We start from the raw sequence: 57671 nt of genomic DNA, 5'->3' as shown, positions 1-57671 counted from the left end.
ATTATGGCATTTTCTAAGTTATCTACAATTTTTATAGAGTACTTTTGTGCTTTTATACTCATATCTTCACTTATTTCCTCTACAAGTTTATGGATATTAACATCCTTAAATTCTTCTCTGGTATAAGATAATCCTTTAGACACTTCTATTAGGTCTATAATTAATCCATGTAGTCTTTGACTTTCTAAATATATTCTTTCTATAGCTCTTTTTCTAAACTCCTCATCAGTTGCCATTCCATCTTTTATCATTTCTGCATATCCTGAAATAGCAGTTAATGGTGTTTTCATTTCATGAGTTACATTATCAAAAAAATCTTTTCTACTTTTTTCTAATATCTCTACTTTTCGTTTTTCCTCTTCTATTGTTTTTATTTGTTCTTTTATTTGTTCTTTCATATTGTTAAATTCTTTGGATAGTACAGATATTTCATCATTTCCATGAGCATTTATATGGAAATTATAATCACCTTGTCCAACTTTCTTTACACCTTCTGTTAAGGTTATTATAGGCTTAGTAACTTTAGTTATTATAAAAAAGCATAAAATAAATATAAAAAATAGTATTATAACTTCTACGCCTGCTATAAATAAAAGCATTCTGTTATTTTCACCATAAACCTCACTATAGTCTTTAACTATACTCAGTATTCCTAAATTATCTTCGTTTATAAAAATAGGATAGGATAAAACTCCATATAGCTTTTTATCTTCATATTTAAGATTGACAACAGCAGCTCCTGCTTGGGCATTTTTATTGCCACTATCTAATGTGCTTCTAAAAGATTCATCTACATTCCCACTTAATATTTTTCCTTCTGTATCACATATTTCTACAGTACATTGAAAATTAGATGATATATATCTATTCAAGTAATTACTTTCTTTAACTAAACTATCTTCTTCGTATTCTAAATCTGTTGCTAGTAATCTGTATTTTATTGCTTCTCTAGTACTATACATAGTTTCATTTAGTGATCTACCTATAGATGTCTCCATTCTAATAATTAATATATGTTTTATAGATAAATTTAATATTATTCCAAAAGCTATGATTATTAATAATATGGAAATTATAAATTTTCCTCTTAGTTTCATATTGCTACCTCATTACATATCCTATACCAAATACTGTATCAATAAGTGATCTTTCATTTTCATTATCTAACTTGCTTCTTATTCTTCTTACATGAACATCTACAGTTCTTATATCTCCGTCATAATCAAAACCCCATACTTTATTTAAAAGTTCTTCCCTTGAAAAAACTCTACTTCTATTTTTAATTAGAAATTCTAATAAATCATATTCCTGTGGTTTTAATTTAACTTCTTCCTCATCCTTTAATACTATTCTGCTATCCATATTTATTTTTATATGATTTGAAATCACTAAAAACTCAGTTTCGCTTTTATTTCTATACTTTTCTACGCACCTTAAGGCAGTTTTAACTCTAGCAAGGACTTCTTTTATATGAAAAGGCTTAGTTATATAGTCATCAGCTCCTAATTCTAAGCCTAAAATTTTATCTACTATATCATTTCTTGCTGTCAAAATTATAATAGGAATTAAATACTTGTAATTAATTTCTTTACATAACTCAAATCCACTTTCATCTGGTAAATTTAAATCTAATAATGCTAGATCTGGCTTAAACTTTTGTACTAACTCCCTGCCCTCTTTAGCAGTAAATCCACATCTTACATTATATCCTTCATTTTTTAGAGCAGTATATAAAATATCACTTATAGATACCTCATCTTCTACTATTAAAATCTTTATATCCATAATCTTCTCCTAACTCAGTAATTACACAATAATTATAATATACAACTTAATGTAATGTATTACAATTATATGAAAACAAAATTGATGAATATTTGCTTTCAAATACTATAATGTTATAAAAATATATTAAAACAAAAGCTATGTGAAGCTTTCTATTACTTCATATAGCTTTAAAATTCAATCTATTACCAAATATGCTTTTTCTATTAAAATTAAGCTAATTCAAGGCCTATTTCCATCATCTTCGTAAAAGACTCTTGTCTTTCTTCTGCAGAACAAGATTCTCCTGTAACAGGACAATCTGATATAGTTAAAATAGCTAAGGCATTTACACCTGCTCTCGCTGCATTCATATATAACCCTGCTGCCTCCATTTCACAAGCAACAACGCCCATGTTCTTCCACCTATTTTCCATTACATCTTCTCCATCACCATAGAAAGTATCTGTAGATAACACGTTTCCTACTGTAAAAGATATCTTCTTCTCTCTTGCAACATTAACAGCCTTCTCTAGAAGCTCAAAGCTACATATTGGAGCAAATGTTCCAGGTAAATTAAATTGATGAGCATAATTAGAATTAGTACTAGTTCCCATGGCAAAAACTATATCACGGACTTTAAGATTTCCCCATCCACCTGCTGAACCAATTCTAATTAAATTTTTGCATCCATAAAAATGAATTAGCTCATAAGAGTAAATGCCTATTGATGGAATCCCCATTCCTGTACCTTGCACTGAAATTCTTTTTCCCTTATAAATACCTGTATATCCATACATACCTCGTACAGTATTATATTGAACTACATCCTCTAAATAAGTTTCAGCTATAAATTTTGCTCTCAAAGGATCTCCTGGTAAAAGAACTGTTTCTGCTATATCCCCTACCTTAGCTGCATTATGTGGTGTTGGTACTAAACTACTCATTATAAAACCTCCAAATTATATATTTAATTTTTCTTTTTTATTTTCTCGTAATTCTATATACAAATTATAGCATATTAACATTATTTTACCATTGGACTTTATTATGAATATAAAAATCTCCATCTAGCCTAGATGGAGATAAAAATCTTTTTCTAAATATAAAATTGTATTAACGTTAATAGTATAATTTTAATAACATAACTAAACTGTACATTTCATATTTCTATCACTATATTCCTTGTACACTTTCTCTTACAACTAATTCAGCTGTATATGTATATTCAGACTGTTCCCTAGGTTCTCTTGAAATTATAGATATTAACTCTTCGGTAGCCTTATTAGCCATTTCTTTTAATGGATGTTTAAAACTTGTAAGAGACGGTGTTATAATTTCAGAAAACATCAAATCAGTAAGGCCTATTACTGATAAATCATCTGGTATGGATATCTTAAGCTTACTAGCAGCTTTATAAATCCCATAAGCAATCATATCAGAACATGCTACAATAGCTGTAACCTTATTACTACAACTTAAAATTTTCTCTGCTCCCTTAAAACCTGTTTCTGCATCATATGCCAATGAGTATATCCACTGTTCATCTACTTCTAGACAATAATCCTTCATAGCTTGTCTATATCCTTCAACTCCATCCTTTAAATTAATTGACCATGGTGTTCCATTAATGTATCCTATACTCCTATGTCCTAATTTAATAAGATACTCAGTTCCTTTATAAGCACTATTATAGTTATCTAAGTATATACTGCAAACGTCTTCAGACTTATCAATTTTTCTATCAATGGTTACTATCGGATATTTCATTCTTAATATATCCGCAAATTGCCAAGTCTCCTTTATTGAACTTGCTGCAATTATCATCCCATCTACACAATGCTCTCTCATTAGATTAATATACTTTTCCTCATTTTTTACATTATTGTATGTACTACAAACTAATATACTATATCCATACTCTTCAGCCGTCTCCTCAATTCTTCGGATTAACTGTGAAAAGTAAACGCTAGAAATATCAGGTAGAATTACTCCAATGAGCTTTGTTTTACCATTGACTAAGCTCCTAGCCATTGCATTAGGTTTATAATCAAGTTCTTTAATTAAATTTAATATTTTTTGCTTAGTCTCCTCTGTAGTTTTCGATGTCTTTCCATTAATAACATTGGAAACCGTAGTTGCCGATACTTGGGCAATCTTCGCAATGTCCTTTATTGTAACCCCCATACAGATTCCTCCTGTTTTATGTCATATATAAAGCTATAAATATATTATATATGATACTATATTAAACCACAATAGACCATATGATCCAAAACCTTCATAAGTTTCTACATATAGTCTTTTATGTTTAATTTGTATATAATTATCTTTTATATTCAACGTGTTTAACTTTAAAATGACAGGAACAAGATTTGTTTATTGTAGTGTTTGCCATATTTTCTTTTACTTTTAAATAGAAAAATAATGTTGAGCAAGTAAGCATTATACATCCATACAGATAATTATATCTATAGCCAAAATTATTTAAAATAGTTCCACCAATGAAATTTCCCATAGCTACAGAAAATCCATTAACTAGCATTTTTACAGCAGCAAAGGTATCTCGATTCTCTATATCTATGTTGCTCATCATTAAACTATCTAAAGAAGAAACTATAATACCAACAAATATACCTCTTACTATTAAGAAAAATATAAATAGCTGACTATTTGAAACTATTGATAGTATAAGGCAACTAACAATAGCAATTGTAAATATAGTTATATTAAATTTTCCCACTCCAAATTTTTCTATTATTCTAGGCATTAAAATAAGTCCTACCATACCTAAAATAGTTAATGAAAAAGTTATATATGATATTATATTATTACTTAGATTAAATGACTCTTTTAATATTAAATTATTATAAGGGCCTACACCACTGAATCCTATAGTATTAATAAATAAAAGTATGGCAAAAATCCTAATATACTTATCTGACTTTAAACATTTAATTGATTTTCTCATGTTCTGCTTTACTTCCTCGTTCTCAATTTCATTAGTTATATCCTTTGGTAGTAAAAGGAATCTAATAGCGGAAGTGGCAATAAGAATTATAGCTGACAATAAGAATAACTTTTTATAACCTACTTTAGCAAAGTATGTTATTCCAGTTATATTCCCACCTATTAATGCTCCCAATGCTCCAGCTATTAAATTTACAGAATACTTATAGCTATAAGCACAACACTCCTTTTGTCCTGTAGTATAGGAATATAATAATTGTAATTCAGTAACCTGTACAAGACATGATCCCATATTTATAAGAATTTGACCTAATATAAGAACTGCCATAGTTTCAAATCCCATATGAAGTCCAATCCCCATAGCAGAAATTAATGACCCTATACATAAAATCTTCTTACGACCAACTATCTTAATAAAAGGTCCCATAAAAAAACCTACCAAGTTGAATAAGGATCCTATAGAAAATATTATTCCTATAGATTCAGCTGATAAGCCTATAAAATCATAATATAGAATTTGTAAGAAAAAAAACATTCCCATGGCAAGAGCACATAGAGCTTCACTAGCCACCAATATATGTATGTTTCTTGGAAATGTCTTTATTGTTTGTAAAGTCTTTGATCTACTCATATTATGTCCACCTTAAATAATCATTGTCTATTTAGGTTAAACAAAATTTCAATAGTTATACAAAAATAATGGACTTTCGCAAAATATATTACNNCTTATATAAAATATTGAAGATGCACTTTAATATTATTGCTAAATAATATAAGTGCTTATTCAATATTTATTTAGATTAGCTTATTTTGCGAAAGTCCCTTAAAACTTATTTATTCATATTCAACTTCCTTTAAACATAAACCTTTAGCCTGAGCCATTGGTCCAGCTTGAGCTCTCTCTTTCGCCTCTAATATCTTAGCTATATCACTTGGCTTTAGTCCGCCTTTTCCAACTTCTAAGAGAGTTCCTACTATTATTCTAACCATATTTAAAAGAAATCCATCTCCATTAACTTCTATTTCTATAATGTCATCATTTTTTGTTATATCAATATAATTTATTGTTCTAACAGTAGACTTATTATCTGATTTTAAGCTTGTAAAACTTTTAAAGTCATGAGTTCCAACTAAAATATCTGCTGCTGCTATCATCGCATTTAAATTAATTTTTTCATATGTGTGGTATGTAAATTTTCTATTAAATACATTTCTATATTTTCCATTGTTTATAGTATAAACATAGGTTTTTGCCTTAGCATTATATCTGGCATGAAATCTCTCATTAACGTCTGTTACTGACTTAACCACTATATCTTCTGGTAAAAATTCATAGAGATAATTTAAAATATCTTCATTAGTAAATTTAGAATTAGTACGAAAATTAGCTATATAATTTTTAGCATGTACTCCCGTATCTGTTCTACCACAGCCTATAACCTGGATCTCTTCATTGGCCATCTTACTTAATACATTTTCAATCTTATCTTGTATGGTAGCAACATTATCCTTTTGTTTTTGCCATCCTTTATATCTAGTTCCATCATATTCTATTACCATTCTTAAGTTTCTCATAAAATCTCCTTTATTATCTATCCTATGTAAATTACATAAAGAGCCCTTACTTTTTTTAATTCTTAAATCATTATAGTTAAGTATATACCCTTTAGTAAAATAAATCTATAAAATCATATAGTTATATTACTTAGTATTCTTACAATTCTTGCTTATGCCTTCATAGAGGTATTCTAAATACTCTATATCCACATTTTCGGTTTTTAAACTATCAATTCTTTCTCTAGCCTTTTCTAAGGCCTCTTTTGCTTCTATATAATCTCTTTGCTTTATAGCACTACTTGTATATTCAAGTAAATAGTCCACCTTTAATACGCTCTTTGCTAAATCTTCTCTATCCTCATTTATTAGATTTAATAAAAGTGAATATATCTTAGGAGAAGAGTTATTCCTATGAGTATTTAAGAAGTCATTATTTTTACTATTTTTTTTTGCCATAATTTGTTTCTCCATTCTAAATCATTAATATTTATCTAGTGTTAAATATAACTTTTCCTTTGCATATAGTTTTTATAATATTATAATCTCTATCTAATATTACTAGATCGCAATCTTTGCCTATATCTAAACTCCCCTTTCTATGAAGTATATTTAAATTTCTAGCTGGATTTGTACTTGCCATAGTAACAGCGTCCTCCAATGTACAGCCAGTAAATCTTATTACATTCTTTACAGCTTCTATCATAGTTAAACAACTACCTGCTAAAGTTTTATCTTCTAATCTAGCTTCATTTCCCCTCTTAAAAACCTTCTGTCCACCAAGCTCATACTCTCCATCCTCTAATCCTTTAGCTTCCATAGAATCTGTTATTAGTACCATTTTGTCCCTTCCTTTTATTTTATAAATAGCTTTCACAGTATCTTCATGAAGATGTATACCATCGCATATTAGCTCTACACTTAACTCATCAAAAGTAAAACCAGCAGTTACTACTCCGGGAATTCTATGATTATGTGGACTTTGTCTGTTATGAAAATGTGTAACACTAGAGAGACCCTTCTCTATAGCTGCTTCTATATGAGAAAAGGTTCCATCACTATGCCCTACTGATGGAATAATGTCATTTTTAGTCAAACATTTTATAAATTCAAAGTTACTATCTAGTTCAGGTGCGTAAGTAACCTTTCTAACATTATTGTGAGAAATTTCTATAAAGTTATTCATTATCTCAACATTAGGAGCTAAAATATAATTTTCAGGTTGAGCTCCCTTATATTTCTCATTTATAAAAGGTCCTTCTAAATGGAGTCCTATTATTTCCGCTCCATATACGCCATTATTCTCATTATAATTTTTAACTTTTATAGTATTATCAATGGCTGCTTTTGTCTCATATAAATTTGCAGTCATAGTAGTTGGCAGAAAAGCTGTAACTCCTTCCCTTGCTAACTTAATGGTCAAGCTACTTAAACCTTCATTAGTAGCATTCATAACATCAAATCCATAACCACCATGAGTATGCTCATCTATGAAGCCAGGTACTGCATAATATCCTTTTTCTATAACTAAAGGCTCCCCATCAACTGCAATCTTTCCATCCTTAATATATATAGTTGTATCTGTTAATACCTTTATCATAACCTTTCTCTCCCTTAAAGCTTTAATCTTTTACTGAAGTTAGTATACAGCTTTATAATTTTTATTTATACTCCACATTTCATTATAAGATAATTTTGCCAAAGGTTAAATATATTTCTATTCGTATATTATAAAAATTTTTTTGTATTTTTTATTGATTATAGACACATGCTATTCGTATATTAAGTACTAAAGTTATTAATAACATTTTTAAAAGGAGGATTAAAATGAGTAAAAGATTTATACGTGATTTGAGTTTAGTTCTTGTAATTATAATATCTTTTATGTTTACTGGATGTACTTATAACACGGGGTCTACATCAAACTCAAATACTGACAAGGATGAAAATAAAAGCATATTTAACACTGTAAAAGAAATTGATGAAGATATAATTAAAGATTCTTCATCACCTTCTAAAGATAGTAAAGTAGTTAAGTCATCTAATGAAGATGAAAATAGATCAGATGGTAATTCTACTAGTCCATCTACCGAAAGCACTACTCCATCTACTTCAAAAATAGCTGCTAATAGTCTTAGTAATGAAAAAATTGCTTGGTGGTTTAAACCAAATAAAGAGCACGTAACTCCTGAAATAAATCTAAAGATAAATTTTGACTTAAGTAAGTATGATGCTCATTATGTAGGAGATACTAGTAAAAAAGTACTTTATTTAACCTTTGATGAAGGTTATGAGAATGGATATACTCCTAAAATTTTGGATATCTTAAAAGCAAATGATGTTAAAGCTATTTTCTTTGTAACTTCACCTTATGTAAAAGATAATCCAGATATTATAAAGAGAATGGTAGAGGAAGGTCATATTGTTGGTAATCACACAAATCACCATCCTTCTATGCCTGATGTTACTAACTCAGAAGAAAAGTTTAACAATGAGTTTTCAGATGTAGAAGCAAAATATAAAGAAATTACTGGTGAAGATATGCCACTTTACTTCAGACCACCAATGGGTGAGTATTCTGAAAAGTCTCTTGCTATGACAAAAAATCTTGGTTATAAGACATTGTTTTGGAGTTTTGCATATCATGATTGGGACAGAAATAAACAACCTGATCCAGTTAAAGCAAAGGATACTATAATGAATGGCTTGCACAATGGTGCAATTCTTCTTATTCATGCAGTTTCTAAAACTAATACAGAAATTCTTGATTCAGTATTAAAAGAATCTAAAGCACAAGGATATGAATTTCAACTATTTCCATAAATTATAGAATACTATCTTTAATATATATTGTAGAAATGATGCTTTATTTAAATGCATTCCTACCTAAAATTTAATATATATAAAAAAGAGCATTGATACTAAAATTTGTATTGATGCTCTTTTCTTAACTAAGGCATCTTCAAAAAATAAATAAGTCAGAATGCTCTTCTATTTTGTGTTATACTGCGTCAACAGAACNNGAACCTGTTTCCTTGTCTAACTCAAAATATACTTCTCATCTTTGACTTATTATTTATTTTCAGATGCCTTATATCAATACCCCATGTTTTATTGATAATTTAAAGAGAAAATCAATGAAAATCAATTCTTATAAAGGAAGCATTTTAAAAAGTTAAATATTTAAATAGTTTCATTTATAACTTTTTAAAATGTTAAAATGCTCCATATGTATAATTAAATATATATTTACTTAGTAGGCTTTAGATATCTATATTGATTTAATGAATACTTTCCATTGAAGGCTATATATTCAACTTCAATAATAAGTTACTTTAATAATTATATTTTAAAGTTATCTCTAATCTCTTCTTTACAACCTTACCTCTTAAATATATAATTATTGTAACGATACAATAATTATATATTTAAAATAATGAAAGGAGTCTTAATAATGAACTCTATTTCAATAGAATTAGACAAATCTTCAACCATACCTATGTACATTCAAGTAGCTAATAAAATTGAAGCTTTAATAAAATCTAATACTTTAAATGTTGGTGATAAGCTTCCACCTATTCGTAAATTAGCTAATGAATTAGAAGTTAATAATGTTACTATTGTTAATGCCTACAAACAGCTAGAGATAAATGGGTATGTTAATGCTATAAAGGGAAGCGGCTATTATGTAGCAGAACAAGATAACGCCTATATAAATTATAGGATATCAACCTCAGATACCAATAATGAAATCTTAAATTCAGAAAACATGGATTCATATAATCCCTACATGACTTCTCCTAACTACCAGGAAGATTTTAAGCTTATGTCTAATGGCCAAATTACCATGTCTTCATCTACTATTAACTTTGCCAGTGCTACTCCTGATCCAGGTATATTTCCTTTTGAAGCCTTTAAATATGCTTTAAATGAAGTACTCGATAGAGATAAGGGCTATGCCTTTGGATATCAAGAAAGTAATGGATATGAACCTCTTAGAGCATCTCTATGTGATTATTTTCTCCATGAATACGAAATAAATGCTACACCAGATAGCATTCAAATAGTATCTGGTGCTCAGCAAGGTATTGATGTAATCGGTAAAGCCCTGCTTCGTCCTGGAGACTATGTTATTACAGAAAACCCCACCTATACAGGTGCCGTTGCTGTATTTAAATCTAGGGGTGCTAATATCATTGGTGTTCCAATGGAAGCTGACGGTATAAATATAAAGTTACTAGAAACCAATATTAAAATATATAAGCCTAAATTAATATATGTAATGACTCAATTTCAGAATCCAACTACCGCTTCTTACTCAGAAGAAAAGCTTAATCAATTACTAGCTTTAGCTGACAAATATGACTTGTATTTGGTAGAGGATGATTCTTTATCAGGTCTTTCCTATGACAATTCTTTTAAGACTAAAACTCTTAAATCTATGGATAATACAAATAGGGTTATTTATATTAAAAGCTTCTCAAAGCTTTTAATGCCTGGACTTAGAATAGGCTTTATAATTGCTCCCAAAGCTATTAAGGATGAGCTTTTAGCAGCAAAGCATACCACTGATATTTCTTCCTCTGGATTAATTCAAAGAGCACTTCAACTTTATTTTAAAAATGGTTACTGGGAAAAACATCTAAAATATATGATAGAGATGTATAAAATAAAATATGAAGCTATGAAGGCTGAGTTAAATAAACTTAAAATATATGGCATAGATTTCTTAGATCCTAAAGGTGGTCTTAACTTTTGGATCACTCTTCCTAAGGGCGTCTCTGCTAGTGAATTATATGTTCAGTGTTCAAAAAAAGATGTATTAATAGTACCTTGTAACGTGTTCTATGTAAATAAAGATAAGAATATCGATAACACTTTAAGAATTAGTTATGCTGCCACTAATTTAGAAGAAATTCAAATTGGTATGAGTGTAATCAGTGACTGCTTAGCAATGCTTATAAATAAAGGTAAAAGAACCTCCTATATAAGTCCTCTTATATAGGCACATTATTATATAAACTCTAATATAAACTAAAGATATTAACTAAAATAAACTCATTCCCAATTTAAAGTTATATAAATAAAGGATAAAGATTACTATTTTTAAAATATAAATAGTAGTCTTTATCCTTTACTGTTTATACTGTTAAATCTGTATTATGTTATTAAAATTACTACTACTGATAAATAGATAGAGTTCTATCTAAAATTCCTGTTAAGTATGCAAGTATAACTCCATAGTTGGTTATAGCTACGCCCTTACTTCTACACTGATTTATTCTATTTATAACAGTTTTTCTATTTATCATACAGGCTCCACAATGAATTATTAAATCATACTTTTCTATATCCTCTGGAAAATCATGTCCAACTCTATATTCATATGTGAGTTCATATCCTAAATGTTTATTTAAAAGTTTTGGAATCTTAGCTCTTCCTATATCTTCATGAGAAACATTATGAGAACAACTTTCTGATATAAGTATTCTTGAATTTTTGTTAAGCTCTTTTATTTTATGGACCCCTTCTACAAAGGCAGATAAATCTCCCTTATGTCTTGCTAAAAGTATAGAAAAGCTGGTTAGCTTTATATGTGATGGAACTATTTTATCTACCTTTTTAAAAGCTTGAGAATCTGTTATTACTAAGTCTACATCTTTAATATCTTCTAGGGCAGATTCCAATTCCGTATCTCTTACAACATAACTTTTTATTCCGTGATCTAGACAATCCCTTATACATTGTACCTGTGGTAATATTATTCTTCCTTTAGGTGCTTCTGAATCTATAGGTACAACAAGAATAACCTTACTATTATAAGGTAATAAATCTCCTATTATAGGAAGCTCCTCTTGATTTTCTTGTACAATATTTATAATTTTTTCCTTTAAAGTTTCAATTCCTTCACCCTTTATAGCAGATATAAATATTCCATCTAAAAATTTATTTTTTAACTCTTCTATTTCATACTCATTCAAGGTATCTACTTTGCTCATTACAAGAATATGCGGTACATTATACTTTTTAAAAGCTAGCTTAATTTCTTCATAAGCTTTAATATCTATATCATCTGAATCCATAACATATAGAGCTAAATCTGTCCTTTTCATTATTTCAAGAGTTCTCTCACCTCTTAAAGCTCCAAGTTCAGTATCGTCCCAAAGCCCTGCCGTATCAATAAACAAAACCGGTCCTATAGGAATTAATTCCATTGCCTTTGATACTGGGTCCGTGGTAGTTCCCCTTACCTCTGAGACTATAGATACTTCTTGACCGAGAATTTTATTTAATAAGGATGATTTCCCCACATTAGTCTTACCATAAATGGCTATATGAGTTCTATTAGAGTTAGGTGTAGTATTCATTCTATCTCTCCTTCTAACCTATTACTTACGTGTCCAATCTATATTATCTCCTCTAGTAATATCTAGCTGGAATCCTGCATTTCTTATTCTATTCTCTATGCAATGTCTACATTCTGCAGCCTCGTCTCCAGTACATATCTTTCCATCATAAAGAGAATATTTTTCTCTTACGCGTCTTGGTGAAAGATTAGGCATCACAACATTTGCTCCTGCTTTAATTCCAAGCTCTCTTCCTAAAGGATTAATACTCCCTAAAGCTGTTGTAGCTGGTAATAAAATATTAGGTACTAAAAGTCTAACTAAAGCTAACATAGTTATAGTTTTTTCTAGTGTACCTGCTTTATAATCCTTTAAAACTGTGTCCTTATGAGGTATAAATGGCCCTAGCCCACACATATGAGGATTTAACTCTTTTATAAATCTTAAATCATTAACTAAATCCTTATGCTCCTGTCCAGGTAATCCTACCATAAATCCTGCCCCTATTTGATATCCTATTTCCCTTAGATTATATAGGCACTGTCTTCTATTTTCAAAGCTAGTCTTTGGATGAAATCTATCATAGAGCTCCTTTGTTGCAGTTTCGTGCCTTAATAAATATCTATCTGCACCTGCATCATAGAGCTTTTTATAGGATTCATAACTTCTCTCTCCTAGAGAAATTGTTATAGCACTTTTAGGATGTCTCTCTTTTATAGCTTTAATTATTTCTACTAATCTTTCATCTGTATAATATGGATCTTCTCCCCCCTGTAATACAAAGGTTTTATATCCAAGTTGATCACCTAGGTCTGCACATTCTAATATATCTTCTAGAGTAAGTCTATATCTATCAGCATTTTTATTTTCTGCTCTTATTCCACAATAGATACAATTTCTACTACAGTAATTAGTGAATTCAATAAGTCCTCTTATATAAACCTTATCTCCATATACCTTCATCCTAGTTTCATGAGCTTTTTCTATTAGATATTTTTTGCTTTCCTCATCTAAATTATCTAATATATATAATAATTCCTCTGAAGATAAATCATTGGTTAAAGCTAGCTTGTCTATTAAATTCCTTATCATAATTTTCCCCTTTACAATATACTTTTAGGTAATTTTCTTTTCATTATTTTTAGATATAGAATTATATCTTGTTTTTTCAAATATGATATAATTCTATAATAATCATAAATTAAATAAAGGTCTAGCTATCTCTATCTTAAAAGAAAGCTAGACCCATAATATAACAATACTTATGGGTCCATGTTTATAGTTTCTTTCAGATTAGACTATATCTTTTCTGTTAGATCTTTTTAAAACATTTACATACACATTAAATTGTTAAAACATATTCCTTAAAAATTCAAATTTACGTTCCATCTTTAGAATAATACTTTACCATAATAAATTCAAGTAACTTATTTGTATTACAGCAATTTAAATTAAATATTTACGGATTACTATCCCCATATATTCTATTAAAATGAGATTCGTCTATAGAAGGATTCTTTATAATAATTACTCCTTGAAAATAATCAGTAGTTACTCCTGGTTTTTTTCCTATAATTCCTCCGATTTCTTCTCCATTTACATTTTCCTGTGGATATAGGACATCATCTGGAAAAGGAAAGTATATCGGAGTAAACTTTCTTCTATATGGGCTTCGTGAATTATCTAAATTTATTACGATATCCTCTTTATCTAACTCAGCCTCCTGAATAAGAGTATTGAAATCTTCTCTTGCTGCATTTATTTGTATTTGTGTATTATTAAAATCAAATTTACCTTTTTGGTATAATACATTGATTCCTAAAACCTTATCCTTAAATTTCTTATCCTTTGCAATTTTTGCCCCTAAAAAATCTACATCTAAAATTTCATGCTGATAGCTATATATCTGGTATACATGTATATAGCATCTTTTCATATTCATACTTTTATAGAAACTATTTAAATTATCATATAAATATTGAGAATATTTTTGATTTCCATTTTTCATATTTGAATCATCTTGATAATATGTTTTCATAATTTCTTGCCTATTTTTTATATTATTTATAACAATTTTTATATTATTAAAGTCCTCACCCAATGCTTCTTTATATGCATCTTCATTGGTATTAATTTCACTATAGAAGTTTTCTACATATCCTATAATTATTTTATTTCTCTCATCTAGTTCCTTCTCATTGCTTATATTGGTTAGAATCTCTTTACTTTTTAAGTTTTCCAAAAACTTATTTATATTTTCTATTTGTTTATCTGTTAAATCTGAATTTCTACTAATTATCCTTTTAAAATATAAGTCAATAGATTGAAATGACTCATTTATTCCTATTCCCATAATATTTAACTTTTTATTATCAGGAAGCTGACTATTTTTTAAATATAATCTTTTAAGCATGTCCACCGTTGAATCTCCAATAAAAGCATATCCCATAGAACTATTATTATAGGATTCTAATAAATTTTCATCTCCGGTCTGCAAATATTCATTTATAATGGCAGCTTCTGAATATCCTACATCAATTAAAAAATATTTTAGCTTCCATTCATCCATTAAATAAGTTATAAACTTATATTGAATTTGTGCATTTTCCTTTATACCGTTTTCTTGATTAGTCATAATTATCTTTTTATCTTTTATACTATCATTAAAGATTTCTAATGCTGAATAATCCTCATAATTAGTGAAGTCTATAGTCGCAGAATTTTTTCTTATATAGCTTTTCTCATTAGCTGGCAGTGATATATACATTCCACCTATTAAAAATACAAACACCACCATAAATATAAGTACATTTACAGTATCTTTTTTCATTTTAAAATTCAATGGATATCCCTCTCTTCACTATGAAATTTATATCTAGTTCATATCTAAATTATACGTAATGTAGAATTATTTGTAAATAAAATTACTATTTCTTCTATACTGTTACAAATTTTTTATTAACTTTATTCATGGTGAAAGTTTCTTCTAAAAATAAGACTCAATTTATCCGTTTACTGATAAATTGAGTCTCTATAACTATCTTGTTAAGTATGCATATAATAGTTTTATTGTTCCTTCTAAAGCTGTGTAGTGAGTTCTTTCCATTCCGTGAGAGGCATGAACTCCAGGTCCTATAAGAGCACCTTTAATATTATTTCCTCCACTAAGTGCTGCTCCTACATCTGAACCATACATTGGATAAATGTCTACAGCATATTTAATTTCATTGCTCTTAGCAAGGTTTATTAAATCTGTAGTCATATTAAAGTCATATGGTCCATTAGAATCCTTCGCACAGATAGAAACATCATATTCTGTACAAGATAAGTCTTCTCCGATACATCCCATATCTACAGCTATCATTTCTGTTATATCTGATGGTATATAAGCTGAGCCATGTCCAACTTCTTCATAAACAGATATAAATACTTTAGTAGTATAAGTAGGAACTATTTTTTCACTGCTCAATATGTGAAGAAGATTCACTAAGCATGCAACACTGCCTTTGTCATCTATAAATCTAGATTTTAAGAAACCACTTTCAGTTATAGTAGTCTTAGGATCTATAAATATAAAATCACCAGGACATATACCTAATTTTTCTACATCTTCTTTAGATTTTACTACTTCATCAAGTCTTACTTCCATATTCTTTGGATCACGTGGTTTAGATTTAGCATCTTCAAATACGTGAGCTGCTGGACTCGTACTCAAGAATGTTCCACTATATATTTTTCCGTCTCTAGTTCTGACCTTACAATATTCAGAATCTAAAGTAGGAACTATTGGTCCTCCAATTAAAGTGAACTTTAAAGCACCTTCACTAGAAATAGATCTTACCATAGCACCTAAGGTATCTACGTGGGCAGATAAACCTATCACTTTATCATTGCTTTTCCCTGGAACAGTTATAATTCCACAACCTTTAACAGTCTTTTCAAAAACATAGCCTAATTTTTCTGCCCATGATTCAATCTTATCCATAACGTCATAGCAAAATCCACTAGGACTATCTGTAAGTAATAGCTCTTTTGCTGTATTTAAAACATCTTCTTTGTTTACTATTATCATTTTTCACCCTCCTGATAGTATAAATTTTATATTTCCATTATTACTTAAACTTTAGATATAAAATATTTATGAGTTTCCAAAATATCTAAATAGTTATAATAGTCATATAATTTAGCTTCTCTAAATATTATAATATTCAACTTGAAATTATTAAAGTGTTTATAATAATATTTTTAGTTATTTATCATGCTTTAGTATGCCTAAAATATATTTATGGTTTTTGAACCCTTATTCAGTAAATCCATTTTCTTTCATCTTTTCAGCATTATTAAATAGAGCCATACCAGTTTTCATCTTTCTAAAATTAAGGCTGCTATAGAATCCTTCTTTGCCCTTTGCAGCATATAATATCACATTACATCCTGGCATTGATTCTAGTATAGTATTTACAATTAACTTCCCTATACCTTTGCCTTGATACTGTGGCAATATGGCTACATCATAAATTGCTCCTTGATAAACCCCATCTGATAAGGCCCTTCCGAAACCAATAAGCTTATCATTATCATATACGAATACAGTAGTATAACTGTTCTCAAAGGCCTTTCTATGGGTTTCTTCATCAAAATATCCCATACCTCCTAGCTTTAATATCTCTGGTATTAATCTCCAATCTACATTAGCACAGTTCTTCTCTATTTTTATATTCATAATGTTACTCCTAATCTCATATAATTTTATGGTGATTATTCTCTTCTTATGTTTACGGCTCTTTAAGGTTTTATATAAGCATAGCCTTTTTCTTGTTTCTTTACAATTTCAACTACTCCAGCAGGTACTACTTCTATAAAATCAAATATTTCATCCTTTAACATATATAACTTAGATAGAGCATTATTACAAGCTACAATTTTTACCCCCTCTTTAACTAGCTCTTCAAATTCCATAGAATACTTAGAATTAGCCTCATCATTTCCTTTAAATCTAAATACTGCTTCTCCGTTAGCCACTACTTCAATTTCAACTTCTTCTTCATTTTTTCTGCTAAAGTTAATCATATTTTTTACATTTGCCACAGTCATATCCCATTTATTTAATTCATCGATATGAAATAATACTTTCATTGTATCACCCTCCTTAGCTAATACTTTTTAACCATAGCTATAAACTCTTTCTCTTCTCCATTCACATTCCAAATAAACTCTTCTGTCTTTTTAAATCCTAGTTTTTCATAAATTTTTATGGCTCTTTCATTAAATTTAGCAACGAAAAGTTGTATCTCATTAAATTTATAAGTATTCCTGCCAAAATCTAATATAGCTTTAACAAACTGAGTTCCTGTTCCTTTCCCTGTCAAATTTGGTCTCATCTGTACCCCTAAGATAAATTCATCATCCTCAGCATCAAAGCTACAGTTACCTACTAATTCATCCTTCTCATTATGGATGACAAAGGCACTATCCTCCTTATGAATGTTTAGTGACCACTCTTGCTTAGCCTCAGTTTTATCATTATCATAAAAAGAATATTCTCCTTCGTATTTCCATGTTGCTATATCCTTTGCATCTATTTCTGTTGGTTTTTTAAATTTAAACTCCATAATAGTTTATTCCTCCCCTATTAAATCATATTTCAATTGCATCAAACATTCTCCACTATAAAGTTAAGAATACTTTTAAAGAAGGATATTTCATCAAAACCACCTCTATCATAATAAAAGTATTAGCTTAAAATTATATCCAAATTCCAAAATTTAGATATAATTTTAAGCTAATAATACCATTCTCGGAATAAAATGTCTATCCTTACATTTACTTTTTTTGTATTAACATGTATATGTAATAATTATAAAATAAAAAACACTAATCTATGTAAGATTAATGCTTTCTCTAAAATCATATATTAATTATCTCTTAATCTCTTTATTATTATAAGGCACTATAGCTACACTATTTACTGCAATACTCTGCTAATATTGATTGTACTTCATAAATATTACAACTGCTACTAAAGGTCTTTTCTATTGGCATACTCATTCCTGAAACATATATTTTAAGTTCTGCATCTAAATCAAAATGTCCTGATGTTTCCACTTTGAAATTAGTAATTGCTCTATATGGTATTGAATGATACTCTATTTTTTTGCCAGTCATCCCTTGCTTATCTATAATAATTAATCTTTTGTTAGTGAATATAATCATATCTCTTATTAATTTATATGCTTTCTCTATTTGTTCATTAGAACCTAATAACTTCATATATTCTTCTCTAATTTTGTTAATATCTACTTCTGAGGCATTTCCTATTATTCCACTAAATAAACCCACATCCATCACTCCCATTATAAATTTAGTTTAATTATATCTTATTTCCATATAAATACAAAGGTATTATTCAATAAACATGTAAATACGGAAATCATTATTGGATATATTCTCTCTTAAGAATTGACATTATTATACCATCCTCTAATTTATCCTTTATTAAATCTCTTTCTCTTACTATTCCTTCTGTAATAAATTCCAACTTCTCTAAAACTCTAATAGATGCATAATTACCTGGTGTTATTGTAGCTTCTATTCTATTTAAATTCATATGATTAAATCCAAAGCTAATAACTGCCTTTACCGCTTCTGTTGCATATCCCTTCCCCCACTCTTTCTGGGTAATATCATATCCTATCTCTGCTCTTCTAGCTCCATCATCAAAGTCACCTAGACAACATACTCCTATCAATTTATTAGTTTCTTTTAATGAAATCCCCCATGTAATTTCCTCATTTTCAGCTAACTCATCATTATATCTTTCTATAAACTTTCTTGCTTCTACACTTGACTTTATTGGATAAAAGTAATCAAACTTTGCTACTTCTGGATTACTTAGTAACTCAAATAACTGCTCCTCATCTTTAAAATCAACTTGCCGAAGAATTAATCTATTTGTTTCTAGTATAGGAAATGGATTAAAACATTTGTTTATCATTAAACTCACCTTCTTACTTATTAAATTCTAGCTCAAACTATCTTAATTCTATTGATTCTAAATTAACATATATGTTAATTTGTTACAACGTATTTGTGTCATAAAATTTTATATAAATTAGCTCTTTTAAGCTTAATAAAAACTAAGAAACTCTAAACAAGCTCCTTAGTTTTATATCTTTTACATTATCCTATAATTACAAGGATTTTATATATACATTTTTAGCTAATTCTCTAATACTATCTTCATCTAATATATGTACTGTTTTATTATCACATTTTATAATCGATTTTTCTTCAAGTTCGTTAAAAGTTCTAGATAAGTGCCTATAAGTTGTTCCCAAAAATTCAGCAATTTCTTTAAATGATGAATTTAAAGTTACATAGTTTTTATTCTCCTCTAGATGTTCAGCTAAATAACTAGCTAACCTATTAATAAGAGGATATACAAAATTATATGAACTATTGTTAATGGTGGCATCAAGTTTTTCACTTAAAGACTCTATTAAATGATGTAAAAAATTTAAATTATTTATATAATATTTTCTAAGAATATTTGTAGGTATAGCAATCAAATAAGTATCTTCTATCGCTTCAACATTGCATAGTATAGGTTTATTCTTTAAGAATTCTAAATCTCCTATGGTATTAAAGTCCTTATAAAACTTTAGCAGCATAGACTTTCCATTTTCAAATAGATAAGATATTTTAATTTTCCCATCTACAAGTAAATAGTAGTATTCAAGTTGCTCCCCTACTTCTAATATAACTTCATCTTTTTCATAAAAATGAAGTTGCGCATAGTTTACTATATCTTTATCAAATAGGTTTTCTATATTGTATTTAACTAAATAGCTATTTAAGAGTTGTTTGTTTAATATTTTTTTCATAAATTCTCCTTTATAGGACCTATGTCCTATAGAAATATTTATCACTATGGTAACTTATGAATTAAGGAATGTAAAGTATAGAAGGAGTATATATGTATAAAAACTTAGCTCTTTTAAATGGAGTTATACTTGCCATAATGATATTTTTTAATGGAATGTTATCAAGTATAACTGGTCCTTATATGAGTACTCTAATATTTCATGTACTAGGATTTATATTGATTTTGGCGATATCCATGGTAAAGAAAAATAATATTGTGAATTTCAAAAAAGTACCACTTATGTTTTTTCTACCTGGTATTCTAAGTGTTATAACTATACTTTTAAACAATATCTGTATACCTCAAATCGGAATAACACTTACTATAGGAATAAGTCTATATGGACAACTTATTATGTCTATCTTCGTAGAACATTTTGGATTGTTCGGAATGCCTGTTAATAAATTTAGAAAAGAAAAAATACTAGGATTTTCAATAATTACACTTGGAACAGTGGTTATGATTGTTATGTAAGGAGGATTAAATTTATGTATATTATCTTAGCTTTTCTAATTGGAATAACAATAGTTATTAACATGATGTTAAATGGAAAACTTTCTCAAAAGGAAGGTATGATAAATGGAGTTATTATCAACTATTTCATGGCTACTGTATCTTCTATTATACTGTGCGCTATTATGCTAAACTCTATACCATCTTATTCATCTATAATATCCATTCCACTTCCCTATTTTATAGGTGGTCTTATAGGTGTTTTAACCACCTATTTATTTAACCTGATTGTCCCTAAAGTACCAGCTGTATATGTTGTTATTCTTCGCTTTATTGGTCAAATGATGGCAAGTGCTGTTATAGATTATATATACCTAGATATTTTTTCTGAAGGCAAAGTAATCGGCGGATTACTATTTCTTACAGGACTTATAATTATTGCAAAAGTTGATGCTAGGCATAAAGAAGAAAATATTAAATTAAGTGAAGATGTTAAAACATGTTGAATTATTCACTCCCTACTAACTTTGTTTCTAGGTTATAATTATAGAAATTAGCTTTATACAAGGAGGTTTATTATGAAGTACGAAGTTATAATATTTGATGCAGATGAAACCCTATTTGATTTTAGAAAATCTGAGAGAGAAGCTCTTAAAAATACTATGATTGAGTTTAAAATAGATTATGATGAAAATTATCATTTAAAAGTGTACAAGGATATAAATACAGCTATCTGGAAAGAGTTTGAGGATGGAATTCTTCTTCAGAAGAATTTAAATGTTGAACGATTTAAAAGATTATTAAGCAAGTTAAATTTAAATTTTGATGAAATAGAATTTTCTAAATCATATGTAAAGCACTTATCCTATGCCTCATTTTTATATAATGATAGTTTACCTCTTATAGAAAGCCTTTATAAAGAGTTCAAACTTATTATAATAACTAATGGTCTTAAAGATGTTCAAGATAATAGAATAAGAAAATCTATTATAGGAAAATGCTTTGAAGATGTAGTAGTTTCTGAAGAGGTCGAAGTATCTAAGCCAGATCCTAAAATATTTGAACATGCTTTAAACAATATAAAGCATACTGATAAAAGTAAGGTATTAATGGTAGGGGATAGCTTAACCTCTGATATACAAGGTGGAATAAATTTTGGTATAGACACCTGTTGGTTTAATCCCAATAACATTATAAAAAAAACTGCAATAGAACCTACCTATGAAATTTCTAATCTTATGGATCTTAAAAATATACTTGAGAAATAAATAAAAACCCTTACCTGTATTTTAACGGTAAGGGTTTTACTATGATATATCTTATTTCTTTATTCTAACAGTATATGAAAAAAGTGGATTCTTGTTGAATCCATTTTTCCTATACACAGACTATTGTATCTTTCAATAGCTCCTGTTATCTAAAATTAAATATAAGTCACCAAATAATATAAAAGATATTAGGCACGTGAAAATAAATAATAGACCAAAGATTCGAAGTATATTTGTCACGAGACAAGGAGTTAAAATACTGCCATAGTGGCGCTATAACAGGATTTTAACAACGCAGTATTCGTGGCAAATAGGCAAGAATACTGATCTATTATTTATTTGATAGTGCCTTATGCCATAGATATGGAGGATTATTTATGGAGAAGGCTAAACTTGTAGATACATTACGAGATAAAACTAATATAAGTTATGAAGAAGCTAAGAGTGCTTTAGAAAATAATAATTGGGATATACTAGATGCCATGGTGTATTTAGAAGAGCATGGAAGATTGAAAAAGCCTTCTGTTAGCATATTTTATACCAATGAATATAAAGAAAGTTACACTAATCAGAAAGAAGTAGTTAATATTAAAGAAGATAGAGATAATAACAATTCTAAAAGTAGAAATAATTTTGATGGAATTTTTGAAACTATATGTAAAGCTATAGATACCTGCAATAATATCTTCGTTGAAATAAGAAGAAGAGGTAGAGTACTTTTAAAGCTTCCACTTACCGTATTAATACTACTTTTATTCTTTGCCTTCTGGATAATCATACCTCTAATGACTGTTGGACTATTCTTTGACATAGAATTTTTAGTATTCGCTAAAAGTGTTAATACGGATAAGGTAAATAAGGTATTTAGTGAAATATCAAAGAATGTCCAGAATATAAAAGAAAAATTTAAAAAGGGGTTTAATTAATGATTAAGATTTTAATTGTTGAAGATGAAGAAAAAATAGCAAGATTTATAGAGCTAGAGTTAATGCATGAGGGGTATAAAGTAATAAAAGCAAATAACGGTAGGACAGGTCTTGAAATTGCAGAGAGGGGAGAGGCTGATTTGGTTATTCTTGATGTTATGCTTCCTGAAATTAATGGGCTTGAAGTATTAAGAAGACTAAGGAAAAGTTCTGATGTGCCTGTTATAATGCTTACTGCAAGAGATGCTGTTATGGATAAGGTATCAGGGCTTGATGCAGGAGCAGATGATTATATAACAAAGCCATTTGCAATAGAAGAATTACTTGCAAGAATAAGAACAGCTCTTAAAAAGAGAGTAGCTACAGTAAAAAAAGATGAAGATGTAATAAGCTGCGGTTTATTAACTTTAGATAAAATAAGATATAAAGTAATGTATGATGGCACAGAAATTGAATTAACTAATAGAGAGTTTACTTTGCTACAAGTATTAATGGAAAATAAAAATATAGTACTAACTAGAGATGTACTTATAGAAAAAGTATGTGGCTATGATTATTTTGGAGAAACAAATGTAATAGATGTTTATGTAAGATACTTAAGAACAAAAATTGATGATACCTTTAAGGTTAAAATAATAACCACAGTACGTGGTGTAGGATACGTCATAAAAGATGAGTAAAAATAATAAATCTAAAAATGTTACGTCTATTGCAATAAAGATTAATTCTATTTCTGTAAGAAATTTATTTTTTAGATTTCTTGTAATTGATATATGTTTGATACTTATCTTAGTTGGTCTTTGGTGTATTGAATCTGAAAAGAACTTCTATGGAGAATTAGTACAAAATGCACAAAGGTCATTTAATTTTTATCCTATAGAAACATCAAGCTATACAGTTGTTTGGAATAATGGAAAGACTATGGTTAAGGAAGCTAGTACTTTTTTATATAATCTTAGAAAAATAATTATAGTTTTAGGAATAGTAGAAGGAATATTTTTATTACAAGAAATAATATTTGGTACAACAAAAATTAGAATGGTTTTAAAACCACTTAATGAAATAGCAGAAACAGCAAGTAGACTTAGTAATATGTATTTTGATGAGGAAAAATTTCAGAGCCTTGAGGATGCTATATCTAAAATCAGCCCCGTAACATCTGATGAAAGAATACACATCGGTGATAGTGAGCTTCAAGGGTTAGAGGATGCAATAAATAAACTTTTAGATAGAATGAGAGATTCTTATAGGCAGCAAGCAAGATTTGTTTCAGATGCATCACATGAACTTAGAACTCCTATTTCTGTAATTCAAGGCTATGCAAATATGCTAGATCGTTGGGGGAAAAATGATGAGAGCGTATTAGAAGAATCTATTATAGCAATAAAAGCTGAATCTGAAAATATGAAAAATCTAGTTGAGCAGTTATTATTCTTGGCTAGAGGTATTAATGGAAAAACTCAGCTTACTATGACGGAATTTTTACTTAATGATATGATGAATGAAGTTTTAGAAGAATCTAAGATGATAGATAAAAATCATATATATAGCTATATTAATTCAGAAAGTATAAGTGCTTATGGTGATATAGGTCTACTCAAGCAGACAGCTAGAATACTAATTGAAAATGCAGCTAAATACACAGGTAAAGGAGAAGTTATAATACTTAAAGTAGGGAGAAATGATAACGGAGAAGCTTATTTTGCTATTCAGGATAATGGAATAGGGATCAATGAAAGAGATGTACCTCATATATTTGAACGTTTCTTTAGAGCTGATACAGCAAGAGTTAGAAAAGATGGTGGAACAGGTCTTGGACTATCTATAGCAAAATGGATTATTGATAACCATAAAGGATATTTTAGTGTTTTAAGTAGAGAGGAAATAGGTACAAGGATAACGGTGTTTTTACCACAAAAGAATAAATAGAAAAAATAATCAAAATAAAAAATTATCCCTATTGTAAAATAATTTATCTAATTTACAATAAGGGATAACTTTTAAATCTATGTATGACAAAAGATGTGGAATACCTCAATAATAACATCATATTTATGATACGAATATCTATATCTTAATATATTTTCATTAAAAAACTTAAATAAAAGGTACACATAATTTACAGTTATCTATAGGAGAATTAATAAGATTACATTCAACATCAAAGACATCCTTTATAAGTTTTTCATTTATAATCTCATCTTTAGGACCTTGAGCTAATATGTTTCCATTCTTTATAGCAACTATATTATCAGCATATTTTAATGCATGATTTATATCATGAATAACCATTACTATGGTTCTATTTTCTTTTTCATTTAAATCTCTTAGAATATTTAAAATTTCTAACTGATACTTTATATCTAGATGATTTGTAGGCTCATCTAAAAGGATGATATCTGTATCTTGTGCCAAAGATAATGCAATCCAAGCCCTTTGTCTTTGACCACCAGATAGGTTATTTAAAGTTATATCCTTATCGTTTATAAGTCCTACTTTTTTTATGGCTTCTAAAACTAGATTTTCATCCTTTTTACTCCAAAATGATAATAGATTATGATAAGGGTATCTTCCTTGTTTAACTAAATCATAAACAGTTAAATCTTCTGGAGCATTACTACTTTGAGGAAGCATAGACATAAGCTTGGCAACTTCCTTTGAAGACATTTTAAGAATATCTCTATCCTCCATGAGTATATCTCCATTTCTAGGTTTAAGTATTCTTGCTATGGCCTTTATTAATGTAGATTTTCCACATCCATTAGAGCCAATTAAGGCTGTAATTTTTCCTTTTTCTATATTTAAATTAATATTATCTAATATAATTTTTTCATCATAACATAACTCTAAATTTTTTGCTTTTATCATTTCTATCATCCCCTTTTGTAGCTTCTTTTTTTAACTAAAAGGTATATAAAGTAAGGTGCTCCTATAAAAGCTGTAAATATACCTATAGGTAAATCTTGTGGATAAAATATCCACTTAGATACAAAATCAGCTAATAATGTTATTATTCCACCTATAAATATTGAAAGTGGGATTATATTTTCAAATTTTGAATCTACCAGTTTTCTTGCAATGTGAGGAGCTATTAAGCCTACAAAAGATATACCTCCTCCAATAGTTACAGCACCCGCTGCTAATGCAGCAGAAATGCTTAAGAGTATAATCCTGCTTTTATGTAGCTTATTACCAAGAACTATTACAACCTCATCTTCAAGCTGATGAAGATTTAAATCTTTAATAAATATTAATGTTAATGTAGTAAAAATACTGAATATCACTATAATCAGTATGGCATGTGTCCAGTTAGCACCATATATACTTCCTGTTATCCAAGTTGTGGCTTCTTTTATAAAAATTACTGGTCCATTTATTATAAGAATATTAGTTATGGCCTTAGCAATAGCAGAAACTCCAATTCCTATTATAATTAATTTATTTGTTGAAGAAGATTTTCCATTTATAAGCAAAATAGACATTAAAGCTATAAATGAAAATATAAAAGTAAATATAGGCATATATAATATAGATGTTGTTAATGAATTATTCTTAGGATCTATAAAGATAGTTAAAAATACCAATGCTCCAACGGAACCTCCATTAACTACACCTAATATATCAGGAGATGCTAAATCATTTTTAACCACTCCTTGAAGTATAGCTCCAGATAATGCTAAAGAAGCTCCGACAAAGAAGGCAACAAGAACTCTTGGTAACCTTATTTTCGTAACTAAAATAGATGAAAACCCTGCATCTATTCCCAATATACTCTTTAGTACATCTAGTGGACCTACCATAACTTCACCTAGGCATAGTGAAAAAAACATCATTAAGATAGTAATCCCCAGTAAAAGTCCGCTTAGCTTAATAGCTTTTTTACTTATATTTATCATTGTCTGGCCCTCCTTTTTGCAATATATATAAAGAAAGGACCACCTATAAGTGCAGTTAAAGCACCAACTGGGACTTCTTTTGGATAAATTATAAATCTTGACATTATATCTGCAAGCAATAGTATAGATGCCCCTGTTAATATAGAAAATGGTATTAGCCATTTATAATCAGTTCCAATAAATTTATGTACTATATGTGGAGTTATAAGTCCAATGAAAGCTATGGGGCCTGCTAAAGCTACAGATACACCAGATAAAATAGCAACTATAGCTATTATAACTATTTTAAAATATAGAGTTTTCATACCTAATGACCTTGCCATTTCTTCACCTAATGAAAATACATTAAGCTTTTTTCCAATAAATAACGTAAATATCATTACTACTAATATTATTGGAATAAATTTGACAATTAGCTCTAATTTTTTCCCTTCAACAGAACCTGTCATCCAATAAACAACTTGCTCAAGTGCAGCCTCATTTTTATATAAAATACCTTGTGCTAAGGAAAAGAATAGTGCCCCTAAAGCAGTACCTCCTAATGTTAAATCCATAGGTCTTATGTCACCTGAAAGACCTCCACATAATAAATAAACTAGTAGAGAAGATCCTAGTGCACCTAAAAAGGCCAACCAGGCAAGCCCTAGTGAAGATATATTAGGAAAATATGTGAGAGCTATAACCAAAGTAAATACTGCTCCTGAATTTATACCTAATATACTTGGCGAGGCTAATTTATTTCTAGTCAATCCTTGAGTTAAAAGTCCAGATACTCCAAGAGCTCCTCCGACTAGAAGAGAATTTAATGTTCTTGGAATTCTTGAAGTTCTTATAATTATATGTTCTTGGGAATTATTAAAATTTTTATATGCATCTATTAAGGTATCATAAGATGTATGTATAAATCCTTTAGTAATACTTAAGTAGCATAATATAAGAGTGAATATTGTAAGTAATATAAGTAACACCCATTTACCCCCATTACTTTTAAGAATATTTTTCATATAGACTCCTCCATCTGTAGTAATTGAAAAAAGATATCGATTGTTATTGATAATCTTTCTCAAACATGATATCATAAGTGCGTACTAAAATCCATAACAAATAAATATTTAATTCTATGTCATTTGCTAAATTATTTTTAGGAGGAATTATAAATGAAAAAAAAATTATTATCTGCAATTGTATCAAGTATGCTAATTGTAAGTTTATTTGTTGGCTGCTCTAATAAAACAGAGAACACATCAGAAAAAGCCACAGATTCTAAAACTATATCTATACAACATACTATGGGAACTACAGAGATTCCTGAAAATCCAAAGAAAATTGTTATATTAACTAATGAAGGTCTAGAAGCTCTTCTTACTCTTGGTGTTAAACCAGTAGGAGCTGTAACCGGTGTTACTGGTGATTGGTATGAACATACTAAGAGTGAACTTGCAGATGTCAAGCCTGTTGGTAAGGAAAGTGAACCAAATGTAGAAGCAATTGCTGCTTTAAAACCTGATTTAATAATTGGAAATAAAATGAGACATGAAAAAATATACGACCAATTAAGTGCAATAGCACCAACTGTTTATTCAGATACAATAAGAGGAGCATGGAAAGATAATTTTAAATTCTATGCTGAAGTTTTAAATAAAGAATCTGAAGGTGAGAAAGCTATACAAGCATATGAAAGTAAAATTAATTATATAAAAGAAAATTATAGTGATAAATTGAATAATGAAATATCACTTGTAAGATTTATGGATGGAAAAACTAGAATATACCTTGGAGATACTTTTGCTGGAACTATTCTTAAAGAAATAGGATTTAAAAGACCAGCAGCTCAACAAGGAACAGAGTTCGTTAATGAAATTGGTAAGGAAAGATTAAATGAAGCTGATGGAGATGTGATGTTCTACTTTACTTATGAACTAGGAGATGGTAAAGGTCTTGCTAGAGAAGAAGAATGGTTAAATGATCCAATGTTTAAATCTCTAAATGTTGTAAAAAATAATAAAGCTTATAAAGTAGATGATACTATTTGGAATACAGCAGGTGGTATAAAAGCGGCTAATTTAATGCTTGATGATTTAACTAATATGTTAAAGGAAGGAAAAATCTAAAGTAATTAATTATTCTATAATTAATTAGCCATTAATGTAAATTTTAGTACATAGAATATAATAAAAAAGGTGCTATCTAAAAGTAGGATATATTTCCTAGACAAGACAGCACCTTTTGTTTTTAAGGGTGAAAAGGAGCTTTCGTAAAATAAGCTAATCTAAATAAATATTGAATAAGCACTTNNACTCAAACAAGTTGTGTTGCTTATGATTTTACCATTAATAAATATATTATTAATGACTACAATTAAAGAGCTGAAAAAATAAAGAGAAAATATAAAACATGAAATTTTATGTAATGATTATAGGTTTAAAAGATTTAATATTGATGAGAAGATTAAAGCAATATCTATTATAGAAGATTATTTAAGTGAAGACATAATATATAATGAAGCAGACTTAAAAGAAAAAAGGAAAAGAATAAAGGAAATTAAAGATTTAATAAAAATATTACAAAATGCAGATGATATTAAAAAATAGAATCTGTTTCAAAGCCATTTGATTTTATGAATAGAAGAGCTATTGGAGTAATTCTACAAAAGTTTTATGAAAAAATAGATAAAAAGGATATACAAATTATAATAATTAGAATAATAGATTAGGAGTGGTTTTATGCAAGTGTATTTTGATAACAGTGCCACCACTGAGCCTTATGATGAGGTAGTAGATGCTGTGGCACATACAATGAAAAATAATTTTGGAAATCCTTCCTCCGCTCATGGTTTAGGCCTTAAGGCAGAAATAGCTCTTAATGAATCAAGAGAGAAAGTAGCTAAGACTATTAATTGTACCAGAGATGAAATAATATTTACTTCTGGTGGAAGTGAAAGTAATAATTTTTTAATAAAAGGTTTTATAGGGGTAGGTGCGCACATAATAACTAGTGAAATTGAACATCCTAGCGTACTGAATACCTTTAGGGAATTGGAGTCAGCAGGAACTAAGGTCACTTATTTAAAGGTTGATAACAAGGGACGTATATCGCTAGAAGATCTAAAAAACAGCATAAATAGTGATACTCGATTGGTGAGCATAATGCATGTTAATAATGAGCTGGGAGTTGTACAGGATATAGAAGCTATAGGAACATTAATAAAGGAAAAAAGTCCTAGAATTAAGTTCCATGTAGATGCGGTTCAAAGCTATGGAAAGTTTAAAATAGATGTAAAAAAAGCTCAAATAGATTTGTTATCCGTCAGTGGGCATAAAATTCATGGCCCTAGAGGAATTGGTTTTTCTTACATAAAAAAAGGATTTAACCCTAAGACTCTAATAAGTGGTGGTGGACAAGAGAAAAGCTTTAGATCCGGTACAGAAAATTTACCTGGTATTGTGGGTCTTATAAAGGCTTCAGAAATAATATATAACAATGTTCAACTCAATTATTCAAAGGTAAGCGAGCTTAAAGAATATTTTATAGAAAGACTTAGAGATATAAAAGATATAGTGATAAACAGTCCTAGTGAGGATTGTTTCAGTCCTTATATTTTAAGTGTCTCCTTTATAGGTGTAAGAGGCGAAGTACTACTGCATCTTTTAGAGGAAAAGGGAATATATGTATCCACTGGTTCTGCTTGTTCCGCAAAGAAGCAAGGAGATAGCTATGTGCTTAAAGCTATAGGCCTCAATACCCAGGAAACAAAGGGAACCATAAGGTTTAGCTTTAATGAGTTTAATACAAAAGAAGAAGTGGATTACACTATAGAAGTACTAGAAAAAAGTTTGAAATTTTTAAGGAGGAAATAATATGAGAAAACTATTACTTATTAAATATGCATCGGAAATTTTTTTAAAAGGATTAAATAGAAAAATCTTTGAAAAAAAGCTCATGAAAAATATAGATTCGGTACTTAAGGGGTGCAGATATGAATTTATAAACGATCAGGGAAGGTGGTTCCTCTATAGTGAAGATTTAGAGGAGGTAATGTCAAAAGTAAAAAGGGTTTTTGGCGTTTCTGAAGTTTGTTTAGTTACGGAAGTAGAACCTACAATGGAAGCTATCAGTGCCCAAGCGGTTGTGGAAGCTGAGGATTTTGGAGAAACTACCTTCAAGGTTGAAAGCAATCGAGCAAACAAGGCCTTCCCTTTAAATTCTATGGAGATGAGTCGTGAAATTGGTGCTGTAGTCTTAAAATCTGTAGAGGGATTAACGGTAGATGTTCATAAACCAAAAAGAATAATAAATGTGGAAGTAAGAAAAAGGGCTTATGTATATTCTAAAAGGGTAAGAGCTGTAGGAGGAATGCCTTATGGTACAAATGGTAGTACTATGCTCATGCTTTCTGGAGGTATAGATTCTCCTGTTGCCGGATATATGATGGCAAGACGTGGGGTAGAATTAAACGCTATTTATTTCCACAGCCATCCTTACACTAGTGAAAGAGCTAAAGAAAAGGTAAAGGACTTGGCAAGACTACTAAAGGGCTACACTGGGAAAATCAATCTTTACGTAGCACCTTTCACTGATATTCAAATGGATATAATAGAAAAATGCCCTGAAGATGAGCTTACTATAATAATGAGAAAATTTATGATGAGAGTTGCCTGTGCTGTGGCGGAAAAATATAATATAAACTCCGTAACCACTGGGGAAAGCATAGGACAGGTAGCAAGTCAAACTATGGAGGGACTAATGGTCAGCAATGACGTGGCAGATAGGCCAGTGTTTAGACCTCTCATCGCTATGGATAAAATAGATATCATGGATATATCTAGAGACATCGGAACCTATGAGACTTCTATACTTCCTTATGAAGATTGCTGTACAATATTTGTACCAAAGCATCCCAAAATAAAACCTAAAGTGGACTTAATAAGAAAATCCGAAAGTATACTCGACATAGATAAACTTGTTCAAGAATGTATAGATAATATGGAGATATACAATGATCTTTAATAATTGATGTTAAGGCATCTTCAAAAAATAAACAAGTCAGAATGTTCGTCTATTTTGTGTTATACTGCGTCAACAGAACCCTTAGATAGTGCTACTATCNNGAACCTGTTTCCTTGTCTAACTCAAAATATACTTCCCATCTTTGACTTGTTATTTGTTTTCAGATGCCTAAATAAGTAAAAGGATGAAGGTTAGAATTACTGCATCCTTTTACTTATTTAGGCTTATGTATATATATGGTGTTTAAATTTATAGTTCTTTAATTTATTAACAACTAATATATCAGTAGTCACCAATTAAGATTATCTAACTGGTCTAATCTAGTCCATTTAGCATCAATTGGGCAGAGAGTGATAAGCTGAAATATCCTTAGGCTTTAGAATATGCAAAATCTATGAACAATAAAATAGCCCAGCAGGAGCTAATGAAAGTTAAATAGTTGTATCTTCCACAATTTTTTTTAAGGGTATGACCATTGAAGATTTTATTTGGTTTGAATAAATTTGTTTTTTTATGAAAGGAATTTTACACATTAGTATAAATATAAGGTTCATTAATCTAGATTTATAATTTTTTTGTGGGAAATTATATACATTAAGCGCTTTATAAGCTTTATGATCAGCAACAAACGGAAATCTTAAATTTCCCCATATTTCATCTCTAAATATCTTCATACCTGCTACACCAAGGAATGTAGAGGGCTTAGTATAATTTACGGTTGATAATTTAATAAGGTTACGTGAGAAAGTATATAATTGTTTATCTATTATTATACTGGTATCATACTCGTCAGTGACGAATCCAACTAAATTAGATCCTTGCCATTGAATATAGGCTTCTAGTATTTGTCTTAAGTTAGACATCTGTCTTAAAGGACCAGATATTATAAAACCTATTTGTTTACCAGAAAGAGATGGAGTGTGAGTATTAAAAAATCCTCTGTCTAAGAATCGCTTCCATGTAGAAGATAAATATCTGTATTTAATAGCACCTGCAAAAACTATTATATCCGCAGTTTTTAATTTACTATTATAGAAACTAATAAAATCATCTTTATCATTGTAAACACATTCATAGTCATAGCCACATTTTAAGCAGCCTAGGCAGCCTCCTTTTATATCTATATCTTGAAGATTAATTAACTCTATAGTTTGAGAAAATGAATTTCTAAATTTATCTATCATATTTTTTAAATTAATATTTTCTAAAGAATCAGTTACTATAACTACCTTTTTATTTGAGACATCTATTTTATCATGGGTAACTTCAGGAATATATTCTTTTAGGGAATATTCTATTGGACTGTAGTTTTTTAAAGTAATCACTTTATTTTCTATTGCATCAAAATAGTTTTGAGCAAATTGTAGTAGATTTTTTCTTAAATCTTCTTTTTTTAAATCATACATTTCTGGCGAAAAACAATCTACATAATTCATATTTAAATCATCACAAATAGAATTCATGTAATTTAATGCCGTGTGGTCATAAAAGTGAATCGATGTAGCAAGAACTGAAGTATATTTTTCTTTAAAAGCATCTTCAACATTTCTTTCAAAAATTAATTCTATAAATCTTTGATAACTCGAATGAACAGTAAAAACATAAAGAGGAAATGCCCATATAATTCCATCACTAAATCTAATTTCGTTAATTATTTCCTCAAAAGTTTTTTTATCATTCTCTATTTGATTAATTCTTTGAGAAATATTAATAATTTTTAATTCATGCTGCTTAAACCTTTTTTGAATATAGTTTATATACTGCATAGTAACACTAATATCACCTTTAGGACTTCCGTTTAAAACTACTATTTTCATATTAACCTCCTTGTTATTTATTATGTTTATTTAAGTTATTTTGGTTGATTATTACAATTAGTGTAATGGATTATTAGCTGAGATTTTATATGATTTTTATATTGCAAGACATGTTGACGGTGTAAACTTTAATTTGATTATATAGTGATAAGTTTACAATGTCAACATACAATGATATAATTTCTATTATAAAAATTATTTTAAATTTATTTTAAGCTTTTTGGAGGGAGTAGCATTGGATAGAAAAACATATCATCATGGTGATTTAAAAAAAGAACTTATACATAATGGATTATTATTGTTAAATAAAGAAGGTATTGAAGGATTCTCATTAAGAAAAGTTGCAAGTATGTGTGGAGTAAGCCATAATGCGCCTTATAAACATTTTAAGGATAAGGATGCCCTTATTAATGAAATAATTAAAGAGGTTTGGAAAGAATTTTATATAGCATTACTAGAGGTAACTGAGATATATACCAATGATCCTAAACTACAAATAGTTGAAATGGGGAAAGCGTATGTAAAGTTTATGGTGGAAAATCCAGAATACTTAAAGTTTATGTTTTTGTCAGATAATGCATATCCTGTAAAAATAGTAGACAACAAATTATCTGATGATAAAGTTAGTGCCTTTGGAGTTTTTAAAGATAGTGCAGAAAGATTTTTTAAGGAAATAGAATTGGATGAAAATTTATATATGCAGAAGACATTAACATTATGGAGTATGGTTCATGGAATAGCAATATTAATAATTAAAAGGAGTATTGAATATAAAGAAGATTACTTAGTGCTAGTGGAAAGTATGATTAGAAATAGCATTTGATCTAACCTTTGTCTAAAAGGCTTCGCTAATTAAGGTATTCTACCTCTTTTTGACATACATAAATCCCTATATTTTCTAAAAAATCTAGCAACAAGTTGAAAAATATCTCTTTACCATTGATCTCATTAATATGGCTTAAATTCGTCTATAGCTCTGGTTAAAAGTACTTTTTAATACTATGAATATTACTGTTTTACCAATGATTTGAAGGATAATTCCCCTAAGCCCCTAAGCGCAACATTTTAAAATGTTAAAATTTAAAAATGCTAAAATGCTAAAATGTTAAATATTTAAAATTTTAACATGCTAACTATTTAAACAATTTACTTTATAACTTTTTAAAATGCTCTATACCTATTATTACATATATTAGTACAATCGCATACATATCATTCTGATACAAAAATAAATGACTTTCGAACAAGGGAAGCAATTTATATATAATGATTCTAAATATTTGAAATTGTACAACTATATGCTATATAATAAGTTAAATGGATAATCGTATTATTATGTTCAGTAAAGATTACTAACACAATACTCGACATTTCGTATAAAATTTCATGGAGGTAGTAACAATGGAAAACGAAAAGTATTCACAAGAAAAAGTTGATATGTTTTGGAAAACATTTTTAAAGGAAACAAACAGGGATGAAGCGACAAAATATTTAGAGGTATTTCATTTTGAAGTAACTGAAAAATGGGCTAATGAACTATTACGACTGGTGTTGGTTGGAAAAAAGAGGGCTACGGCAAGTAGTTTATTGAAATACGAAATTGAGGGAGAGGGAATGCCTAAAGTTGGTGATTTGAGTATTATCACTGATTGGGAAGGAGTACCTCGATGTGTTATTGAAACAACAGAAATAACAATTATTCCGTTTTCAGATATAACTTATGATATTTGCAAGCGTGAAGGGGAAGATGACGTATTAGAAACTTGGGTTGATGGACATGTTCGTTTCTTCGAGGCAGATGGAAAGCAGGTAGGGTATGAGTTTACTTATGATATGCCAGTAGTTTTTGAAGACTTCGAAGTGCTATATCAAGTATAGAGTTATAGGGAAAAGACTCAACCGTTATTGAATACTGTGGGGATACATGATGTTCATAAAAGGTGAATTAAAGGAACTCTTCAAGAAGGGGGGATCTCACGTTAGGATATCCTATTGGCATGCATGCTACAATTTGTTTATCTTCTTTAACTTCAAGAAGATCCATAGTTTTTTTATTTCCATGTGCGGATATTATAAAGAATCCACAAAAGAATGTTCCTAGTCCTAAAGCATTAGTCATAAGTTCCATATTTGAAGAAGATAAAGCTCCATTGAATCCACTGAAGTTTGAAGAAGATGAAGCTCCATTTATATGTGAATTAGCTGTAACTATTATTACTGCTGGAGCATTGAAGAATAGTCTATAATTTTCAGTTGGGTTTTCTTTGAAAATTGAATATTACGGTACTTACAAAATATGTTATAATCGGGTCGTAATAGTAATAATTTGCGGCGAAAAAGTGGGGGATTTTAATGAAAAAGGAATCAGGGAGCCAGATAAATTAAGGCTTAGAGATTCCGAGAAAATATAACGCTACAGGGAGGTAAAAATGCAAGTAGGAGATAAAATAGTATTTGACAGATACGAATGGCGCATACTTGACATACAAAACAACGCGGCTTTGATTATAACCGAGTATATTATAGAACAGCGTGCTTACCATGATGCTTATAAAGATATAACATGGGCTGACTGCGCGTTAAGAAAATATATTAATGGTGAATTTTATGACAAATTCAACGCAACTGATAAATCAAGAATAATTCCGGTAATAAATAAAAATCCTGACAATCAGTGGTATGGTTCAAAAGGCGGATCAGATACGCAAGACAGTATATTTTTATTAAGCATTGAGGAAGTGTGCAAATATTTCGGTGATAGCAGTTCAAAACTGCAAAACCGAGGAAAAAATCAAAGATATTGGTTTGAAAGAAAAGATGAAAACAACAGTAAGCGAATAGCAAAACTTCTGGGTAAAGAATGGGGTTGGTGGTGGTGGCTTCGGTCGCCCGGCCGCGTTAATGTAAAAGCCGTGTACATCTTTGGGACTGACGGTAATATAGGTATCCAAGGCAACAATATATTGAAAGGCAACATCAGCGATGGCAAATGTACAGGCGGCGTCCGTCCAACTTTGTGGCTGAAACTATAATTTGAATTATGGCTAATAAGTTAGACTTGTGTTGGAGAAGACGCAAGGTTATTAAATGATGAAATCAATATACAATTAAATAATTTATTCATAATACCATACTATTCAAATGAATATGAGGTATTTTTTTACAATGTGAGCTAATAACTTGTTATACACTTGAAAGTGTATAAAATGAAAAGAGGTGAACTTTAGTAAGAGATTAGTACTTACAATACACTCTTTTACTAAAGATAAATCATGAGTTTTCAAGAACAATTGCAAACACTTAGAAAAGCGAAGGGTCTATCACAAGAAAAGTTAGCTGAGGTTTTAGGAATATCAAGACAAGCAGTTGCAAAATGGGAAGTAGGGCAATCTTATCCTGATATAGCTAGACTAATTGCATTAAGTGATTATTTTAAAGTAAGCATTGATAAATTAGTGAATGATTATGAAGAAAATTGCCGTTTATGTATAGAAGAGCGCAAAGATGATAATATAAATGAAGGCATAATTGATTTCTTATGTAGGGCTAAAAAATCTACATATGCTGGAAAGGGGCCAGAGTGTAAATCTTCAAGACCCAATTCTCATGACCTAGAATATGTAGAAGGAAACTTGAAATATATAGATACATATTTAGGTGGAGAGAGGTTCGCAGGAGAGGAAGCTTTATGGCAAGATGATATTCCATTTTGGTCAATGAATTATATTGGGAGAATTTTAAATGAAAGATTTTCAGGGAGTTTTTTGAAGGAAGTTTTAAGTTTAGTAACTAAGGAGAATCCATATAGGGGTCCTATTATTTATCAATATGCCAGTATAAATATCATTGTATAATAAATGGAGAGTTTGAGTGGTTTCAAGGACATGAGGAAATATATTTTGACCATATTAAGGTTTATGAATGTTATTTCCATGGAGGGACAATTAAATAGTTAAAATGAATATATGAGCGAGGAATAAGATTATGAAATTGAATAGAAATGATTTATGTTGGTGCAAAAGTGGATTTAAATATAAAAACTGTCATTTAGAATTTGATGAAAAATTAAGTGATTTAAAAAGAAGAGGATATATAGTACCAACTAGAAATCTTATAAAAACAAAAGCGCAAATTGAAGGAATAAAAAAGAGTGCCGAGATTAATAGTGGTCTTCTAGACTTAATTAGTGAAAACATTAGGGAAGGCATGACAACAGAGGAAATAAATAAATTGGCACATGACTATACAGTATCCAAAGGTGGAATTCCAGCCACTCTTAATTATGATGGATTTCCTAAAAGTATTTGTGTATCAATAAATAATGAGGTATGCCATGGCATACCTAGTAAAGATGTAATTCTTAAGAATGGTGATATTGTAAATGTTGATGCAACAACTATACTTAATGGATATTATTCAGATGCATCAAGGATGTTTATGATTGGTGAAGTAGATGAAGAAGCTAAGAAATTGGTTGAAGTAACTAAAGAATGTTTAGATAAAGGTTTAGAAGCAGTTAAACCTTATGGATTCTTAGGAGATATTGGAGCTGTAATTCAAGAATATGTAGAAAGTAATGGTTATTCAGTAGTTAGAGAATTCGGTGGACATGGAGTAGGCTTAGATATTCATGAAGAACCATTTGTTTCTCATTTGGGAAAAAGAGGAACAGGTATGGTCTTAGTACCCGGTATGGTATTTACCATTGAACCAATGATAAATGCTGGAAGCAATGAAATATTTATAGATGAAGATGACGGTTGGACTGTTTTTACCGATGACGATTCTCTTTCAGCACAATGGGAACACACAGTCCTTGTAACTGAAGAGGGTGTAGAAATAATCTCGAGATAAAGTATGTGCTAAAAAATAATGTAAAATATTGTATACTGTAATATATTTGGTATATTGATTCGCAACAGTGAGAAAATAGGGGTTACGATAAGATGTATTGTACAAAGAATTAAATTAACTTATAAGGAATAATATGTAGTGAGCAGTAGAATTTTAGGATTCTGCTGTTTTTTTATGTAGTTATAGGTTAAACAAAGGAAATATTTGTTGAATATGGTATAGATTTATTGAGAGAAGGAGGCAGAGGTGGTAAAATAGAGCTGCAACGTGAAATATATTGGTGTATGGGTTAATGTATCTTTAAGATATAAGAAATAAAGAAGAGATAGGAAAGTGGGGAGCATGAGTAACAAGCATAATATAAATGAAAATAATTCATTAATAGAAGACATATATGAGAATCAAATTGATGTTAAGGATATTACAACGTCAATTATTACTAATCCCTTTGGAACTATTACCTTCACTTATGATGGTAGTGTAGATTTAAATAGCTTTTCACGAATATTAGAAGACAAATTAAGTAGTAGTTATAAAATATTTTGATTCTTTGGAATCTATGAAGAGATAATTAATGGAAATAAGTACATATCCTTTAGAAAGCTTGTATGTAGAATGATAGCAAGTGCCTGGTATCCTGTTACTCAATATAAACTTAACCTGGGAATTCAAGACAGGCTTTATGATTTAGTTATGTTAATCCATGAGAGATACAATATACCCTGTGATGAAAAGGAATATAAACTATTAGATTTTCTTGAAAATGTACAGGATGTTGAAATTGAAAAGAGGATAAAAGTACTCCATGAATATGTACCATATAGACTTTTAACTCCATTTTTTACTAAAGAATTAGCATTAACTAAATATATATTTAAAAAGAATGATAATAAGAGAAACAAGTTTATAGCACAGCTAACTAAAGAAGATGAGAGGGCTATATATAAAATAGATGTTAATAACAAGATGATAGAAATTAATGACTCCTGGTATAAGTACATAATAGCTAATCAAACTATCATATGTGGATGGATGCATTATAAATTAGTTTGTTATCTTCAAAAGAGAAATCCTAACGTACCAGCAATTCCATTTAAAATCACAGCACCAGGTAAAAGAGATCTAAGTAAAGCAACTAAGCTTTGGACAGAGATAAATAGGGATAAAACTGTAAGTGATATTTATACAGGAAGGGAGCTAACAAAAGAGAACTTTTCTAATTATGGGAATCTGAGCATAGACCACTTTATTCCTTGGAGCTTTGTATTGCATGATGAACTATGGAACTTAGCACCTACATTTAAAAATGTAAATAGTCAAAAAAGTAATAAACTACCTGATCTTAGTTTATATATGGACAAGTTCTGTGAAATTCAATATAAAAGCTTTGATATAATGCAAAGAAATCCTAAAAGATATAAGAAAAACTTAGAAGGATATTTATCTATAAATATAGCTGTAAACAATCAAAGAAAAATTGAAAAAGAAGAGTTTAACAAAAGCTTAAGAGCAACTATAGAGCCACTATATCAGATTGCTTATAATCAGGGGTATGGGATTTGGGAGAAGTAGTGAATAGTTTTAATATTATATTATAAGTAAAGTGAAAAAAGTAAATTTTTAAAATAGACTAAGGAGTACTATATTATGCAAAATATAAATAATAATGAAGGAATGTGGAGATTCTATACAACTGATGATATAGGCGAAGTTACATTCAATGGTGCACTAGAACGGTTTTATGAGTTAGGAATAACGGGACTTGTAAGGGAAAACATCCAAAATTCATTGGATGGCAAACTACAAGAGTTGGATAAACCTGTAGTTGTAGAAATTAAAACAGGAATTATAAACAAGAATGATATACCTGGATTTGAAGAAATAAAGGATAGAGTTAATTGTCTTAAGGGATATAATGAATATACTAGAGAGACCATAGATCATATGCAGAGGAGTATAAATAATGAAACTGTATATTATATTTCTTTTGAAGATTCTAATACAAAAGGATTAACAGGAGCAAAAAATGGGCAGAGTGATTCATTAGAAGATACATGGGGAATATATGCTTATAAAAAAGGTTTTCACTCCATAGAAGGGGATAGTGATTTTGAGAGTGGAAGAGGTGGATCACATGGAATAGGTAAAATTGCGTCTAATGCAGCTTCAGACCTATTTATGATGTATTTTGCTAATTGTGATAAAGAGAATAATATGCATCTAGGTGGTACTATTCAATTAATAGAACATAAATATAATGAAGTTTGTTATAGGTCAACCGGATATTTTACGGATGTAAATGTTCACGGGAAGTATATTCCTTTTGAAAATGAGTTTAGCCATGAATTTTCAAAAAATACAAGAGGATTAAAGATTGTAATACCTTTTTTAAGAGAAGAATTTAATAACGAGAAAGAAATAATTAAAAGTGTATGCGATAGTTTTTTTGTTTCAATATTAGAGGAAAAACTCGAAGTTAAAGTTAATGATAAGGATTTAAATAAGAATACCATAAAATCTTATATAGAAAATGAATTGTATTATAAACAAAATATAAGCGAGATTAATAGAGAATTTACTCCTTTATATTTAAATACATATTTAAATTCAGAGCCTATTGAAATAGAAATAAAGTCGTTAACTGATGTGTACAAGTTTAAATTGTATTTTGAGCTTAACAGTGAAATTAAAAAGGGTAGGCTTGGAATAATTAGAACTATTGGTATGAAGATAGAAGACAAAAAAATTAGGAATAATGCTACTAAACCTTTTAATGCAATTCTTATTCCATGTTCTGTGAAGGAAGATGCATTTTTAAAAATGCTTGAGAATGAATCACATACCAAAATAGAATATAAGCATATAAGAAATACAAAGACTAGAAGTAATGCAAGAAATTTTATAAATGACATTTCTAATAAATTAGCTCAAATAATAAGCGAAAAAATTGCAGAAGTGAATCCAACAAATGGGAAAATGAATACAGAAGATATATTATACACAATCGAATTAAAATTTAAAGAGGATTTAAATAAAAGTATAGAATCTGTAAAAATAATAAATTCTGAAGGCAAGGAAAAAGAATTTATAAAAGATCTAGGAAGCAAGAAAAAGAAATCTAGTAATTATGGAAAACAAAAATCTGACACTAAAGAAGAAACTGATAATATAAAACCTAAGAAGAAACTTAGAAGAAGTACTACTATAAATAATGATATTGATGGAAATAGGAAAGAACGAAGATATAATGTTAGTACTGAGGCAGTGGAAAGAGCAGTAATTAAAGATAGAGAATACATAAAATTTGATTTATCCAATAGTGAGGCTGAAAAGAAGAAATTATGTAATATAGCTTTAATTGTTGTTGATGGAATGGGAGATGAATGCCCTGGCGAATTTAACCTATTTGATAATTATAAATATGTAATCGATAAAAATACAGGTAATAATTGTTTGATTAAGGACAACCTTATTAAAGATGTAAGTATAGAAAAAGGTAAAGTGAATATTGAGGCTAAGTTAAATGAAAAAGCAAATAAGTCTTTAAAATTTGTATATTATGTGGAGGTATAGTAATGATTTATAGGAAAGATGTTAACTTCCCATATCCTGTACTAACTAATTCATCAAATAGCTATGAAAGTGGATCTTTTAATTTAGAGGTTAAATTGTCAGAGAATAAGGATATTTATAATATTGAATTAGATTATACTATTAATTCTAGTTTTATAAATGAATTATTAAAGTCTGAACAAGCAAAGTTATTTTTAATAATTCAATCCATAGATAATAAATTTTTTGAAATTAAGCTAGAAGAAAAAAATAAAAGTATAAACAAAAATAGACTTTCTTTAAGTAAAAGAACTCAAGTTCAATTAATGGTTAAATCTTGTGATAGAATATCCTTTGAAAAAAATGATGAGATATGTGGTTTGTATGAAGAATTAAAAAATGAGATAGTTGTCCCTAAAAACTCTGTTTTAGCTTTTTCAAATGTTGTTACTTTTAGTGAAAGTTCAAAAAAAGGACTTGAGTTATTTGAAAAGAGAGTAGATTCAAATATAAAGTCAGAAATTAAAATAGATTTAACTGCGGAAACCATAGTAATTACTTATAAGAAAGAAGAAATGATGTTTAATGATGTAATAGCTGATAATTCTCTTAATAATTTATATGTATATATGGGTTTACAAAAGGCACTTAATGAATTCATATTAAATAATAGAATTAACGTTGATGAGGATGAGGTTATCATTAGTGAAATTGCAGAACCAGATCTTGAACTGGACTTAAAGTTATATCGTCTTATGAAAAATAAAATGGTGCCTGAACTCAATAAAGACAATATAGATGAGGTAATTTATTTAATATCCGATGGAATTATTGAAGGATTTACTAGTTCTATAAGGAGGTATATAGATGGTAGAGGTTAGATTACTAAAGGATAAATATAAAAATAATGAAGATCTATATGAAGCTTTTTTACAAGATAAATTAATTGGAAATGAGGAGTTTTTATCTGGAGAAAAAGTAAGAATAGATGTAGCACCAGAGTTTCCAATATACATGGCTAAAGGGAAAAAGGAAGAAAAGAATAAAAAATTTTTAGAAGCTTTTGAAGTTATGACAAAACATTATATAAATGTGAATAGAGATATATATTTGGATGAGACATTTTGGCATTCACTTTTATGTCAGCAACACAGAGAGTATTTGTTAGAAAATTATCCTCAAATTAAGGATGGTGGATTTAAAGAATTTAAAAAAATAGTTATCAAAGATTTTGATTGGGAAAATTATATATACAAAAGTATCCTAGGAGCACAGTATATAACTGATAATATAGTAGATGAAAATGAGCAACAGAAATACTATAAATTAATAGTAGAAAATCTAGATCTGTATAATTATATAATCAAATATAGCATTTTTAGAAATGATATATTTTTAATTAAAATTTTGGATATAGTAGATAAATATGATCTAAGTGAAATATTAAAAGCAACGATAAAAGATAAAGAAATAATAGAGAAATATCATTTAGGTAATGATGAGAGATATGGAAGAAGAGTTATTTTTGAATTCAATAAAAGTTACCCTGTAGTTATGGTTCCTATGTTAAATAATGAAGAGCTGGAAGAAAAGTTCTTTGAATATCTAGATATTTATTATGATGTAAGCAAGATAGATAAATGGAATAAAAATAATATTAGCAGTATTACAGCATAGATTATTAGAATAAGCAAAATAATTTTACATTCCAGATTATTACACGGGATATTCATGGATAATTGGTGAATATATGAATGAATTTTGAAATGATATAGAAAGTTATTTATAAGTAAATAGGGTATACCATTTTCGGGGACAAGTAGTAATACATTTGATGAAATAGTTGCTACAAAGCCAAAAACTAAGGAAGAGCTTTTAAAGTTTGAAGGGGTTGGTTCAGTTAAGGTTGAAAAGCTAAACTAAATTTATCATAGGAAATACTTAATTTGAAGGGGGAAGAAGTATATAAACAGCATTAAAGTAGTGTATGAGGAATTTATTAAATTATTATTTAGGAATGAATAAATTTTGTACTTAGAGTTGATGAGGAAGTGCATTATAAGTAAATGGATTACAGTAAATTAACTTTTAATTATTCATGAAATGGGACATGTTATATCTATACCAATTAGGCTAATAATGCAAATATGCCTAATTGACTTTATGTAGAGGTGATCAAATGAGTGATAAAAACGACTTGATGAATGTTATTGTAGATTATATTAAAGAATATAAGGCTTATAATCTACCAAACGTGTGTAAAAAGTATAATATTGAGTGTGATAGTAAATTAGATCCTATGAATAGTAAGAGAGTTTATATTGAAAGTGGACTAGTAAAATTTTCTTTTAATAAATTACAGGAATTGGCTAAAATAATTATACTTGAAGAATGTGATCCTGTATTTGTTAAAAGAGTGGATCCTTATATGAATGACGACTTTTTTTCTATATCTTTGATAACAAGAAGAAAAATTATTGATTGGTTATCAGACCAATTATTAATTGAAGGTAAGTTACGTATTGATGAAATGCTTTCTTTATCATGGAATTTAGAGTGTATTCCATCTTCTTATGGGCAGAAAAACGCTTATGAAGATATACTTCAACATATGGTTAGGAATGATGATCTGAGTTACAAAGAAATGTTTGAAGTTATTTTAAACGTTATGTATGTTTCTGATAAAAAGTTTATTGATTTGATTCAAACAATAGTTCATCCAAGAGTTAGAACAAATTCAGAACAAAAAACGTATGTTGATAAATTAAATGAATTTGTAATAGAAGATGGATACAAGCTAATTAATAATAAATACATTTCAGGTGAACCAATTTTTACAGTTGAGAAAATTTCACAAGGAATAGATGGCAAAATAAAAAACTTAATTTTTGCTGCATATGGCACTAAACCAGATATTGTAATAGAAGACTCCATAACTAATGATGTAAAAATTATTGGTAACACAGAAAAATGTTTAGTTTATACACTGCCTATTTCAAATAAAGGCTTAAGCTGGCATGATTTAGTTACATGGTGGAATAAAGGAAATGAAGAATATGAATTAAGTGTAGAACAAGAACTATTTAAGAGATTGGAGTTATCTTTGGATTCTAAACCAGAGAAACTGTTTATGAAAATTTATTATAATAATTTAAATAAATTAAAAAATAATAAATTACCTGCCCTCATTCCTCAAATATATTGCCACTATGATCCTAAATCTGCAAAAATGAGAAATGGTCAAATATATGTTCATCAAAGGATGGATTTTCTGTTATTAATTTCAAATAGTAGAAGAGCTGTAATAGAAATCGATGGAAAACAACACTATTCTGTTGGTGATAAGGCTTCCCCTGAATTGTATAGTAAAATGGTAGAAGATGATAGAAGATTAAAGCTATATGGATATGATGTTTTCAGATTTGGTGGTTTCGAATTCGCAAACGGTTCTGAAATTCGGGATAAAATAGTTAGATTCATTCAAGATTTATATAAATATTATGATTTGATATAAAAAAACGTGTGAAAATTAGGCTGGAAAATGATCGGTTTTACCCCTGATTTTTAATGGAAAATATAGATGCCATCAACGTTCTTGAATGATGATAGATGAAAAGGTGAATTATGTAGAGGAGATGAAAAGAGTACTTATATTGAAGAAGTCTTTTATATTAAATTCTATGAAGATAATGTGATTGGTTTTCAAGAAAAGCCTCAGTATAAAGAAAAGTATTATAAAATCCAAAATAAAGAATTTGATATTAAAAAGATTATAGAAGAGTTACAATAATTTTTTCTGCCATTTTGGTACTTTCAATAGCGGTTGCTATGGGATTTGCGTTTGCTATTATTTGTTTAATTATTAAATTATTTACACTTATCTCAATATGCATATAAGTTCGTTAAACTAGTTCATCTTATTTAGAGAATCTCTTTAATGAGATGCTTTTTCATATAATAACGCTTATGTTCCGATGGACAATCATCTAATACACCAAAGATCTCATATCCATGTTTCAAATAAAAATCTTTTGATTGAAAATCAAAGGTATCTAAATGAATTAATTTACAACCTTTTTCTTTTGCAACTTTCTCTACCTCATTTAGAAGTGCAGACCCATACCCATGTTTTCGGAAATCTTCTTTTACCCATAGAACATCTATATATAGGCAATTCCAACAATATAATATACTGTTTATTCCTGCTATTGTATCTCCATCTAAACTTTTTATAATCCGGTTAATTGGTAAAAAAGATGGTTCTTGTGTAAAACGTACTTTTGAATAATTATATTCAACTATTCTATTATCAACTATCTCCAAATCTTCTCGTTTACTTTCTTCAATAACAAAATTATTCATTTGGTTTCCCCCTATCTAACTTACAGCCCTTAAATTAAACTCTATTCTATCGCTGTATTCTTATTTATTATACAGGATAATACTTTGGACTTCAAATATTTAACATAATTATGCATATATTTCCTAGGCTGTTTTAAGGTCATTTAACTGGGTATCAGAAAGGGAAGTATGGACTGGATTAACTAAATATAGAATTACTCTACATGATTCAGATGATAGTATAGGTGCTATTGATATCTGAATCGGGTACAATGAAAATCTATATTACGGGGGTCATATTGGTTATAAGTGAGAAAAAGTGTTAAAAATAAGGGAAAACTAGTTGGTATATATGTTCACTACTTAGAGAAAAATATAATGATATACATGTAAATGTATAAAATACCATAGGATAGTGATAGTTCCTTCAATTGTGAATTTAAGGAGTAATGCAAATACATTATTTAAGTGTATTTACATAAAATATAAAAAATGGTATAATGAAAAAAACATCAAAAGGGGGAAGTAAGTTATGACACCAGCTAATTGCTAATATTAATTTTCAATCGATAAATTAATATATATTTTATAATGAGTTTTAATTTGCCTAATTATATTTAGGTTTTGTTGTTATGCTCTTTATGGAATAAGGCATTTAGAAGGTAACTTACTTTATTGAAATTAAATACTATAATTTATAATACTGCAAATAGTTATTTTAACCATTGAATGAGAATCTTTTGAAGTATTATGTAATATGATATATAGCATAATAATATGTTTTTAGCTTATATCTGGTTTAAATAAATTATAATAGTATTAGAGTATTTCGACTGTAAGAAGAAGCCATCTTCTTACAGTCTTTTTTTATTTTTTAATTACTTAAAAAGTTATGATAGTTACGATACTTTTATGCCTATCCATGAAATGCATAATTTAAATAATGGATGAAAGAAGGAATTTTTATGTTTGAATTATCATTGATTGGTGTAAAAAAATATATGGATGCAACTCTTGTTCTTAAAAATATAAGTTTTCAAGTATATGCAGGAGAGAAAGTTGGGATAGTAGGGGTTAATGGAAGCGGAAAGAGTACTATTCTTAGGTTAATAGAGGGAGTGTTACCAATGAATTATTGTATTGGGTATCCGGGAGCTACAAGTCCAGGATATGATGAAGGCTTCATTCGTAAGCCAAGAGAAGCTACTTGTGCTTACCTTGAGCAAATCCCTAAGTATGAAGATGGCATAAAGGTTATTGATGTTCTAAAATTAGCTTTTGAAGAAGTTTATAGCATAGAGAATAAGATGCGTGAATTAGAAGAAAAAATGAAATTTTTAAAAGCTGATAATCTAGAAAAAGCTTTGAAGCAGTATAGCGAATTGGTTGAATTATATGAAGCTAAAGGTGGATATAATACAGAAGAAAAATTAAGTAAGATTTGTACGGGCTTAAAATTAGATGAAAGCTTTTTAAATAAAGAATTTAATTTATTAAGTGGTGGTGAAAAAACTACGGTTATCCTTGGTAAACTGCTCATAGATAACCCAGATATATTACTACTAGACGAGCCTACAAATCATCTAGATATGGAGTCAATTGAATGGCTTGAAGCTTATCTTAAGAGCTACAATGGTATTGTAATTATTGTATCTCATGACAGATACTTTTTAGATAATGTAGTAACAAAGATTATAGAAATAGAGGATATGGAAAGTAAGACTTATAAAGGAAATTATTCTGATTTTGCAAAGCAAAAAGAAGAGAATATGCTTGAACAATTTCATCAATATAAGGAACAGCAAAAGGAGATTAAGAATGTACAGAACTCTATAAAGGAGTTAAGGGATTGGGCAGCTAGGGTAGATAATAATAAATTCTTTAAACGAGCTGCCAGCCTGCAAAAAAAGCTTGATAAAATGAAAAGTAGTGATACTGAAAGTAATAAGTATTATCGAACAAGAGGTCAATATGTAAGAACTGAAAAACCGAAGTTTGAAAGAAAGAATATGAAGCTTACCTTTAAAGAAAGTGAAAGATCTGGTAATGAGACAATTAAGGCTGAAGGACTTTCTAAATCTTTTGAAGATAAGGTTATTTTAAGAGATGTAGATTTATTGATTAATTTTGGTGAAAGAGCAGCGTTAATTGGCCCAAATGGTAGTGGTAAAACTACTTTCTTGAAAATGATTTTAGATGAAGAACAGCCAGATTCTGGTGTAGTGGAATTAGGTGCTAATGTAATGGCGGCATATTTACCACAGAAAATCACCTTTAAAAATGAGGAACTTACTGTACTAGAGTGCTTCAGGGAAGATATTTCAATACTAGAAGGAAAAGCACGTGAATACTTGTCTAAATTCATGTTTTATGGAAAAAGTGTATTTAAAAAAGTAAAGCATTTATCAGGGGGAGAGAGAATAAGACTAAAGCTTGGTAAGCTATTATATGAAGATGTAAATTTATTGATACTGGATGAGCCTACTAATCATCTTGATATTGACTCAATAGAAACCTTTGAAGAAGCTCTAGAAGACTTTAAAGGAACTATATTTTTCATATCTCATGATAGATATTTTATTAATAAAATAAGTGAAAGAGTAATTGCCATTGAAGACAATGGTTTTAAAAGCTATCCTGGTAATTATGATTACTATAAAGAGGTTAAAGAGGAAAAGGCTATCAACGATGAGATAGCAAAGTTTGAAAAAGTTAAGAAATCAAAGAACAATGATGAAAATAAAAGGGGTAAAAAGGTTAAGAAACCAGCAAATATTGATGAAACCAAAAAGAAGGAGGCTGAAAAAGCTAAAATTGAAACAAGAATTGAAAATCTTGAAAGCGAGATACAAGAGATTGACTTAGCTATGACTAACTCAAAGATACATTATGAGGAGCTTAATAAGTTGTACGCTAGGAAAGAGGAGTTAAGCAAAGAACTTGATGCAGTTATGGAATTGTGGGTAAGTTTAACAATGTAAATTTTTTATGTAACAAATACTAAATATAACAATGGTGAATTATATCTATACTTTCCAATTGAAAAATTATAATTACTTCAATAGAATAAAATAATGATAAGAGGTTATGCGAATTGAACTTAAGGATTTAATTATATTATAACCATAAATAAAAGCCAGTGCTTAACGTTATTAAGCATTGGCTTACAATTTCTAAATGAAATCCAAAATACCGGTACTCTAATTTTGAAGCCTATCCCTCGATAGGTGGGTGTCCTCACAGATGTCTCAATCGCCTTCAATGCCGTAAAAAGGACTCATAAGAAGGTACATTTCCTCATTTAAATATTGAACTCCCTAACTTTAAATGTAGGTTCAAAATAAGAGCTTAACGCATATTCCAGAAATTTAACTATTTATTAATTAGTCATTTCTTTGTTGTGAGATTATAATATCATATTTTATTTTCATATACAAGATATATTTTTATGGTAATTTAATACTGTGATATATTACTTAAAGACAACGGTATTTTCTATAATTTGTATATATGTGGTAATCTTGTTATAATTATAATGTGAATATATATGTTTTTTTATTATATTTTAGTATAGTCATTTAATTATATAATGAAATTACATAAATGTTCTTATTCAAAGAAAGTAATAATTATTAGGAGAGTATTTATGGAGAATTTAGACAAGCAACGCAAAGAGAAGAGTAATATTATCGTATTCTTTATAGTGTGTTTTGGAATGACTGCTGTTATGGGAATTGCAATGGCCTTTGCATATTATAAGGGACCAGTGGATGCTTTTCCTCTTGCACAAATGTACTATCCAGCAATGGGAGTTATGGTAGCGTTTTTATGTAACAAAGAAATAAGAGAAAGAGTTCCTAAAAATTTCTTTGGAGTGTTTTTGCTTTCTACAATAGTTACGGTTATTGTAATATTGGTACAGACATTCACAGGATATGGGGCCACCCAAACTGTGGTTGAGATATCACTTATGGGCGGAAGTATTCTTGGAATTATTATGCTGGGTGTAGAAGGAACAGAAAAGCGTGCAGAGTTTGGACTTAGCATAAGGAAGAATGGAAAAAAATCAGTATTTTATATTCTTCTATTTGTTCTACTTTACCTATTAAAAGGTTTTATATCATGTGCTATAGAAGGATCTATAAGTGACTTTTTTGCAGCCTTTAAAAACCCAAAGATAATTTTTACACTTATCTTATTGCTATTTAATTTTTTATTTACTTACCTTTTATTTTTTGGAGAAGAGTATGGATGGCGATACTTCTTACAACCAGTACTTCAGCATAGGTTTGGTAAGAGAACGGGAGTGCTTTTACTGGGAGTTATTTGGGGGCTCTGGCATTTCCCTATAAATTTATTCTATTATAGTCCAGAGACTTCTTTGTATAGCGTAATTTGTCAGCTTATTGTCTGTATATGTTTTTCTGTTTTCTTTGGCTATGTATACCTAAAAACAGAGAATATTTGGGCTGTGGCCATGATTCATTATCTAAACAATAATCTTGGATTTGTACTTTTTGGAGGAATGCCAAACAATATTGCTATAAGTTTAAAAGATGTGATTATCGTACTCATTGTTTTCAGTATTATTTTTCTACCATTTTTAGCAACAAAGGAATACCAACAAGAAACTCGCCTTTCAGAAGGAGATGGAGCTAACATTCCCAACTAATTGTGTAATAAATCAATCAAATATTTTTTATAAGTGATTGGGTATTAAAATGAGAGAACTAACATTAAATTGAGTATAATCTCTAAAAATTATTTGTAGCAAAATGGGTCAAGTAAAAATCTATATGAATATGTTATCCTTTATTTAAGAGGTGAGAACATGGATAATTGGGAAAAGATAAATGCGGTATATCGTATGCAAATTTATATTGAGAATCATTTAACCGAATCAATAACTCTTTGTATGCTTGCAAATGCAGCAGGATATTCACCATGGCATTCTACAAGGATTTTCAAAGAATTAATAGGTAAAACACCCTTTGAATACATTCGAGCACTTCGTTTGTCTAGGGCTGCTGTTAAATTGAGAGATGAGAATGTTAAAATAATTGATGTTGCACTTGATTTCCTTTTTGACTCACATGAAGGTTTTACAAGGGCGTTTTCCAAGCAATTTGCTATGACTCCTCGATACTACTGCAAAAATACACCTCCACTGAAACTTTTTATGCCCAGTCATATTCGTGATTATTACCTTATGCTACAAAAAGGAGAGGATAACATGTCTAAAAGTTCTAATGTAAAAACAGTTTTTGTACAAGTAATTGATCGTCCTGCAAGAAAGTTAATTTTGAAACGCGGAATTAAAGCTACTCATTATTTTGAATATTGCGAGGAAGTAGGTTGTGATGTATGGGGAATTCTTTCTAGTATCAAAGAAGCCATCTATGAACCTATTGGAATGTGGATGCCTAAAAACTTAGTGAAATCAGGTACATCAGTATATACTCAAGGTGTAGAAGTTCCAGTGAATTATGCAGGAGAAGTCCCAGAAGGATTTGATTTAATTGATCTTCAACCCTGTAAGATGATGGTTTTTCAAGGACAGCCTTTTGATGACGAAAAGTTTGATGAAGAGATAAGGGAGCTATGGGATATTATGAAAAATTATAATCCTGAGGTTTACGGCTTTGAATGGGCCGATGAAGATGGACCAAGATTTCAATTAGCACCTATGGGATACAGAGGATATATTGAAGCAAGACCAGTAAAACAGTTAAATATAGAATAAGTCATATAATTTTTATTAATATTCACGATTATTAAAAACTCAATAATTTATTGAAATACCGTATTATTCAGAATGGATTTACGGTATTTTTGATTGGAAATTCAAGCACATTGTGAAGTATAACCCAATTAGATAACAACTTCTTGAATTATATAGCTAAGATATAAACAAAATCCTTAGAGCTGTGAAAACTTTAAGGATTTTAGTGGTTTTGTTTATAAGTGAATATAATGGATGAATTACAAAACTAATAATACGTTTATGTTAAAAGCATGATAAAATAGTAATAGTTAACTGTAATGGAGATAGTTTGGTAGTAAGGTAAAAAAGGAGTGGTGTTTAAATGAATAGAATTAAGAGGTGTTTTTTCAACTAAAATGGAGGGAGTTAACAGTTAATAAAACCTTACAAAAGTTTAAAAAACCTACTATTTCTTAGTAGACTCTAGCAGTAAACGTATGGATCTATCCAATAACTTGGAAACTGGAATATCGGTATCCTTGAAATATTGGGTTAGTTGTTCATATAATTCAGTGTCAATTGCATTGGGTATGTGTGTTCTATTTTTTAAGCTGTACTTATTCATAAAATCACTCCTTATAGTTATAATAATATATACATAAGCACATCGGAACTACCATCAATATATGCTGCTATAATTATAGGAGGTGATTAAAGATGATTAAGGCATGTAAAATTAGACTAAACACAACCAAAGAACAAGAAGAAAAGTTATGGCAATCGGTTGGAACTGCAAGATTTGTTTATAACTGGACATTAGCAAGACAAGAAGAAAATTATAAAAATGGTGGCAAATTTATATCTGATAATGATTTGAGAAAAGAAATAACCATATTAAAGCAAGATAGTTTAAATTGGCTTAATGAGGTATCTAACAATGTAGCTAAGCAGGCTGTTAAAGATGCGTGTAATGCTTATAAGAGATTCTTTAAAGGTGAATCTGAAAAACCAAGATTTAAGAGCAGAAAGAAATCAAAGCCATCATTTTACAATGATAATATAAAGCTAAAAGTTAAAGATAATGCAGTATTAATTGAAAAAATAGGTTGGATAACTGTAAAGAAAAATTCAATTCCTATGAATTGTAAATATACTAATCCAAGGATAAGCTTTGACGGAAAGTATTGGTTTATAGCAGTTGGCATAGAAAAGGAAGAACCAATCATTGAATTAACAGATGAAAGTATTGGTATAGACGTTGGGGTTAAAGATTTAGCTATATGCTCCAATAGAATGACATATAGAAATATCAATAAAACAAAGAAAGTGAAAAAGCTTAAAAAGACTTTAAGAAGAAAACAAAGACAATGTTCAAATAAATATGAAAAAAATAGAAAAGGAAAGGAGTATGTCAAGACCGAGAGCATTGCAAAACTTGAAAAGCAAATAAGGTTACTTTATAGGCGATTAGCAAATATAAGAAGTAATCATATACACCAAGCAACGAATAAGATAGTGAAAACCAAGCCATCAAGAGTAGTTATGGAAACACTTAACATCAAAGGTATGATGAAAAATAAGCATTTATCAAAAGCTATTGCAGAGCAATGTTTATATGATTTTAAAATTAAGCTTAAATATAAATGTGAATTTTATGGAATTGAGTTTGTTGAAGCTGATAGATTCTATCCATCATCAAAGACTTGTAGTGAGTGTGGACATGTGAAAACTAAACTTTCATTATCAGAACGTACCTATATCTGCGAAGAGTGTGGCTATGTTATAGATAGAGATTATAACGCAAGTGTAAATTTAAGCAGATATGAATTAGTAGGCTAATCACTTAAAAGATACTACTAATGTGTACCATGCGTTGTATGGGAATTTAAGCCCTCGGAGTGTCATATCAAACCAAAGTAGCTTTTAGCGAAATGGGACACGTTGAACAGGGAATTAAACATTGCTTTATAGAGTTTTATAAGGTTTTGGCAACGGAAGAGTGGTTTGATTCCACTATAAAAAGATAGCTAATTGAGTAATTACAAAAAGAAAACAAAAAATTACTATATAGCAAAATATAATTTAATATGGATTGTTCTCATAAGGCTTACAATTATATAATTAATTTATAGTTTGTAGATATGAAGAGCTAACTAAGATTAAAATCATTCTTTGAAAACTGAATGTAAAAAATCATAGGGGGATTTATGATGATTACACTTAGAAACGTTACAGATGAAATTGATTATAATATCATGTGCTACATTGAAAGTAGTATATGTAAAGCAACTATGACTCAGTCATGGGAGCCGCATATAGGTGGTTTGAGTTTTGATAGATATCTGTACGGAAATGGACCCACAGATGTATACTTTTACGGAAAGTTGCTCTACATTGATGAAACACCAATTGGATATTTATTGACATATATAGATGAGGGAGAATATTAACTTAGAATTATGCCTAATTATGAACAATACATGGATGAAGCAATCAATTTAGTTGAAATACTTTATCAAAATTCTGAAGAATTATTTATAATTACTAATAGATTAAATGAGAATTTATGCAAATCATTAATAAATCATGGATATAAAAAAGAAAACGAAAAAAGGTTTCAAGCAATACTAGATCTTAAAAATTGGGTAGCAGAAGAATGTGAATGGTTGGAAGAACAGATAAGTATATTGACAGAAGAAGATATACCTGAGCGTATTAAGTATGCTTCTATTCCGACGGGCCATGCTATTTCTGAAAAGATGTTTCGTGATTACCTGCAATCCAATGATCATACTAATACATTAGATTATGTAATTCGTGACGTATCGACAAATAATTTTATAGGGTTTACAACATGGTGGATAGACCCAAATAGTAATACTGCGCTTCTTGAACCAGTAGCATGTCTTGAGAAATACCGACGACGTGGAATTATGAAACGTACACTCAATTTTGGACTCGCAGAATTACAAAAGAGAGGTGTACAGTGTGTTTATGTAAGTACAGCGATTGGTAATAAAGCTTCTCAATCACTATACCGATCTGTAGGTTTCAAGAAAACAGGAGAAGCAAACAAGTATGTAAAATATAAATATTAGTTCATATGAAAGGAAAGAAAAATGAAAGACTTCTATTCGGATAAGTTCATGGAAGCATTAAAGAAACGTGACATAAGTGTATTGAGAACGATTCCAAAATCAGATTTGCACAATCATTTTGTATTAGGTGGGAGTAGAGAGTACATTCAACTTCAAACTGGAATAGAAATTCCTTTTTTCAAAGGAATTCTATCTACCATGCAAGATATGCATCATTGGAATGACGTGTATATTGGTGAAAGATTTAATACAAAAGAAATGCGAAAAGTGCTAATTGATGCGACTTTTGTTCAAGCTAAAGAAGATGGAATTAAAATTCTTGAGATTGGTGAAGATGTTTGGGGTTTAGGAGAATTTTTTGATAATAACATAGAAGAGCTAATTCATGTATTTCAAGATGCTAACCAAAGGATAGCACCAGAAGTTGAATTGCGGCTACAAATAGGATTATCAAGACATTGTTCCGTAAATTATCTATCAAGATGTTTAGAACCTTTCTGGGGACACAACATTTTTTATTCCATTGATTTGTATGGTGATGAATTCGCACAACCAATTGAAAATTTTATGCCGATTTATAAGAGAGCTAAGAATGAGGAATTGAAGCTTAAAGCTCATATTGGAGAGTGGGGAACTGCTGATGATGTTAAAAAGGGAGTTGAAGTGTTGGAGCTGGATGAAGTGCAGCATGGAATTGCTGCTGTAAGTTCAGAAGAGGTGGTTCAGTTTTTAATAGATAATCATATTCGGTTAAATATTACACCTACAAGTAATGTCAAACTTGGCAGAGTTAAAGAATTAAAAACACATCCCATTAGGGACCTTTATGGTTATGGAGTTGATATAACTCTCAATTCTGATGATATACTTATTTTTGATAGCGATGTATCTAAGGAATACCTAAGGTTATATGATGCAGAAACATTAACAGCGGAAGAACTTGATGATATAAGACTTAATGGTTTGAAAAGGGTGTAAAAGATTAGGTGTTGATTCTATCAATTATTATGATGAAGGCATATTCTTTAAAGATGAAAATCCTATAATAAAGGGTAACTCTAGCTTTATTGTAGATAAAACTCTTAAAATGTACGAAGAATTATCAAAAGAAACTAACGAATTTTTTAAATATATGGTTAATAGAGAACTTTTAGATATTGAAGATAGAAAGAATAAAGAATCTGGTGGATTTTGTGAGTATATGCCTAAATATAAGGCACCATTTGTTTACGCAAAATACAATGGAACTATAGAAAATTTCAATGAGGTAATTCATGAAATAGGACATGCTTTTCAAAATTATTTATGCAGAAGCTCTGACATATCTGAGTATGTAATGGCCACTGAAGACATATCTGAAATTCATTCAATGAGCATGGAGTTCTTAATTGAACCATGGTTAGAAGAGTTTTTCGGCGAAGGAGCAGATAAATATAAGTTTTCACATATGTGTAGTGCTCTATTCTTACTAACATATATTGCTGCTGTTGATGAATTTCAACATGATATATATGAAAAACCAGAAGCTACCTTTGAAGAAAGAAATAGTATGTGGCATGACATTGAAAAGAAGTATATTCCTTATAGAAACTATGAAGGTAATGAATATTTAGATAAGGAAGCATATTGGCTTCGTCAATCACATATTTTTGGGGGACCTTTTTATTATATCGACTATGGATTAACTCAAGTTGTAGCTTTTGAGTTCTGGAGTAAGGCAAGGACTAATAGAGAAGAAGCCTGGAAGGATTATGTTAACTTATGTAAAGTAGGTGGAGCTTTGTCATTTGTTGAGGTTCTTAAGATGGGGAATATGAAAAATCCATTTGAGCCTGGTAGTATTGAAGTAATCATTAAAGATATTGAAGAATGGGTACTTGAGGCAGAGAAAAAGTTATAACTTCCAAAAGCTGTTGTTCTAAACCATCTGTAGGAATATATATTATCTTTAGTAGTTAATGTATAGTAAGTTAAATGATTAATATATCCTAATAAAACCAGTAAATATAAGGGTTTATTAGGATATGTGATTGTAAAGTAAGTATACCTTAAAACTGAATATGAAATAATTATTAAACAGTAGAATAACTATTGTACATATGTTCTGATGATGTTGAAATGTAAGTAATTAGAAGCTATTTAACATTTTAGACATATTAAAAAACTGGAACAAGATAAAAAGAATCTTATCGTTCA

The 57671-nt window shown here is 29.2% G+C and carries 53 protein-coding genes, 1 other RNA gene and 2 pseudogenes (1 of these 56 running past the window's edge); 30 read left to right on the top strand and 26 right to left on the bottom strand.

Going from position 1 to position 57671, the window contains the following annotated elements; all coding sequences use genetic code 11:
• The 8 genes from B3W71_RS12575 to nagA form a co-directional block, all read right to left on the bottom strand.
• Nucleotides 1-1097: the 5' portion of a HAMP domain-containing sensor histidine kinase gene (locus B3W71_RS12575; RefSeq protein ID WP_346889277.1), read on the bottom strand. It extends 337 nt beyond the left edge of the window; only the first 1097 of its 1434 coding nucleotides appear in the window; its start codon is at nt 1095-1097; the stop codon falls past the left edge of the window.
• Between the two features lie 4 nt (nt 1098-1101).
• Nucleotides 1102-1785, bottom strand: coding sequence for a response regulator transcription factor (locus B3W71_RS12570; RefSeq protein WP_346889276.1), 684 nt, complete (start codon nt 1783-1785; stop codon nt 1102-1104).
• A gap of 212 nt (nt 1786-1997) precedes the next feature.
• Entirely contained in the window at nt 1998-2711 is a 714-nt protein-coding gene (gene deoD / locus B3W71_RS12565; protein ID WP_346889275.1) for a purine-nucleoside phosphorylase, read from the bottom strand.
• Between the two features lie 229 nt (nt 2712-2940).
• Complete coding sequence (locus tag B3W71_RS12560; RefSeq protein WP_346889274.1) at nt 2941-3951, bottom strand: LacI family DNA-binding transcriptional regulator; 1011 nt, start codon at nt 3949-3951, stop codon at nt 2941-2943.
• 139 nt (nt 3952-4090) lie between these two features.
• A complete protein-coding gene (locus B3W71_RS12555; RefSeq protein ID WP_346889273.1) occupies nt 4091-5365 on the bottom strand; it encodes an MFS transporter in 1275 nt (424 codons plus the stop codon).
• Between the two features lie 203 nt (nt 5366-5568).
• The gene (truA, locus tag B3W71_RS12550; protein WP_346889272.1) at nt 5569-6309 is read right to left on the bottom strand and encodes a tRNA pseudouridine(38-40) synthase TruA; all 741 of its coding nucleotides are present in this window, start codon (nt 6307-6309) and stop codon (nt 5569-5571) included.
• Between the two features lie 126 nt (nt 6310-6435).
• On the bottom strand, nt 6436-6747 hold the full coding sequence (locus B3W71_RS12545) for a hypothetical protein (RefSeq protein ID WP_346889271.1): 312 nt from the start codon (nt 6745-6747) through the stop codon (nt 6436-6438).
• Between the two features lie 31 nt (nt 6748-6778).
• Nucleotides 6779-7888, bottom strand: a complete 1110-nt coding sequence (gene nagA / locus B3W71_RS12540) for an N-acetylglucosamine-6-phosphate deacetylase (RefSeq protein WP_346889270.1) — start codon at nt 7886-7888, stop codon at nt 6779-6781.
• Nucleotides 7889-8115: 227 nt separating this feature from the next.
• Between nagA and pdaA the strand changes: the two genes are divergently transcribed.
• Together pdaA and B3W71_RS12530 are read left to right on the top strand one after the other, a co-directional pair.
• Nucleotides 8116-9111, top strand: coding sequence for a delta-lactam-biosynthetic de-N-acetylase (gene pdaA / locus B3W71_RS12535; protein WP_346889269.1), 996 nt, complete (start codon nt 8116-8118; stop codon nt 9109-9111).
• 631 nt (nt 9112-9742) lie between these two features.
• Nucleotides 9743-11293, top strand: coding sequence for a PLP-dependent aminotransferase family protein (locus B3W71_RS12530; RefSeq protein WP_346889268.1), 1551 nt, complete (start codon nt 9743-9745; stop codon nt 11291-11293).
• Nucleotides 11294-11468: 175 nt separating this feature from the next.
• Here the strand turns inward: B3W71_RS12530 and hydF are convergent, their stop codons facing one another.
• From hydF to B3W71_RS12480, 10 genes are all read right to left on the bottom strand, one after another.
• Complete coding sequence (hydF, locus tag B3W71_RS12525) at nt 11469-12656, bottom strand: [FeFe] hydrogenase H-cluster maturation GTPase HydF (RefSeq protein WP_346889267.1); 1188 nt, start codon at nt 12654-12656, stop codon at nt 11469-11471.
• 21 nt (nt 12657-12677) lie between these two features.
• Entirely contained in the window at nt 12678-13727 is a 1050-nt protein-coding gene (gene hydE, locus B3W71_RS12520) for a [FeFe] hydrogenase H-cluster radical SAM maturase HydE (protein ID WP_346889266.1), read from the bottom strand.
• Nucleotides 13728-14094: 367 nt separating this feature from the next.
• Nucleotides 14095-15477 carry a hypothetical protein gene (locus B3W71_RS12515; protein ID WP_346889265.1) on the bottom strand — a complete coding sequence of 461 codons (1383 nt, stop codon included), beginning with the start codon at nt 15475-15477 and terminating at the stop codon, nt 14095-14097.
• Nucleotides 15478-15672: 195 nt separating this feature from the next.
• Nucleotides 15673-16707 (bottom strand): M42 family metallopeptidase, encoded by a 1035-nt coding sequence (locus B3W71_RS12510; RefSeq protein ID WP_346889264.1) that lies wholly within the window; start codon nt 16705-16707, stop codon nt 15673-15675.
• Nucleotides 16708-16935: 228 nt separating this feature from the next.
• On the bottom strand, nt 16936-17358 hold the full coding sequence (locus tag B3W71_RS12505; RefSeq protein ID WP_346889263.1) for a GNAT family N-acetyltransferase: 423 nt from the start codon (nt 17356-17358) through the stop codon (nt 16936-16938).
• A gap of 62 nt (nt 17359-17420) precedes the next feature.
• Nucleotides 17421-17771: a DsrE family protein gene (locus B3W71_RS12500; RefSeq protein WP_346889262.1), complete on the bottom strand. Its 351-nt coding sequence runs from the start codon at nt 17769-17771 to the stop codon at nt 17421-17423.
• A gap of 17 nt (nt 17772-17788) precedes the next feature.
• Nucleotides 17789-18247 (bottom strand): GNAT family N-acetyltransferase, encoded by a 459-nt coding sequence (locus B3W71_RS12495; protein ID WP_346889261.1) that lies wholly within the window; start codon nt 18245-18247, stop codon nt 17789-17791.
• A 349-nt stretch (nt 18248-18596) separates the two neighbouring features.
• Nucleotides 18597-18974, bottom strand: coding sequence for a PH domain-containing protein (locus tag B3W71_RS12490; RefSeq protein ID WP_346889260.1), 378 nt, complete (start codon nt 18972-18974; stop codon nt 18597-18599).
• 94 nt (nt 18975-19068) lie between these two features.
• Entirely contained in the window at nt 19069-19629 is a 561-nt protein-coding gene (locus tag B3W71_RS12485) for a GNAT family protein (protein WP_346889259.1), read from the bottom strand.
• Between the two features lie 196 nt (nt 19630-19825).
• On the bottom strand, nt 19826-20518 hold the full coding sequence (locus tag B3W71_RS12480; protein WP_346889258.1) for a Crp/Fnr family transcriptional regulator: 693 nt from the start codon (nt 20516-20518) through the stop codon (nt 19826-19828).
• A gap of 92 nt (nt 20519-20610) precedes the next feature.
• Between B3W71_RS12480 and B3W71_RS12475 the strand changes: the two genes are divergently transcribed.
• From B3W71_RS12475 to B3W71_RS12450, 6 genes are all read left to right on the top strand, one after another.
• Entirely contained in the window at nt 20611-21033 is a 423-nt protein-coding gene (locus B3W71_RS12475) for a DMT family transporter (protein ID WP_346889257.1), read from the top strand.
• A gap of 14 nt (nt 21034-21047) precedes the next feature.
• Nucleotides 21048-21518, top strand: a complete 471-nt coding sequence (locus tag B3W71_RS12470; protein ID WP_346889256.1) for a DMT family transporter — start codon at nt 21048-21050, stop codon at nt 21516-21518.
• 72 nt (nt 21519-21590) lie between these two features.
• Nucleotides 21591-22280: a YjjG family noncanonical pyrimidine nucleotidase gene (locus B3W71_RS12465; RefSeq protein ID WP_346889255.1), complete on the top strand. Its 690-nt coding sequence runs from the start codon at nt 21591-21593 to the stop codon at nt 22278-22280.
• A gap of 377 nt (nt 22281-22657) precedes the next feature.
• Nucleotides 22658-23206, top strand: coding sequence for a ubiquitin (locus tag B3W71_RS12460; protein ID WP_346889254.1), 549 nt, complete (start codon nt 22658-22660; stop codon nt 23204-23206).
• Nucleotides 23206-23886 (top strand): response regulator transcription factor, encoded by a 681-nt coding sequence (locus B3W71_RS12455; protein WP_346889253.1) that lies wholly within the window; start codon nt 23206-23208, stop codon nt 23884-23886. Before B3W71_RS12460 ends, B3W71_RS12455 begins: the two co-directional genes overlap by 1 nt.
• Complete coding sequence (locus tag B3W71_RS12450) at nt 23879-25135, top strand: HAMP domain-containing sensor histidine kinase (protein ID WP_346889252.1); 1257 nt, start codon at nt 23879-23881, stop codon at nt 25133-25135. The genes B3W71_RS12455 and B3W71_RS12450 overlap by 8 nt, the downstream gene beginning before the upstream one ends.
• Nucleotides 25136-25303: 168 nt before the next feature.
• Here B3W71_RS12450 and B3W71_RS12445 read toward each other — a convergent pair whose 3' ends face one another.
• Genes B3W71_RS12445 through B3W71_RS12435 form a run of 3 tightly spaced genes read right to left on the bottom strand, consistent with a single transcriptional unit; the run spans nt 25304 to nt 28106 of the window.
• A complete protein-coding gene (locus B3W71_RS12445) occupies nt 25304-26074 on the bottom strand; it encodes an ABC transporter ATP-binding protein (RefSeq protein WP_346889251.1) in 771 nt (256 codons plus the stop codon).
• A gap of 5 nt (nt 26075-26079) precedes the next feature.
• Nucleotides 26080-27102: an iron ABC transporter permease gene (locus B3W71_RS12440; protein ID WP_346889250.1), complete on the bottom strand. Its 1023-nt coding sequence runs from the start codon at nt 27100-27102 to the stop codon at nt 26080-26082.
• Nucleotides 27099-28106 carry an iron ABC transporter permease gene (locus tag B3W71_RS12435; protein ID WP_346889249.1) on the bottom strand — a complete coding sequence of 336 codons (1008 nt, stop codon included), beginning with the start codon at nt 28104-28106 and terminating at the stop codon, nt 27099-27101. Before B3W71_RS12435 ends, B3W71_RS12440 begins: the two co-directional genes overlap by 4 nt.
• A 153-nt stretch (nt 28107-28259) precedes the next feature.
• Between B3W71_RS12435 and B3W71_RS12430 the strand changes: the two genes are divergently transcribed.
• From B3W71_RS12430 to thiI, 3 genes are all read left to right on the top strand, one after another.
• Nucleotides 28260-29213 carry an iron-siderophore ABC transporter substrate-binding protein gene (locus tag B3W71_RS12430; RefSeq protein WP_346889248.1) on the top strand — a complete coding sequence of 318 codons (954 nt, stop codon included), beginning with the start codon at nt 28260-28262 and terminating at the stop codon, nt 29211-29213.
• A gap of 612 nt (nt 29214-29825) precedes the next feature.
• Nucleotides 29826-30959: a cysteine desulfurase family protein gene (locus B3W71_RS12425; protein ID WP_346889247.1), complete on the top strand. Its 1134-nt coding sequence runs from the start codon at nt 29826-29828 to the stop codon at nt 30957-30959.
• A 1-nt stretch (nt 30960) separates the two neighbouring features.
• The gene (thiI, locus tag B3W71_RS12420; RefSeq protein WP_346889246.1) at nt 30961-32109 is read left to right on the top strand and encodes a tRNA uracil 4-sulfurtransferase ThiI; all 1149 of its coding nucleotides are present in this window, start codon (nt 30961-30963) and stop codon (nt 32107-32109) included.
• Nucleotides 32110-32540: 431 nt separating this feature from the next.
• Here thiI and B3W71_RS12415 read toward each other — a convergent pair whose 3' ends face one another.
• On the bottom strand, nt 32541-33926 hold the full coding sequence (locus B3W71_RS12415; protein WP_346889245.1) for an NAD(P)H-dependent oxidoreductase: 1386 nt from the start codon (nt 33924-33926) through the stop codon (nt 32541-32543).
• A 235-nt stretch (nt 33927-34161) separates the two neighbouring features.
• Here B3W71_RS12415 and B3W71_RS12410 point away from each other — a divergent pair, with 235 nt between their 5' ends.
• Together B3W71_RS12410 and B3W71_RS12405 are read left to right on the top strand one after the other, a co-directional pair.
• The gene (locus B3W71_RS12410; protein ID WP_346889244.1) at nt 34162-34749 is read left to right on the top strand and encodes a TetR/AcrR family transcriptional regulator; all 588 of its coding nucleotides are present in this window, start codon (nt 34162-34164) and stop codon (nt 34747-34749) included.
• 563 nt (nt 34750-35312) lie between these two features.
• Entirely contained in the window at nt 35313-35804 is a 492-nt protein-coding gene (locus B3W71_RS12405) for an ASCH domain-containing protein (RefSeq protein WP_346889243.1), read from the top strand.
• Nucleotides 35805-35871: 67 nt separating this feature from the next.
• Here the strand turns inward: B3W71_RS12405 and B3W71_RS12400 are convergent.
• Nucleotides 35872-36204, bottom strand: a pseudogene (locus B3W71_RS12400) (nitroreductase family protein); the annotation flags it as partial.
• A gap of 151 nt (nt 36205-36355) precedes the next feature.
• Here B3W71_RS12400 and B3W71_RS12395 point away from each other — a divergent pair.
• The 9 genes and pseudogenes from B3W71_RS12395 to B3W71_RS12355 all read left to right on the top strand — a co-directional run bounded on the left by B3W71_RS12395 (nt 36356) and on the right by B3W71_RS12355 (nt 45846).
• The gene (locus B3W71_RS12395; protein ID WP_346889242.1) at nt 36356-36958 is read left to right on the top strand and encodes a DUF6273 domain-containing protein; all 603 of its coding nucleotides are present in this window, start codon (nt 36356-36358) and stop codon (nt 36956-36958) included.
• 240 nt (nt 36959-37198) lie between these two features.
• A pseudogene (locus B3W71_RS12390) lies at nt 37199-37878 on the top strand (DUF5680 domain-containing protein).
• A 32-nt stretch (nt 37879-37910) separates the two neighbouring features.
• On the top strand, nt 37911-38780 hold the full coding sequence (locus tag B3W71_RS12385) for a methionyl aminopeptidase (RefSeq protein ID WP_346889241.1): 870 nt from the start codon (nt 37911-37913) through the stop codon (nt 38778-38780).
• A 342-nt stretch (nt 38781-39122) separates the two neighbouring features.
• Complete coding sequence (locus B3W71_RS12380; RefSeq protein ID WP_346889240.1) at nt 39123-39326, top strand: hypothetical protein; 204 nt, start codon at nt 39123-39125, stop codon at nt 39324-39326.
• Nucleotides 39327-39395: 69 nt separating this feature from the next.
• Complete coding sequence (locus tag B3W71_RS12375; protein WP_346889239.1) at nt 39396-40352, top strand: HNH endonuclease domain-containing protein; 957 nt, start codon at nt 39396-39398, stop codon at nt 40350-40352.
• Between the two features lie 75 nt (nt 40353-40427).
• Nucleotides 40428-42353, top strand: coding sequence for a hypothetical protein (locus B3W71_RS12370; RefSeq protein WP_346889238.1), 1926 nt, complete (start codon nt 40428-40430; stop codon nt 42351-42353).
• A 2-nt stretch (nt 42354-42355) separates the two neighbouring features.
• A complete protein-coding gene (locus B3W71_RS12365; RefSeq protein WP_346889237.1) occupies nt 42356-43213 on the top strand; it encodes a hypothetical protein in 858 nt (285 codons plus the stop codon).
• Nucleotides 43200-44009: a hypothetical protein gene (locus tag B3W71_RS12360; protein ID WP_346889236.1), complete on the top strand. Its 810-nt coding sequence runs from the start codon at nt 43200-43202 to the stop codon at nt 44007-44009. The genes B3W71_RS12365 and B3W71_RS12360 overlap by 14 nt, the downstream gene beginning before the upstream one ends.
• A 502-nt stretch (nt 44010-44511) precedes the next feature.
• Nucleotides 44512-45846, top strand: coding sequence for a hypothetical protein (locus B3W71_RS12355; RefSeq protein WP_346889235.1), 1335 nt, complete (start codon nt 44512-44514; stop codon nt 45844-45846).
• Between the two features lie 407 nt (nt 45847-46253).
• Here the strand turns inward: B3W71_RS12355 and B3W71_RS12350 are convergent, their stop codons facing one another.
• Complete coding sequence (locus B3W71_RS12350; protein WP_346889234.1) at nt 46254-46694, bottom strand: GNAT family N-acetyltransferase; 441 nt, start codon at nt 46692-46694, stop codon at nt 46254-46256.
• Between the two features lie 944 nt (nt 46695-47638).
• Between B3W71_RS12350 and abc-f the strand changes: the two genes are divergently transcribed.
• Nucleotides 47639-49654: a ribosomal protection-like ABC-F family protein gene (gene abc-f / locus B3W71_RS12345; RefSeq protein WP_346889233.1), complete on the top strand. Its 2016-nt coding sequence runs from the start codon at nt 47639-47641 to the stop codon at nt 49652-49654.
• Nucleotides 49655-49850: 196 nt separating this feature from the next.
• On the opposite strand, the gene ssrS is transcribed toward abc-f, so the two are convergent.
• Nucleotides 49851-50043: non-coding RNA, 6S RNA (gene ssrS, locus B3W71_RS12340), on the bottom strand.
• Nucleotides 50044-50319: 276 nt separating this feature from the next.
• Here ssrS and B3W71_RS12335 point away from each other — a divergent pair.
• Both B3W71_RS12335 and B3W71_RS12330 read left to right on the top strand, forming a co-directional pair.
• Nucleotides 50320-51345 (top strand): CPBP family intramembrane glutamic endopeptidase, encoded by a 1026-nt coding sequence (locus tag B3W71_RS12335; RefSeq protein WP_346889232.1) that lies wholly within the window; start codon nt 50320-50322, stop codon nt 51343-51345.
• A gap of 159 nt (nt 51346-51504) precedes the next feature.
• Nucleotides 51505-52416: a helix-turn-helix domain-containing protein gene (locus tag B3W71_RS12330; protein ID WP_346889231.1), complete on the top strand. Its 912-nt coding sequence runs from the start codon at nt 51505-51507 to the stop codon at nt 52414-52416.
• Nucleotides 52417-52843: 427 nt separating this feature from the next.
• Here the strand turns inward: B3W71_RS12330 and B3W71_RS12325 are convergent, their stop codons facing one another.
• Nucleotides 52844-53002 (bottom strand): ribbon-helix-helix domain-containing protein, encoded by a 159-nt coding sequence (locus tag B3W71_RS12325; protein ID WP_346889230.1) that lies wholly within the window; start codon nt 53000-53002, stop codon nt 52844-52846.
• Between the two features lie 92 nt (nt 53003-53094).
• Here B3W71_RS12325 and B3W71_RS12320 point away from each other — a divergent pair, with 92 nt between their 5' ends.
• The 5 genes from B3W71_RS12320 (at nt 53095) to B3W71_RS12300 (ending at nt 57375) form a co-directional block, all read left to right on the top strand.
• Nucleotides 53095-54216, top strand: coding sequence for a transposase (locus B3W71_RS12320; protein WP_346889229.1), 1122 nt, complete (start codon nt 53095-53097; stop codon nt 54214-54216).
• Nucleotides 54217-54587: 371 nt separating this feature from the next.
• Nucleotides 54588-54827, top strand: a complete 240-nt coding sequence (locus B3W71_RS12315) for a hypothetical protein (RefSeq protein ID WP_346889228.1) — start codon at nt 54588-54590, stop codon at nt 54825-54827.
• 30 nt (nt 54828-54857) lie between these two features.
• Nucleotides 54858-55475, top strand: a complete 618-nt coding sequence (locus B3W71_RS12310) for a GNAT family N-acetyltransferase (protein WP_346889227.1) — start codon at nt 54858-54860, stop codon at nt 55473-55475.
• Nucleotides 55476-55496: 21 nt separating this feature from the next.
• Nucleotides 55497-56453: an adenosine deaminase gene (locus tag B3W71_RS12305; RefSeq protein ID WP_346889226.1), complete on the top strand. Its 957-nt coding sequence runs from the start codon at nt 55497-55499 to the stop codon at nt 56451-56453.
• Between the two features lie 109 nt (nt 56454-56562).
• Nucleotides 56563-57375, top strand: a complete 813-nt coding sequence (locus tag B3W71_RS12300; protein WP_346889225.1) for a M3 family metallopeptidase — start codon at nt 56563-56565, stop codon at nt 57373-57375.
• Nucleotides 57376-57671 lie beyond the last annotated feature (296 nt).

The sequence above is a fragment of the Clostridium sp. UBA1056 genome, assembly GCA_002316385.1.
In the GTDB taxonomy this organism is placed as follows: Bacteria; Bacillota; Clostridia; order Clostridiales; family Clostridiaceae; genus Clostridium_J.
This window is presented reverse-complemented; position numbering and strand designations above follow the sequence as displayed.

What these genes read in the sequence shown, in the direction of transcription:
- B3W71_RS12570 (WP_346889276.1), bottom strand. Translation starts at nt 1,785, where the DNA reads ATGGATATAAAGATTTTAATAGTAGAAGATGAGGTATCTATAAGTGAT.
- deoD (WP_346889275.1), bottom strand. Translation starts at nt 2,711, where the DNA reads ATGAGTAGTTTAGTACCAACACCACATAATGCAGCTAAGGTAGGGGAT.
- B3W71_RS12560 (WP_346889274.1), bottom strand. Translation starts at nt 3,951, where the DNA reads ATGGGGGTTACAATAAAGGACATTGCGAAGATTGCCCAAGTATCGGCA.
- B3W71_RS12555 (WP_346889273.1), bottom strand. Translation starts at nt 5,365, where the DNA reads ATGAGTAGATCAAAGACTTTACAAACAATAAAGACATTTCCAAGAAAC.
- truA (WP_346889272.1), bottom strand. Translation starts at nt 6,309, where the DNA reads ATGAGAAACTTAAGAATGGTAATAGAATATGATGGAACTAGATATAAA.
- B3W71_RS12545 (WP_346889271.1), bottom strand. Translation starts at nt 6,747, where the DNA reads ATGGCAAAAAAAAATAGTAAAAATAATGACTTCTTAAATACTCATAGG.
- nagA (WP_346889270.1), bottom strand. Translation starts at nt 7,888, where the DNA reads ATGATAAAGGTATTAACAGATACAACTATATATATTAAGGATGGAAAG.
- pdaA (WP_346889269.1), top strand. Translation starts at nt 8,116, where the DNA reads ATGAGTAAAAGATTTATACGTGATTTGAGTTTAGTTCTTGTAATTATA.
- B3W71_RS12530 (WP_346889268.1), top strand. Translation starts at nt 9,743, where the DNA reads ATGAACTCTATTTCAATAGAATTAGACAAATCTTCAACCATACCTATG.
- hydF (WP_346889267.1), bottom strand. Translation starts at nt 12,656, where the DNA reads ATGAATACTACACCTAACTCTAATAGAACTCATATAGCCATTTATGGT.
- hydE (WP_346889266.1), bottom strand. Translation starts at nt 13,727, where the DNA reads ATGATAAGGAATTTAATAGACAAGCTAGCTTTAACCAATGATTTATCT.
- B3W71_RS12510 (WP_346889264.1), bottom strand. Translation starts at nt 16,707, where the DNA reads ATGATAATAGTAAACAAAGAAGATGTTTTAAATACAGCAAAAGAGCTA.
- B3W71_RS12505 (WP_346889263.1), bottom strand. Translation starts at nt 17,358, where the DNA reads ATGAATATAAAAATAGAGAAGAACTGTGCTAATGTAGATTGGAGATTA.
- B3W71_RS12500 (WP_346889262.1), bottom strand. Translation starts at nt 17,771, where the DNA reads ATGAAAGTATTATTTCATATCGATGAATTAAATAAATGGGATATGACT.
- B3W71_RS12495 (WP_346889261.1), bottom strand. Translation starts at nt 18,247, where the DNA reads ATGGAGTTTAAATTTAAAAAACCAACAGAAATAGATGCAAAGGATATA.
- B3W71_RS12485 (WP_346889259.1), bottom strand. Translation starts at nt 19,629, where the DNA reads ATGATAAACAAATGTTTTAATCCATTTCCTATACTAGAAACAAATAGA.
- B3W71_RS12480 (WP_346889258.1), bottom strand. Translation starts at nt 20,518, where the DNA reads ATGAAAAAAATATTAAACAAACAACTCTTAAATAGCTATTTAGTTAAA.
- B3W71_RS12475 (WP_346889257.1), top strand. Translation starts at nt 20,611, where the DNA reads ATGTATAAAAACTTAGCTCTTTTAAATGGAGTTATACTTGCCATAATG.
- B3W71_RS12470 (WP_346889256.1), top strand. Translation starts at nt 21,048, where the DNA reads ATGTATATTATCTTAGCTTTTCTAATTGGAATAACAATAGTTATTAAC.
- B3W71_RS12465 (WP_346889255.1), top strand. Translation starts at nt 21,591, where the DNA reads ATGAAGTACGAAGTTATAATATTTGATGCAGATGAAACCCTATTTGAT.
- B3W71_RS12460 (WP_346889254.1), top strand. Translation starts at nt 22,658, where the DNA reads ATGGAGAAGGCTAAACTTGTAGATACATTACGAGATAAAACTAATATA.
- B3W71_RS12455 (WP_346889253.1), top strand. Translation starts at nt 23,206, where the DNA reads ATGATTAAGATTTTAATTGTTGAAGATGAAGAAAAAATAGCAAGATTT.
- B3W71_RS12450 (WP_346889252.1), top strand. Translation starts at nt 23,879, where the DNA reads ATGAGTAAAAATAATAAATCTAAAAATGTTACGTCTATTGCAATAAAG.
- B3W71_RS12445 (WP_346889251.1), bottom strand. Translation starts at nt 26,074, where the DNA reads ATGATAAAAGCAAAAAATTTAGAGTTATGTTATGATGAAAAAATTATA.
- B3W71_RS12440 (WP_346889250.1), bottom strand. Translation starts at nt 27,102, where the DNA reads ATGATAAATATAAGTAAAAAAGCTATTAAGCTAAGCGGACTTTTACTG.
- B3W71_RS12435 (WP_346889249.1), bottom strand. Translation starts at nt 28,106, where the DNA reads ATGAAAAATATTCTTAAAAGTAATGGGGGTAAATGGGTGTTACTTATA.
- B3W71_RS12430 (WP_346889248.1), top strand. Translation starts at nt 28,260, where the DNA reads ATGAAAAAAAAATTATTATCTGCAATTGTATCAAGTATGCTAATTGTA.
- B3W71_RS12425 (WP_346889247.1), top strand. Translation starts at nt 29,826, where the DNA reads ATGCAAGTGTATTTTGATAACAGTGCCACCACTGAGCCTTATGATGAG.
- thiI (WP_346889246.1), top strand. Translation starts at nt 30,961, where the DNA reads ATGAGAAAACTATTACTTATTAAATATGCATCGGAAATTTTTTTAAAA.
- B3W71_RS12415 (WP_346889245.1), bottom strand. Translation starts at nt 33,926, where the DNA reads ATGAAAATAGTAGTTTTAAACGGAAGTCCTAAAGGTGATATTAGTGTT.
- B3W71_RS12405 (WP_346889243.1), top strand. Translation starts at nt 35,313, where the DNA reads ATGGAGGTAGTAACAATGGAAAACGAAAAGTATTCACAAGAAAAAGTT.
- B3W71_RS12395 (WP_346889242.1), top strand. Translation starts at nt 36,356, where the DNA reads ATGCAAGTAGGAGATAAAATAGTATTTGACAGATACGAATGGCGCATA.
- B3W71_RS12385 (WP_346889241.1), top strand. Translation starts at nt 37,911, where the DNA reads ATGAAATTGAATAGAAATGATTTATGTTGGTGCAAAAGTGGATTTAAA.
- B3W71_RS12380 (WP_346889240.1), top strand. Translation starts at nt 39,123, where the DNA reads ATGAGTAACAAGCATAATATAAATGAAAATAATTCATTAATAGAAGAC.
- B3W71_RS12375 (WP_346889239.1), top strand. Translation starts at nt 39,396, where the DNA reads ATGATAGCAAGTGCCTGGTATCCTGTTACTCAATATAAACTTAACCTG.
- B3W71_RS12370 (WP_346889238.1), top strand. Translation starts at nt 40,428, where the DNA reads ATGCAAAATATAAATAATAATGAAGGAATGTGGAGATTCTATACAACT.
- B3W71_RS12365 (WP_346889237.1), top strand. Translation starts at nt 42,356, where the DNA reads ATGATTTATAGGAAAGATGTTAACTTCCCATATCCTGTACTAACTAAT.
- B3W71_RS12360 (WP_346889236.1), top strand. Translation starts at nt 43,200, where the DNA reads ATGGTAGAGGTTAGATTACTAAAGGATAAATATAAAAATAATGAAGAT.
- B3W71_RS12355 (WP_346889235.1), top strand. Translation starts at nt 44,512, where the DNA reads ATGAGTGATAAAAACGACTTGATGAATGTTATTGTAGATTATATTAAA.
- B3W71_RS12350 (WP_346889234.1), bottom strand. Translation starts at nt 46,694, where the DNA reads ATGAATAATTTTGTTATTGAAGAAAGTAAACGAGAAGATTTGGAGATA.
- abc-f (WP_346889233.1), top strand. Translation starts at nt 47,639, where the DNA reads ATGTTTGAATTATCATTGATTGGTGTAAAAAAATATATGGATGCAACT.
- B3W71_RS12335 (WP_346889232.1), top strand. Translation starts at nt 50,320, where the DNA reads ATGGAGAATTTAGACAAGCAACGCAAAGAGAAGAGTAATATTATCGTA.
- B3W71_RS12330 (WP_346889231.1), top strand. Translation starts at nt 51,505, where the DNA reads ATGGATAATTGGGAAAAGATAAATGCGGTATATCGTATGCAAATTTAT.
- B3W71_RS12325 (WP_346889230.1), bottom strand. Translation starts at nt 53,002, where the DNA reads ATGAATAAGTACAGCTTAAAAAATAGAACACACATACCCAATGCAATT.
- B3W71_RS12320 (WP_346889229.1), top strand. Translation starts at nt 53,095, where the DNA reads ATGATTAAGGCATGTAAAATTAGACTAAACACAACCAAAGAACAAGAA.
- B3W71_RS12315 (WP_346889228.1), top strand. Translation starts at nt 54,588, where the DNA reads ATGATTACACTTAGAAACGTTACAGATGAAATTGATTATAATATCATG.
- B3W71_RS12310 (WP_346889227.1), top strand. Translation starts at nt 54,858, where the DNA reads ATGGATGAAGCAATCAATTTAGTTGAAATACTTTATCAAAATTCTGAA.
- B3W71_RS12305 (WP_346889226.1), top strand. Translation starts at nt 55,497, where the DNA reads ATGAAAGACTTCTATTCGGATAAGTTCATGGAAGCATTAAAGAAACGT.
- B3W71_RS12300 (WP_346889225.1), top strand. Translation starts at nt 56,563, where the DNA reads ATGTACGAAGAATTATCAAAAGAAACTAACGAATTTTTTAAATATATG.